This window comes from Mycobacterium sp. IDUB_21, assembly GCF_055419425.1.
The window spans coordinates 1-55,620 of sequence record NZ_JBVAXQ010000010.1; the positions used below are offsets into that span (position 1 = coordinate 1).

The 55,620-nt window shown below is 67.3% G+C and carries 54 protein-coding genes and 2 riboswitches (1 of these 56 only partly in view); of the genes, 25 read left to right on the top strand and 29 right to left on the bottom strand.

The window, feature by feature from the left end; translation table 11 throughout:
• Positions 1 to 235 precede the first annotated feature (235 nt).
• The 4 genes from ACZYY4_RS15300 (at position 236) to ACZYY4_RS15315 (ending at position 4,400) form a co-directional block, all read left to right on the top strand.
• Positions 236 to 1,027, top strand: a complete 792-nt coding sequence (locus ACZYY4_RS15300; RefSeq protein ID WP_463810851.1) for an SDR family oxidoreductase — start codon at positions 236 to 238, stop codon at positions 1,025 to 1,027.
• Positions 1,028 to 1,038: 11 nt separating this feature from the next.
• A complete protein-coding gene (locus ACZYY4_RS15305; RefSeq protein WP_463810852.1) occupies positions 1,039 to 2,115 on the top strand; it encodes an NAD(P)H-dependent amine dehydrogenase family protein in 1,077 nt (358 codons plus the stop codon).
• Positions 2,115 to 3,344, top strand: a complete 1,230-nt coding sequence (locus ACZYY4_RS15310) for an Nramp family divalent metal transporter (protein ID WP_463810853.1) — start codon at positions 2,115 to 2,117, stop codon at positions 3,342 to 3,344. Before ACZYY4_RS15305 ends, ACZYY4_RS15310 begins: the two co-directional genes overlap by 1 nt.
• A gap of 126 nt (positions 3,345 to 3,470) precedes the next feature.
• Positions 3,471 to 4,400 (top strand): SAM-dependent methyltransferase, encoded by a 930-nt coding sequence (locus ACZYY4_RS15315; protein WP_463810854.1) that lies wholly within the window; start codon positions 3,471 to 3,473, stop codon positions 4,398 to 4,400.
• Here the strand turns inward: ACZYY4_RS15315 and ACZYY4_RS15320 are convergent.
• The gene (locus ACZYY4_RS15320; protein ID WP_463810855.1) at positions 4,397 to 5,314 is read right to left on the bottom strand and encodes an acyl-ACP desaturase; all 918 of its coding nucleotides are present in this window, start codon (positions 5,312 to 5,314) and stop codon (positions 4,397 to 4,399) included. The genes ACZYY4_RS15315 and ACZYY4_RS15320 overlap by 4 nt on opposite strands.
• A 183-nt stretch (positions 5,315 to 5,497) precedes the next feature.
• Positions 5,498 to 5,926: an SRPBCC family protein gene (locus ACZYY4_RS15325; protein ID WP_463810856.1), complete on the bottom strand. Its 429-nt coding sequence runs from the start codon at positions 5,924 to 5,926 to the stop codon at positions 5,498 to 5,500.
• A 193-nt stretch (positions 5,927 to 6,119) separates the two neighbouring features.
• Here ACZYY4_RS15325 and ACZYY4_RS15330 point away from each other — a divergent pair, with 193 nt between their 5' ends.
• Positions 6,120 to 6,860: an SDR family NAD(P)-dependent oxidoreductase gene (locus ACZYY4_RS15330; protein WP_463810857.1), complete on the top strand. Its 741-nt coding sequence runs from the start codon at positions 6,120 to 6,122 to the stop codon at positions 6,858 to 6,860.
• Positions 6,861 to 6,889: 29 nt separating this feature from the next.
• On the opposite strand, the gene ACZYY4_RS15335 is transcribed toward ACZYY4_RS15330, so the two are convergent.
• A complete protein-coding gene (locus ACZYY4_RS15335; protein WP_463810858.1) occupies positions 6,890 to 8,101 on the bottom strand; it encodes an acyl-CoA dehydrogenase family protein in 1,212 nt (403 codons plus the stop codon).
• A 98-nt stretch (positions 8,102 to 8,199) separates the two neighbouring features.
• A riboswitch (Fluoride riboswitch) is annotated at positions 8,200 to 8,261 on the top strand.
• Between the two features lie 26 nt (positions 8,262 to 8,287).
• Here ACZYY4_RS15335 and ACZYY4_RS15340 point away from each other — a divergent pair.
• Both ACZYY4_RS15340 and ACZYY4_RS15345 read left to right on the top strand, forming a co-directional pair.
• Positions 8,288 to 9,364, top strand: coding sequence for a PPE family protein (locus ACZYY4_RS15340; RefSeq protein ID WP_463810859.1), 1,077 nt, complete (start codon positions 8,288 to 8,290; stop codon positions 9,362 to 9,364).
• 16 nt (positions 9,365 to 9,380) lie between these two features.
• Positions 9,381 to 10,430, top strand: a complete 1,050-nt coding sequence (locus ACZYY4_RS15345) for a PPE family protein (RefSeq protein ID WP_463810860.1) — start codon at positions 9,381 to 9,383, stop codon at positions 10,428 to 10,430.
• A 6-nt stretch (positions 10,431 to 10,436) separates the two neighbouring features.
• Here the strand turns inward: ACZYY4_RS15345 and ACZYY4_RS15350 are convergent, their stop codons facing one another.
• From ACZYY4_RS15350 to ACZYY4_RS15375, 6 genes are all read right to left on the bottom strand, one after another.
• Positions 10,437 to 10,805, bottom strand: a complete 369-nt coding sequence (locus tag ACZYY4_RS15350; RefSeq protein WP_463810861.1) for a fluoride efflux transporter FluC — start codon at positions 10,803 to 10,805, stop codon at positions 10,437 to 10,439.
• Complete coding sequence (locus ACZYY4_RS15355; RefSeq protein WP_463810862.1) at positions 10,802 to 11,152, bottom strand: DUF190 domain-containing protein; 351 nt, start codon at positions 11,150 to 11,152, stop codon at positions 10,802 to 10,804. Before ACZYY4_RS15355 ends, ACZYY4_RS15350 begins: the two co-directional genes overlap by 4 nt.
• Positions 11,149 to 11,598: a fluoride efflux transporter FluC gene (locus ACZYY4_RS15360; RefSeq protein WP_463810863.1), complete on the bottom strand. Its 450-nt coding sequence runs from the start codon at positions 11,596 to 11,598 to the stop codon at positions 11,149 to 11,151. The genes ACZYY4_RS15355 and ACZYY4_RS15360 overlap by 4 nt, the downstream gene beginning before the upstream one ends.
• A 27-nt stretch (positions 11,599 to 11,625) precedes the next feature.
• On the bottom strand, positions 11,626 to 13,407 hold the full coding sequence (locus ACZYY4_RS15365; protein ID WP_463810864.1) for a molybdopterin-dependent oxidoreductase: 1,782 nt from the start codon (positions 13,405 to 13,407) through the stop codon (positions 11,626 to 11,628).
• A 25-nt stretch (positions 13,408 to 13,432) separates the two neighbouring features.
• Positions 13,433 to 13,494: riboswitch (Fluoride riboswitch) on the bottom strand.
• Between the two features lie 40 nt (positions 13,495 to 13,534).
• Positions 13,535 to 13,927 carry a nuclear transport factor 2 family protein gene (locus tag ACZYY4_RS15370; RefSeq protein ID WP_463810865.1) on the bottom strand — a complete coding sequence of 131 codons (393 nt, stop codon included), beginning with the start codon at positions 13,925 to 13,927 and terminating at the stop codon, positions 13,535 to 13,537.
• Between the two features lie 21 nt (positions 13,928 to 13,948).
• Positions 13,949 to 18,271, bottom strand: coding sequence for an HAD-IC family P-type ATPase (locus tag ACZYY4_RS15375; RefSeq protein ID WP_463810866.1), 4,323 nt, complete (start codon positions 18,269 to 18,271; stop codon positions 13,949 to 13,951).
• A gap of 154 nt (positions 18,272 to 18,425) precedes the next feature.
• Here ACZYY4_RS15375 and ACZYY4_RS15380 point away from each other — a divergent pair, with 154 nt between their 5' ends.
• Positions 18,426 to 18,803, top strand: a complete 378-nt coding sequence (locus tag ACZYY4_RS15380; RefSeq protein ID WP_463810867.1) for an ArsR/SmtB family transcription factor — start codon at positions 18,426 to 18,428, stop codon at positions 18,801 to 18,803.
• A gap of 347 nt (positions 18,804 to 19,150) precedes the next feature.
• Here ACZYY4_RS15380 and rpsR read toward each other — a convergent pair whose 3' ends face one another.
• The 4 genes from rpsR to rpmB are packed head-to-tail and all read right to left on the bottom strand — an operon-like array spanning position 19,151 to position 20,133.
• A complete protein-coding gene (gene rpsR / locus ACZYY4_RS15385) occupies positions 19,151 to 19,423 on the bottom strand; it encodes a 30S ribosomal protein S18 (protein WP_463810868.1) in 273 nt (90 codons plus the stop codon).
• Positions 19,424 to 19,729 carry a 30S ribosomal protein S14 gene (gene rpsN, locus ACZYY4_RS15390; protein WP_463810869.1) on the bottom strand — a complete coding sequence of 102 codons (306 nt, stop codon included), beginning with the start codon at positions 19,727 to 19,729 and terminating at the stop codon, positions 19,424 to 19,426.
• A gap of 3 nt (positions 19,730 to 19,732) precedes the next feature.
• Positions 19,733 to 19,897, bottom strand: coding sequence for a 50S ribosomal protein L33 (gene rpmG / locus ACZYY4_RS15395; protein ID WP_463810870.1), 165 nt, complete (start codon positions 19,895 to 19,897; stop codon positions 19,733 to 19,735).
• Entirely contained in the window at positions 19,897 to 20,133 is a 237-nt protein-coding gene (rpmB, locus tag ACZYY4_RS15400) for a 50S ribosomal protein L28 (protein WP_463810871.1), read from the bottom strand. Before rpmB ends, rpmG begins: the two co-directional genes overlap by 1 nt.
• Positions 20,134 to 20,246: 113 nt before the next feature.
• Here rpmB and mrf point away from each other — a divergent pair, with 113 nt between their 5' ends.
• Positions 20,247 to 21,443, top strand: a complete 1,197-nt coding sequence (gene mrf, locus ACZYY4_RS15405; RefSeq protein ID WP_463810872.1) for a ribosome hibernation factor-recruiting GTPase MRF — start codon at positions 20,247 to 20,249, stop codon at positions 21,441 to 21,443.
• Here the strand turns inward: mrf and ACZYY4_RS15410 are convergent.
• The gene (locus tag ACZYY4_RS15410) at positions 21,440 to 21,766 is read right to left on the bottom strand and encodes a DoxX family protein (protein ID WP_463811026.1); all 327 of its coding nucleotides are present in this window, start codon (positions 21,764 to 21,766) and stop codon (positions 21,440 to 21,442) included. The genes mrf and ACZYY4_RS15410 overlap by 4 nt on opposite strands.
• A gap of 85 nt (positions 21,767 to 21,851) precedes the next feature.
• The gene (locus ACZYY4_RS15415) at positions 21,852 to 23,096 is read right to left on the bottom strand and encodes a TetR/AcrR family transcriptional regulator (RefSeq protein WP_463810873.1); all 1,245 of its coding nucleotides are present in this window, start codon (positions 23,094 to 23,096) and stop codon (positions 21,852 to 21,854) included.
• Positions 23,097 to 23,165: 69 nt separating this feature from the next.
• On the opposite strand from ACZYY4_RS15415, the gene ACZYY4_RS15420 reads away from it, so the two are divergent.
• The 5 genes from ACZYY4_RS15420 to ACZYY4_RS15440 are packed head-to-tail and all read left to right on the top strand — an operon-like array spanning position 23,166 to position 29,247.
• Complete coding sequence (locus tag ACZYY4_RS15420) at positions 23,166 to 23,948, top strand: enoyl-CoA hydratase (RefSeq protein WP_463810874.1); 783 nt, start codon at positions 23,166 to 23,168, stop codon at positions 23,946 to 23,948.
• Complete coding sequence (gene fadD5 / locus ACZYY4_RS15425; protein WP_463810875.1) at positions 23,945 to 25,465, top strand: fatty-acid--CoA ligase FadD5; 1,521 nt, start codon at positions 23,945 to 23,947, stop codon at positions 25,463 to 25,465. Before ACZYY4_RS15420 ends, fadD5 begins: the two co-directional genes overlap by 4 nt.
• A gap of 8 nt (positions 25,466 to 25,473) precedes the next feature.
• Positions 25,474 to 26,703, top strand: a complete 1,230-nt coding sequence (locus ACZYY4_RS15430; RefSeq protein ID WP_463810876.1) for an acyl-CoA dehydrogenase family protein — start codon at positions 25,474 to 25,476, stop codon at positions 26,701 to 26,703.
• Entirely contained in the window at positions 26,704 to 27,849 is a 1,146-nt protein-coding gene (locus tag ACZYY4_RS15435) for an acyl-CoA dehydrogenase family protein (RefSeq protein ID WP_463810877.1), read from the top strand.
• Between the two features lie 30 nt (positions 27,850 to 27,879).
• Positions 27,880 to 29,247 (top strand): TIGR01777 family oxidoreductase, encoded by a 1,368-nt coding sequence (locus ACZYY4_RS15440; RefSeq protein WP_463810878.1) that lies wholly within the window; start codon positions 27,880 to 27,882, stop codon positions 29,245 to 29,247.
• Positions 29,248 to 29,358: 111 nt separating this feature from the next.
• Here ACZYY4_RS15440 and ACZYY4_RS15445 read toward each other — a convergent pair whose 3' ends face one another.
• From ACZYY4_RS15445 to ACZYY4_RS15460, 4 genes are all read right to left on the bottom strand, one after another.
• Positions 29,359 to 29,982, bottom strand: coding sequence for an SOUL family heme-binding protein (locus ACZYY4_RS15445; RefSeq protein ID WP_463810879.1), 624 nt, complete (start codon positions 29,980 to 29,982; stop codon positions 29,359 to 29,361).
• Positions 29,983 to 30,160: 178 nt separating this feature from the next.
• Positions 30,161 to 31,837 (bottom strand): GMC oxidoreductase, encoded by a 1,677-nt coding sequence (locus ACZYY4_RS15450; RefSeq protein WP_463810880.1) that lies wholly within the window; start codon positions 31,835 to 31,837, stop codon positions 30,161 to 30,163.
• Between the two features lie 109 nt (positions 31,838 to 31,946).
• Positions 31,947 to 32,363, bottom strand: coding sequence for a hypothetical protein (locus ACZYY4_RS15455; RefSeq protein WP_463810881.1), 417 nt, complete (start codon positions 32,361 to 32,363; stop codon positions 31,947 to 31,949).
• Complete coding sequence (locus ACZYY4_RS15460; protein WP_463810882.1) at positions 32,360 to 33,205, bottom strand: SDR family oxidoreductase; 846 nt, start codon at positions 33,203 to 33,205, stop codon at positions 32,360 to 32,362. The genes ACZYY4_RS15455 and ACZYY4_RS15460 overlap by 4 nt, the downstream gene beginning before the upstream one ends.
• 69 nt (positions 33,206 to 33,274) lie before the next feature.
• On the opposite strand from ACZYY4_RS15460, the gene ACZYY4_RS15465 reads away from it, so the two are divergent.
• Complete coding sequence (locus tag ACZYY4_RS15465) at positions 33,275 to 33,841, top strand: ester cyclase (protein WP_463810883.1); 567 nt, start codon at positions 33,275 to 33,277, stop codon at positions 33,839 to 33,841.
• 8 nt (positions 33,842 to 33,849) lie between these two features.
• Here the strand turns inward: ACZYY4_RS15465 and ACZYY4_RS15470 are convergent, their stop codons facing one another.
• Positions 33,850 to 34,899, bottom strand: coding sequence for a zinc-binding alcohol dehydrogenase family protein (locus ACZYY4_RS15470; protein WP_463810884.1), 1,050 nt, complete (start codon positions 34,897 to 34,899; stop codon positions 33,850 to 33,852).
• Positions 34,900 to 35,025: 126 nt separating this feature from the next.
• A complete protein-coding gene (locus ACZYY4_RS15475; RefSeq protein WP_463810885.1) occupies positions 35,026 to 35,898 on the bottom strand; it encodes an alpha/beta fold hydrolase in 873 nt (290 codons plus the stop codon).
• An 81-nt stretch (positions 35,899 to 35,979) separates the two neighbouring features.
• Here ACZYY4_RS15475 and ACZYY4_RS15480 point away from each other — a divergent pair, with 81 nt between their 5' ends.
• The gene (locus ACZYY4_RS15480) at positions 35,980 to 36,504 is read left to right on the top strand and encodes a CGNR zinc finger domain-containing protein (RefSeq protein WP_463810886.1); all 525 of its coding nucleotides are present in this window, start codon (positions 35,980 to 35,982) and stop codon (positions 36,502 to 36,504) included.
• Positions 36,505 to 36,570: 66 nt separating this feature from the next.
• Here ACZYY4_RS15480 and ACZYY4_RS15485 read toward each other — a convergent pair whose 3' ends face one another.
• The gene (locus ACZYY4_RS15485) at positions 36,571 to 37,734 is read right to left on the bottom strand and encodes an acyl-CoA dehydrogenase family protein (protein ID WP_463810887.1); all 1,164 of its coding nucleotides are present in this window, start codon (positions 37,732 to 37,734) and stop codon (positions 36,571 to 36,573) included.
• 192 nt (positions 37,735 to 37,926) lie between these two features.
• Here ACZYY4_RS15485 and ACZYY4_RS15490 point away from each other — a divergent pair, with 192 nt between their 5' ends.
• Complete coding sequence (locus ACZYY4_RS15490) at positions 37,927 to 38,514, top strand: TetR/AcrR family transcriptional regulator (RefSeq protein ID WP_463810888.1); 588 nt, start codon at positions 37,927 to 37,929, stop codon at positions 38,512 to 38,514.
• 144 nt (positions 38,515 to 38,658) lie between these two features.
• On the opposite strand, the gene ACZYY4_RS15495 is transcribed toward ACZYY4_RS15490, so the two are convergent.
• The gene (locus ACZYY4_RS15495) at positions 38,659 to 39,147 is read right to left on the bottom strand and encodes a MarR family winged helix-turn-helix transcriptional regulator (protein WP_463811027.1); all 489 of its coding nucleotides are present in this window, start codon (positions 39,145 to 39,147) and stop codon (positions 38,659 to 38,661) included.
• Between the two features lie 552 nt (positions 39,148 to 39,699).
• On the opposite strand from ACZYY4_RS15495, the gene ACZYY4_RS15500 reads away from it, so the two are divergent.
• Entirely contained in the window at positions 39,700 to 42,690 is a 2,991-nt protein-coding gene (locus tag ACZYY4_RS15500) for a PGRS repeat-containing protein (RefSeq protein ID WP_463810889.1), read from the top strand.
• Here ACZYY4_RS15500 and ACZYY4_RS15505 read toward each other — a convergent pair.
• On the bottom strand, positions 42,687 to 43,037 hold the full coding sequence (locus ACZYY4_RS15505) for an HAD family hydrolase (RefSeq protein WP_463810890.1): 351 nt from the start codon (positions 43,035 to 43,037) through the stop codon (positions 42,687 to 42,689). The genes ACZYY4_RS15500 and ACZYY4_RS15505 overlap by 4 nt on opposite strands.
• Positions 43,038 to 43,284: 247 nt before the next feature.
• On the opposite strand from ACZYY4_RS15505, the gene ACZYY4_RS15510 reads away from it, so the two are divergent.
• The 6 genes from ACZYY4_RS15510 to ACZYY4_RS15535 all read left to right on the top strand — a co-directional run bounded on the left by ACZYY4_RS15510 (position 43,285) and on the right by ACZYY4_RS15535 (position 49,087).
• Complete coding sequence (locus tag ACZYY4_RS15510) at positions 43,285 to 44,166, top strand: DUF1295 domain-containing protein (protein ID WP_463810891.1); 882 nt, start codon at positions 43,285 to 43,287, stop codon at positions 44,164 to 44,166.
• Positions 44,163 to 45,290, top strand: coding sequence for an FAD-dependent oxidoreductase (locus ACZYY4_RS15515; RefSeq protein WP_463810892.1), 1,128 nt, complete (start codon positions 44,163 to 44,165; stop codon positions 45,288 to 45,290). Before ACZYY4_RS15510 ends, ACZYY4_RS15515 begins: the two co-directional genes overlap by 4 nt.
• A 543-nt stretch (positions 45,291 to 45,833) precedes the next feature.
• Positions 45,834 to 45,962 (top strand): multicopper oxidase domain-containing protein, encoded by a 129-nt coding sequence (locus ACZYY4_RS15520; protein ID WP_463810893.1) that lies wholly within the window; start codon positions 45,834 to 45,836, stop codon positions 45,960 to 45,962.
• A gap of 88 nt (positions 45,963 to 46,050) precedes the next feature.
• Positions 46,051 to 46,407 carry a Cd(II)/Pb(II)-sensing metalloregulatory transcriptional regulator CmtR gene (gene cmtR, locus ACZYY4_RS15525; RefSeq protein ID WP_463810894.1) on the top strand — a complete coding sequence of 119 codons (357 nt, stop codon included), beginning with the start codon at positions 46,051 to 46,053 and terminating at the stop codon, positions 46,405 to 46,407.
• A 78-nt stretch (positions 46,408 to 46,485) separates the two neighbouring features.
• Positions 46,486 to 46,770, top strand: a complete 285-nt coding sequence (locus ACZYY4_RS15530; RefSeq protein WP_463810895.1) for a DUF1490 family protein — start codon at positions 46,486 to 46,488, stop codon at positions 46,768 to 46,770.
• Positions 46,754 to 49,087, top strand: coding sequence for a heavy metal translocating P-type ATPase (locus ACZYY4_RS15535; RefSeq protein ID WP_463810896.1), 2,334 nt, complete (start codon positions 46,754 to 46,756; stop codon positions 49,085 to 49,087). The genes ACZYY4_RS15530 and ACZYY4_RS15535 overlap by 17 nt, the downstream gene beginning before the upstream one ends.
• A 98-nt stretch (positions 49,088 to 49,185) precedes the next feature.
• Here the strand turns inward: ACZYY4_RS15535 and ACZYY4_RS15540 are convergent, their stop codons facing one another.
• The 3 genes from ACZYY4_RS15540 to ACZYY4_RS15550 form a co-directional block, all read right to left on the bottom strand.
• A complete protein-coding gene (locus ACZYY4_RS15540) occupies positions 49,186 to 50,202 on the bottom strand; it encodes a cation diffusion facilitator family transporter (protein WP_463810897.1) in 1,017 nt (338 codons plus the stop codon).
• Positions 50,186 to 50,509: a TFIIB-type zinc ribbon-containing protein gene (locus ACZYY4_RS15545; RefSeq protein ID WP_463811028.1), complete on the bottom strand. Its 324-nt coding sequence runs from the start codon at positions 50,507 to 50,509 to the stop codon at positions 50,186 to 50,188. The genes ACZYY4_RS15540 and ACZYY4_RS15545 overlap by 17 nt, the downstream gene beginning before the upstream one ends.
• A 177-nt stretch (positions 50,510 to 50,686) precedes the next feature.
• A complete protein-coding gene (locus ACZYY4_RS15550; protein WP_463810898.1) occupies positions 50,687 to 51,454 on the bottom strand; it encodes a YoaK family protein in 768 nt (255 codons plus the stop codon).
• Positions 51,455 to 51,684: 230 nt separating this feature from the next.
• Here ACZYY4_RS15550 and ACZYY4_RS15555 point away from each other — a divergent pair, with 230 nt between their 5' ends.
• On the top strand, positions 51,685 to 52,287 hold the full coding sequence (locus tag ACZYY4_RS15555) for a methyltransferase family protein (RefSeq protein ID WP_463810899.1): 603 nt from the start codon (positions 51,685 to 51,687) through the stop codon (positions 52,285 to 52,287).
• 392 nt (positions 52,288 to 52,679) lie between these two features.
• Here ACZYY4_RS15555 and ACZYY4_RS15560 read toward each other — a convergent pair whose 3' ends face one another.
• Positions 52,680 to 53,384, bottom strand: a complete 705-nt coding sequence (locus ACZYY4_RS15560) for a cation efflux transmembrane domain-containing protein (RefSeq protein WP_463810900.1) — start codon at positions 53,382 to 53,384, stop codon at positions 52,680 to 52,682.
• Between the two features lie 457 nt (positions 53,385 to 53,841).
• Positions 53,842 to 55,620, bottom strand: the 3' portion of a protein-coding gene (gene ctpC, locus ACZYY4_RS15565) for a manganese-exporting P-type ATPase CtpC (protein WP_463811029.1). Its footprint extends 357 nt past the window's final position; 1,779 of the gene's 2,136 nt are visible here — the last part of the coding sequence; the start codon falls outside the window, past its right edge; its stop codon occupies positions 53,842 to 53,844.

Genomic DNA, 55,620 nt, shown 5'->3' on the forward strand with positions numbered 1-55,620 from the left:
GTCACCGAAGTCCTGATACACCAACTGTCACCCATGTCCTGATGCAGAACTGTCACCGATGTCTTGAGACATCACACGATAGCGGTCAGCGAGGGCAAGTTCGACTCGAACATATGTTCGACTATACCGGAATCTTCCGACACGCGCAGCCGCGCGCCGGATTGCCAGAAACCGAATTAGAACATGTTTCAGAAATGTCCTTCCAGGGCCGGCGAACCCTTGCTACGGTGACGCCGTGATACTCGACAAATTCCGGATTGACAACCAGACAGCCGTCGTCACCGGCGCTGGCCGGGGCTTAGGCGCGGCGATCGCGGTCGCCTTCGCCGAAGCCGGCGCCGACGTCGTCATCGCCGCGCGCACCCGATCCCAACTAGAGACCGTCGCCGAACAGATCGAAGGCGCCGGCCGTCGTGCCCACATCGTGGTCGCCGACCTGGCCCACCCCGAGGAGACGGCCAAGCTGGCCGCCGAGGCGGTCGAGGCGTTCGGCAAGCTCGACATCGTCGTCAACAACGTCGGCGGCACGATGCCCAACACGCTGCTGACCACTTCGGCCAAAGACCTCAAAGACGCGTTCACCTTCAACGTCGCCACGGCGCACGCACTGACCATCGCGGCTGTGCCGCTGATGTTGGAGCATTCCGGCGGCGGTTCCTTCATCAACATCACCTCCACCATGGGCCGGGTACCCGGGCGGGGTTTCGCCGCCTACGGCACAGCCAAAGCCGCGCTGGCCCACTACACGCGGTTGGCGGCCCTGGACCTGTGCCCGAAGATCCGCGTCAACGCCATCGCCCCGGGATCGATCATGACCTCGGCACTGGACGTGGTGGCTTCCAATGAAGAACTGCGCACTCCGATGGAGAAGGCCACGCCCATGCGCCGACTCGGACAGCCCGACGAAATCGCGGCCGCCGCACTGTATCTGGCCTCGCCGGCCGGTAACTACCTGACCGGCAAGGTGCTCGAGGTCGACGGCGGCATCACCTTCCCGAACCTCGACCTGCCCGTCCCCGACCTGTGAGGAACTGACCTATGACTATCCGTGTGGCCCAAATCGGCACCGGCAACGTCGGCGTGCACGCCCTGAAAGCACTGATCACCAACCCCGAGTTCGAACTGACCGCGGTGTGGGTGTCCTCGGACGCCAAGGCCGGCAAGGACGCCGGAGAGCTTGCCGGAGTTGATGTCTCGACCGGAATCAAGGCGACGACGGATCTGGACGCGGTGCTGGCGACCAAACCCGATTGCGCCGTGTACACCGCGCTGGCCGACAACCGGCTCGTCGAGGCGCTGGAGGATTTCCGGCGCATCCTGGCCGCCGGTGTCAACGTCGCCGGCAGCAGCGCGGTGTTCCTGCAGTACCCGTGGCAGGTGTTGCCGCCGGAGATGTTGTCCCCGCTGGAAGATGCGGCGCGGGAGGGCGGTTCGAGCTTATTCATCAATGGCATCGACCCGGGCTTTGCCAACGACCTGCTGCCGCTGGCGCTGGCCGGGACCTGCCAGAGCATCCAGCAGATCCGCTGCATGGAGATCGTCGACTACGCGACCTACGACAGCGCCGCCGTCATGTTCGACGTGATGGGATTCGGGAAGCCGATCGACGAGATCCCGATGCTGCTGCAGCCGGGTGTGCTGAGCCTGGCGTGGGGTTCGGTGGTACGGCAGCTCGCCGCGGGCCTGGGGATCGAGCTGGACGAGGTGGTGGAGATCTACCAGCGCGAACCGGCGCCCGAGGACTTCGAGATCTCGGCGGGGCACATCGCCAAGGGCTCCGCTGCGGCCCTGCATTTCGAGGTGCGCGGCATGGTCGACGGGCAGGTGGCCGTTGTGCTCGAGCACGTCACCCGACTGCGCGACGACCTCTGCCCGGACTGGCCGCAGCCGGCTCAGCCCGGCGGGTCCTACCGCGTCGAGGTGACCGGGGAGCCGTCGTACGCGCTGGACCTCTGCTTGTCCAGCCCCAACGGCGACCACAACCATGCCGGGCTGGTGGCCACCGCCATGCGGGTGGTCAACGCGGTCCCGGCGGTGGTGGCCGCCGAGCCGGGTATCCGGACAACCCTGGATCTGCCATTGGTCACCGGACGGGGGCTCTACGCTCGTAGTTGATGACGCAGAGGGCCGAGCCGGCACCGGGAAAGCCGGGCTGGTACCTGCTCGGCCCGGCGTTCGTCGCCGCCATCGCCTATGTCGACCCGGGCAACGTCGCCGCCAATGTCAGTGCCGGCGCGAAGTTCGGCTATCTGCTGGTCTGGGTGATCGTCGCCGCGAACGTGATGGCCGGCCTGGTGCAGTACCTCTCCGCCAAGCTGGGCCTGGTGACCGGGCTTTCGCTGCCCGAGGCGGTCGGCAGTGTTGCCCGCCGCCCCACTCGGATCGCGTATTGGCTGCAAGCCGAATTGGTCGCTATGGCAACCGATCTCGCCGAGGTGGTCGGTGGCGCCATCGCACTGCATCTGATCTTCGGCCTTCCGCTGCTGCTGGGTGGACTTATCACCGGAGTGGTGTCGATGGCACTGCTGATCGTCGGTGACCGGCGTGGACCGCGGACTTTCGAGCAGGTTTCCAGCGGACTGCTGGCCATCATCGCGATCGGCTTCCTGGCCAGCCTGGTGGTCGGGCCACCGCCGGTGGCCGACGTCGCCGGTGGCCTGCTTCCCCGCTTCGAGGGCACCGAGAGTGTGCTGTTGGCTACCGCGATCCTGGGGGCCACGGTCATGCCGCACGCGGTGTATCTGCACTCCGGTCTGGCCCGCGACCGGCACGGGCGCTCCGAAGCCGGCCCGTCCCGGCGACGCTTGCTGCGGGTGACCCGATGGGATGTCGGCCTGGCAATGCTGGTGGCCGGCACGGTGAACCTGGCCATGCTGGTGGTGGCCGCGGCGAACCTGGCCGGTCGGGAGGGCACCGGCTCGATCGAGGGTGCGCACGCCGCGGTGCGTGACGCACTCGGCCCGACCGTCGCGCTGTTCTTCGCCGTCGGGTTGCTGGCCTCCGGCCTGGCGTCGACGTCGGTGGGCGCCTATGCCGGCGCGATGATCATGCAGGGCCTGTTGCGGGTGTCGGTGCCGTTGCTCCTGCGCCGTCTGGTCACGCTGATCCCGGCGCTGGTGATCCTGGCGATCGGGATCAATCCCACCCGCGCACTGGTGATCTCCCAGGTGGTGCTCTCTTTCGGCATCCCGTTCGCACTGGTGCCGCTGATCCGGCTGACCAACGACCGCGCGCTGATGGGGGCCGACGCGAACCGCCGGCTGACCTCAGTACTCGGCTGGACCGTCACCGTGATGATCGGCCTGCTCAATGCGGCGCTGATCTACCTGACCGTGGCGAGCTGACGAGTCCCGCACTCCTCAAAGCGCTGGGCGTTCCTAACGCATGCCTACCTTGTCCTTAAGTTGTTAAATAAGCTAATTACTTGCTAGGCTAACTAAATCTCGCACCATACGACCCGAGGAGCAGGCATGCCACGCACCGACAACGACACCTGGGACCTGGCCACCAGCGTGGGAGCCACTGCCACGTTGGTCGCCGCAGCCCGGGCGATCGCCACCAACGCCGACAACCCGCTGATCGACGACCGATTCGCCGAGCCGCTGGTCCGGGCTGTCGGGGTGGATTTCCTGACCAAATGGGCTGCCGGGGAACTGGCCTCCGCCGACCTCGACGAACACGAGTCCAGCTGGAAGCTCGGCCAGATGCCCGATGCGATGGCCGTCCGCACCCGATTTTTCGACGCATTCTTCGCCGAAGCAGCGCAAGCCGGAATTCGCCAGGCGGTGATCCTGGCGTCCGGCCTCGACGCGCGCGCCTACCGGCTGGCCTGGCCCGCCGGCATGACGGTCTACGAGATCGACCAGCCTGCGGTGCTGGCTTTCAAGACCGCGACACTGGCCGATCTGGGCGCCGAGCCGACAGCCGATCGCCGTGCCGTCGCCATCGACCTGCGCGATGACTGGTCGACCGCGTTGATCGAGGCTGGGTTCGACCCCGCCCGACCCACCGCGTGGATCGCCGAGGGACTGCTCGGTTACCTGCCGCCGGAAGCGCAAGACCGGCTGCTGGACAACATCTCCGCCCTGAGCGCCGACGGCAGCCGACTGGCCACCGAGGCTATCCCGGACATCTCAGCGGCCGGCTACGAGCAGGCTCGGGAGACGATGCGCAGCGCCACCGAGAAGTGGCGTGCGCACGGCTTCGACCTGGAATTCTCTGAACTCGGATACGAGGGCGAACGCAACGACGTTGCCGCCTACCTCGACGCGCTGGACTGGCGTTCGACCGGCAGGCCGATGAGCCAACTCCTGGCGGACCACGGCCGTCCGACACCCGCACAGAGCGCCGACTCGGTGTCGGTGGCCGACACGATCTACTACACCTCGATCAAGGCCTAGGCGGAGACGCTCTCGCGTGCTTTGGCCCTCTCCTCGTAGTACGTCGCTCGCTCGTCGAGCATCTTGAGGAACCCGACGGTCTGCTCGCGGGCCTGCTCGCCTTCGGCTCCGAAGTCGTCGCGCTCGAAGACATTCCAGAACCGCAACACCGGCTGCACCACGTCATCGTGGTGGATGCGCATGTCGTAGATGCCGGCCTTGGCGATCATGATCGCGTTGTCCTGGAAGCCGGGCATGTTCATGCCGGGCATCGAGAAGCCGATCACCTCGTCACGAATGGCGCACATGGCGTCGTCCGGCGAGATGTCGAGGGCCGCCTGCATCAGGTTGCGGTAGAACACCATGTGCAGGTTCTCGTCGAGGGCGACCCGAGCCAGCAACTGGTCGGCGAGCGGGCAGCCGGAGGCCTTGCCGGTGTTGCGATGCGACACCCGGGTGGCCAGTTCCTGGAACGACACATAGGCCAGCGCCTGCAGCGGCGTCTTGTCGCCGGAGTCGTAACCGGCGATGGTGTGCCGCATCCGCATGTTCTCGAGGTTGACCGGGTCGATACCGCGGGTGACGACGAGGTAGTCGCGCAGCGCGATGCTGTGGCGGCCCTCCTCGGCGGTCCACTGCCCGACCCAGCTGCCCCAGGCGCCGTCCCGGCTGAAGCGGGTGGCGATCTCTCGGTGATACGACGGCAGGTTGTCCTCGGTCAGCAGGTTGACCAGCAGTGCGGCCTTGGCGACCGGGTCCAGCGGCGAGTCTTCGGGAACCCAGTCCTCACCGCCGAGGAACGCGAAGTCGCGGCCCTGGCTCCACGGCACATAGTCGTGGGGCAGCCACGGCTTGGCGGCCTTGAGGTGGCGGTTGAGGTTTTGCTCGACGATCGGCTCCAGCTCGTGCAACAGCGCTGTTTGAACATTCGTCATGTTTGCTCCATCCCGGATCGGCATGTGGGCAGTCGATTGGCCCCCCGGCCAAACCTACGGTTCCGTAGGTTTGGCCCCACGGTATGCGTGGAGCTTGGCACATGTCAACCTCGGAATTCCCCGCTTAGGCGCATTCCCCGTCCAATTACCCGCCGGGCGCAGCAGCCATTCCGGCCCCCACCACTAGGTCGTCGCGCGGCTTTCCGACTGCCGTTTGAGTCCGTCGGCCTCCATATCGACATAGCGCCGGATGCGCCCACCGGCGAGCAACCTGCCCAGGCAGGCCATCGGGCCGGTCAACGTGAAGGTCAGGACCGCCTGGACACCCGAGCCGGTCGGGGTGAGCTCGTGGTAGCCGGTGAAGCGGATGCCGGCCGTCGACGCCGTCCAGGTGAAGGACCGCTCGCTCGCCAACTCGGTGACCGTCCAAACCATCGGTCGGCCGGTGGGCTGCCGAACACGGGCAGTGCTGCCCACCCGCAGCTGGCCGGGATCGAGCCGGGTGATCTCGCGCATCGACGCCGTCCAGTCCGGCCAGTGCTCGACATCGGCCAAGACCGCCCACACGTCAGCAGGGTCGGCGGCAATGAGGTCGGTGCGGCTGTAATGCAATGGCGTTCCCCTGCGGTGCGCGGTCTGAACCCGACGTTACCCAGATATTCGCCGGCCCGAGTGAGCACCGTTGAGATTGCGTGCGGGGTCGCCATTCAGTAAGTCCCGGTGCGCAAACTCAACGGCGATTATGGGCTCAACAACTGCCCCTATACGGTGGCGCCGGGAAACGATCTGAGACGAGGGAATCGAAATGACCGATCTGTCCGGCAAAGTTGCATTGGTAACCGGCGCCTCGTCAGGACTGGGTGCGGCGGTGGCTCAGCTATTCGCCCGGCGTGGAGCATCGGTGTTCGGGGTGGCCCGCGACGCCGAACGGTTGGCCGCGGTGTTCGCCGAGGTTCCCGGCGGGCGGTTCGTCAGCACAGACATCAGCACGGCGGCGGCCTGCACGGCGGCCGTCGAGCAGTGCGCCGCACAATTCGGCCGGCTCGACATCCTGGTCAACGTCGCCGGCGCCCACCAGATGCGCCACACGCTGGGCGTCACCGACGACGAGTGGGCCCATGACCTGGCGGTCAACCTCAACGGGCCGTTCTACCTGTGCCGCGCGGGATTGCCGCACCTGCTGGAGAGCGCCGGAAATATCGTCAACGTCGCCTCGATCGCCGGCGTGGAGGGCCAGGCGTACTCGGCGGGTTACTGTGCGGCCAAGCACGGTCTCGTGGGGCTCACCCGGTCATTGGCCGTCGAGTTCACCGCGGAGAAGCTGCGGGTCAACGCCGTATGCCCGGGCGGGATGTTGACCCCCCAGGTGACGAACTTTCAGCTTCCCGAGGGCGCCGACGTCAATCTCGTCATGCGGGTGGCCTCACCGCGCGGCATGAGCTCACCGGCCGACGTCGCGGAGGTGATCGCGTTTCTGGCCAGCGACGCCGCGGCAGCGGTGCATGGCGCGGTGTACATGACCGACAACGGGAAAACGGCCGGGTAGCGACGTCGCGCACCCCTCGCCCTTGCGTGTCAGCGCAGGGCCAGGCCGGTCAGCGCGCGGCCGATGACCAGCCGTTGGATCTCGCTGGTGCCCTCGAAGATGGTGAAGATCTTGGCGTCGCGGTGCATCCGCTCGACCGGGTAGTCGCGGGTGTAGCCGTTGCCGCCGAGGATCTGGATCGCCTCGTCGGTGACATAGACCGCGGTCTCGCTGGCGACCAGCTTGGCCATCGAACCCTCGGCGTTGTCGAAGGACTTGTCGTTGCGCCCCATCCAACCGGCCCGCCAGACCATCAGCCGGGCCGCGTCGATGCGGCACTTCATGTCCGCCAGCTTGAAGGCGACGGCTTGGAACTCACCGATCTTGCGGCCGAACTGCTCGCGCTGGCAGGCGTATTCGAGGGCGTATTCGTAAGCGGCGCGCGCCACCCCGACGGCCATCGCCCCGACCGTCGGGCGGGTGCGTTCGAAGGTCTTCATCGCGGCCTGTCCCCCGGCGGATGCGCCGGATTTGACGCGGGCAACGCGGTCCTCGAACTTCTCCCGACCACCGAGGATCATGTCCTCGGGCAGACGAACGTTGTCCAGGACGATCTCGGCGGTATGCGAGGCCCGGATGCCGTGCTTCTTGAACTTCTGCCCCTGGGCCAAGCCGGCGGTGTCGGGTCCGATGACGAAGCTGGCCTGACCGCGCGAACCGAGTTCGGGATAGACCGAGGCGACCACGATGTGCACATTGGCGATGCCACCGTTGGTGGCCCAGGTCTTGGTGCCGTTGAGCACCCATTCGCGGGTTGCCTCGTCGTAGCGGGCGCGGGTCCGGATCGCGCCGACATCCGAGCCTGCATCGGGCTCGGATGAGCAGAAGGCGCCGAGCTTGGGGTCGTCGGCGGTGCCGAACATCTCAGGCAGCCAACGACCCAGCTGTTCGGGAGTTCCGTTGCCCGCCAGGGCCGCTGCTGCCAGGCCGGTGCCCAGGATCGACAGCGCGATGCCGGCGTCACCCCAGAACAACTCCTCGAACACCGTCAGCATGCCGATCCCGCTCGGTTCGGCGGCCTGGGTGGCGAACAGCTCGGGTGAGTACAGGCCGATCTTGGCCGCCTCTTGGATGACCGGCCACGGAGTCTCCTCGCGCTCATCCCATTCGGCGGCGGCCGGGCGGACGACCTCGGCGGCGAACTGGTGCACCCAGTCCCGGACCTCGATCACGTCATCACTGAGCTCTATCGAGAACGACATGGTTTCTCCTGGAAAATTTCCGTGGGCCGCCATCCGACACCGTCGGCTTGATTGTGGCACTTCGATTACCGTCGCTTCACCGGCCCCGTCGGTGTAGCATTCCAACAGGCGATGAAGCTCGCCTTAACCGCCGTACCCGGCTGATAGCTTCTACCCCGATTCATTCGTGGTGGAAGGCGGCGCCGGATGGTGTGCGGCAACTTTCCTGCGACAGTCGCAGCGCTGGATTTCGGTGCACTGCCTCCCGAAATCAATTCCGGGCGAATGCATCTCGGCCCGGGCTCCGCCTCACTGATAGCAGCCGCGGCCGCCTGGGATGGGATTTCCTTCGAATTATCCACGGCTGCAGTCGGATACGGCTCGATCATCTCCGATATGACCGGGACCGCCTGGCAGGGGCCAGTGTCGATGGCGATGACGACGGCGGTGACACCGTTCGTAGTGTGGCTGGATCAGACGGCCGGCAGCGCAGCGGAGATCGCCGGTCAAGCCCGCGCGGCGGCCACCGCCTACGAGCTGGCCTTCGCGATGACGGTTCCGCCACCGGTGATCGCCGCCAACCGGAGCCTGTTGGCGGCTCTGGTCGCTACCAACTTCTTCGGACAGAACACCGCGGCGATCGCTGCTGCCGAAGCGCACTACGCGCAGATGTGGATCCAGGACGCCACCGCGATGTACCTCTACGCCGAATCCTCCGCGCTTGCATCGGTGTTGCCGCCGTTCAGCGACCCGCCGCGTACGGCCATTCCGGGCGGGCCGACCGCACAGTCGAGCACCGCAGCCGATCCTGCGGCCCAGCAACTTCAGACGGCGTTGTCGACGCCGCTGGCTCAGATCCTGGAACACGTCCCGAACGTGACGAACTCCGTGCTGTCGACGTGGAACGCGGTGACCTCCGGTCGCGGAATCTACGTCATCAACATGCGGCTTGCCACCCAAGAAGTCGCCCAATCGGATTCACCATTTCCGTTGGGCGCGCGCCTGGCCGCAGCGCCCCGGGTCTCGGCCGCGCTGGGAAGGGCCGGCCCGGTCGGCAAGCTCTCAGCGCCGCCGTCCTGGTTCTCCGCTGCACCCGAGGTACGGCCAACCGCATTGACGCTGACGGATTCGGTCATCACCGCCACCCCTGCCACGTGCGCCGAGACCGCCGGCTGCGGCAGCGTCTTCAGCCAGTCCGTACTGGGCACGCTTTCTCGGGATGGCCCCCGGCCCACGCGCGCCAAAAGCAGACCGATCATCGTGCGCTCCCCCGCCGCCGGTTAGAAAGGATTCCCACGCCATGAACTTCGACATGAATTTCGGTGCCCTGCCACCGGAGGTCAACTCAGCGAGGATGTACGGCGGACCGGGCAGCGGTCCGATGCTGGCAGCAGCCACCGGGTGGGATCAGCTCGCCCGCGAGCTGAACACGTCGGCGGCGGCCTACCGCTCAGTGGTGGCCGGGCTGGCCAGCGACGGCTGGCGAGGCCCGTCATCGACGATGATGGCCGCCGCGGCGAGCCGGTACGTGGACTGGCTGCACGGCACCGCCGGGCAAGCCGAACAGACCGCCGCCCAGGCGCGGGCTGCGGCGGCGGCCTACCAGACGGCTTGGGCAGCCACGGTGCCACCGCCGCTGATCGTCGCCAACCGACTGCGGTTGACGACGTTGATCGCCACCAACTTCTTCGGCCAGAACAGCCCGGCGATCGCCGCCACCGAAGCCGACTACGAGCGGATGTGGGCCCAGGATGTCGTCGCGATGCACAGCTATGCCGCGTCGGCGTCGAGCGCCTCGACCCTGACACCGTTCACTGTCCCGCCCACCGTCACGACACCCACACCGGCTGCCGCGACGCAATCGGCCGCGGCGGTGGATCCGTCGACGCTGCTCTCGCTGGCGCTGGATGTTCCGTCACTGACCAGCGCTGCGGCGTCGACATCGAGTTCGACATTCTCCGGGATCTCCATCCAGACCACCAACCACGCGCTGGTGGTCAACGCGATACGCGACGAACAACAGGGCATCGGACCCTTCATCGCGGGCGCGATCGGTCCGAGCACAACCCCCGTTGCCCAGCCGGCTCTTTCAGCGATGATGGGCCGCGCCAACCTGGTCGGGAGGCTGTCGGTACCGCAGAGTTGGGCGGCGGTTGAGACTGCAGCCTCCGCACCGAGAGCCCTCGCGAGCACCGCCGGCCCGATGACCGCGCTGACGATGCCGACGGCGCTGCCGCCCGGCGTGTTCGGCGAGGCCATGCTGGGCACTCTGGCGGGACGCGGCGTCAACAACGCGGCGGCGAAGTTGCGGCGGCCCAGCGTCATACCCCGGTCACCGGCGGCCGGTTAACTTCGATCACGCCCAGATGGCATGCGCAGCAAGGCCGCCGCCATAGTAGGCGCCGAGCCCGCAGGTCAGGGTGAGGACCACGTTGGCGAGCGCGTAGAGGCGTGCGCCGCCGCCGGCCAGCTGCAAGGTTTCGTAGGAGAAGGTCGAGTAGGTGGTCAGCGCCCCGCACAGGCCGGTGCCGATCAGCAGGTGCAACCGTTCGTCGCCGGCACTCACCGCGCCGGTGAGCGCGCCCAGGATCAGGCTGCCGAGCACATTGGCGGTGAAGGTCCCCCACGCGAATGTGGTGTTGTGCCGGGCTTGCACGAAGCGATCGGTCAGGTACCGCAGTGGCGCCCCCACTGCGGCGCCGGCGATCACCAGCAGCCAGGTCACTGCGGTTCGGCGGGTCGGCCGATGTGCCGGACGACCTCGACTTCGTCGAGGAGTATCAGGCCTTCGGTGACCAACTCGTCGAGCTGCGGAAGGAAGGCGCGGATCCGCTCGGCGGTGTCGACGATGATGACCGAGACCGGCAGATCCTCCGACAGCGACAGCAGCCGGGTGGTGTGGATGGCAGAGGACGCACCGTATCCCTCGACTCCGCGGAACACCGTCGCACCGGCCAGACCGGCCCGGCGAGCACGGTGCACGATCTCACTGAACAGCGGCTTGCGATGCCAGGTGTCGCTCTCGCCGATGAACACCGTCAGGCGCAACGCCGATCCGGTCAGCTGGCTCATGATGTCCTCCTGATGATCAGACCTCGGGTGAGGGCCGCGGCGGTCCAGGTCGTGGTCAGCACCAAGACCGGCGTCGCGAGCAGATAGAAAAATGCCCGGGCCGGATGGCCGGCGGTGGCAAGGCTGTCGACGTCCCCGGCGAACGCAGAGAACGTCGTGTAGCCGCCCAGCACGCCGGTGCCCAGCAGCGGGCGCAGCAGCCGGTGGCCGACCCACAGTTCCGTGATCGCCACCATCAACGCCCCCATCAGCGCGCACCCGCTTACGTTGATAGCCAGTGTGGCCCAGGGGAAACCACCGGACGGGATCGGCCAAGCCAGTTCGACGGCGTGGCGGGCGCACGCCCCGATGGCGCCGCCGACAGCGATCACCGCGACCACCGGCGTCTGCTCGCGCACCGCAGAGGTCCGCCGGCCCCGAATGAACAGGTCAGGGCCGGCGGTCACTGTCGGATCCGGGGGGTTCGGCATCGCTCAGATGGGCATCCGGTAGCCGTAATATTCGTGATCCTCGTTGTAGCCGCCCATCCCGAGGCCGCGGTGGCGGAAGTCGTCGATGAATTCGATGGCCTCGATCCATTTCACCATCTTGAAGCCCAGCTCGTGCTCGTTACGCAGCCGCAGCGGCGCGCCGTGGGCCTCGGTGAGCGGTACGTCGTTCATCTCGTAGGCCAGCAGCGTCGTCGGCTCGCTCATGTGGGCGATCTTGTGACAGTCGTAGTAGCGGCCCTCACTCGACGGGCCGGAACCCTCGGCGAAGGAGTAGAACGCCACCCAGTGCGCCGACGGCAGCGGTCGAACCAGTTCGAGGATGTCGGACATCCGCGCCCCCGCCCATTTGGCGACACCGGTCCAGCCCTGAATGCAGTGGTGGCCGGTGATCTGCTCGTGTTTGGGCAGCGCCAACAGCTGCGCGTAGGTCAGTGTGATCGGGTTCTCCACCAGTCCCTCGATCCGCAGCACGTAGTGGGCCCAGCCGCCTTCCTGCAGCGTGCGGTAGCGCTCGGAGGTGGGCAGGGTTCCGTTCGGCCACAGATACGGTGAGATGTCCTTCGCGGGATAGGTCGCGTCCGGGTGCGGCAGTTCCAGCAGTTCCTGCACCCAGCCGATCATCGCGATACCGATTTTGCGGACCACCGCCGGGTAGCGCAGCGTCAGCGGCGATGCCGCCAGCCACAACGACGTGATGATCGTCATCGCGGCCAGGTAAACGACTAGCGGCCAATAGGATTGGGTATCGGTGCCCAGCACGATGTGGTTGAGGTTGCCCACCAGGCCGGTGGTGAACACCATCAGGGTGTGCACCGCGATGAAGAACACCATCCACGCCAGTACGCCGAAGCGAACCGTCCGCGCCACCTGCTGATTCAGCACACCCCGGTCCAGACCGAATCGTGCCGCGATCGCGGGTGACTGCAGCAGTCCGGTCGCGAAAGCCATTGGCGCGGCGACGAAGACGGTCGAAAAATAGGCCAGTACCTGCAGGGCGTTGTAGTTGGTGAAACCCTCGTTGACCGGAAAGTCCAGCGACGCATACTGAATCATCGTCGACGCCGCATTGGGCAGCACGTCCCACGACTGTGGAACGATCCGTCGCCACTCGCCGCTGGCGTACAGCAGCACGTAGAACACCGCTCCGTTGAGCAGCCACAGCAGGTCGAAAGAGAAATGCCACCACCGCGCCAGGCCCACGGTGTGCCGCACCCCGGGGATACCCAGCCACTTCGGCAACGCCACCGAGTCGTCCTTGGCGGTCCACATCCGGGCGGGTTCGGCCTGGTTCATCCGGTCTTTCGGCACCGGGCCACGCATCCGTAGCCAGGCCGTCCCGGGACGGCAACCCTGGTTGAGATACAACCGTGGGTGATCGGCCAGAATCTGCAGTCCGGCCCGCATCAGAAACATCATGAAGACGATGTTGAACAGGTGCTGCCAGCGCAGCCAGACCGGAAACCCGGTGTCGATCGTGGGCGTCACGCGCGTTGACGTCCCGGGGTAGGCGGCGATGAAGTCCTGCATCCAGCCGTAGTGGCGCAACTGCTGCGCCACTGCGATCCCGACGACCAGCCCGGCCACGCTCAGCGGGATCAGCCACAGCGACGACACCCAGCGTCTACCGAATCGCAGGGCCGGAACCTGCGCTCGCTCTTGGGGGATCGCACCGGCCCACTGGCTGATCTCCACCCGGCGATCCAACACCGGGCGGCGTGGCCCCTGATCGAGCAGCGAGGCCAAATCATTTGATTGTGAAGCCATTCCACGCCTCCCACCTCATGTGTCTCAGGTGGTAGAAGCCATCAGCCGGGGCGGCGGTTTATGGCGAGCTTCATCGCCGTCATCAACTATAACCGCAGGTTGAGCGATGTGCAGCAGCGTTTTCCGGCTACCCGGAGACGGCCTCGCGGGTGATCTGCTCGAACTGCGCCCCCATGGCCTCGGCCAGTGCGGTAGCCGCCGACAGCGGCCGCACCATCACCACGAAGTCGTCGATCTTGCCGTCCGCATCGAGATGCAGGAAGTCGCAGCCGCTTAGTCGTTTGCCGCCCACCGACGCTTCGAACATCAGAGCGTGGTCACGCCCGGCGGGATCGCCGATCTCGCGGACATAGTGGAAGTCTTCGAAGACGCGCATCACAGCGCGCAGGATCGCCGCGGTGATCGGCTTGCCCGGGTAGGGCTTGAATGCCACCGGACTGGTGAACACGACATCGTCGGACAGCAGCGCTTCGATGGCCGCGGTGTCGCGGGCCTCGACGGCTTGCCGGAATGGGTGCATGGAGCGCCTCCGCTGGTCGATTTATACGCTGGCCCACACCGTAGACGGATCCGCGGCCAGCGCCGCAGCGGCCTGGGTATCTGTCGGGCGCAGCGTTTGCACCGTGGCCATCGGACCTGACGCCGTTGCCGCGCTGCTTTCCGGTGATTCGCCCCGGCCGGCCGGCACTAGGTGTGACGCCGCGGCGATCGCCAGTACCGCCGCGCCGGTCGACCCCATCGCTTGCGCCCAGCCGAACGGGCCGACCGGGACGCAGCCGAGTAGCTGGCTGATGCCGGGGATGCTGATCATCGCCGCGAACGTCGCGAACGATCCGGCAGCGGTGAGCAACACCAACGGTGCGTGCGAATCGACCAGTGTCTGGGCCAATTCGGTGGAGACCAGGGTGATCAGCGCGACGGTGGCGGCGCGCTGCGGGCGTCCGGTCAGCGAGGCCATCGCCCAGGCCGCGCTGGCCGCGGTTCCGGTGATCGCCCCGCGGACGACGACGGCACGCATCAGCTTGCGTTCGTCGATGCCGTGGACGACGCGGCCCGCCGGGCCGGCCGGGGTGCTCACCGCTACGGAGGTGGCCGGCAGCGCGTCGGTCAGCATGTTCATCAGCAGCAGCTGACGGTTGTTCAGCGGCGAGCTTCCGGTCAGTGCGCTGCCGACGACACCGAAAATCACCTCGCCGACGTTGCCGCCGAGCAATCCGGTCACCGCCAATTGCACCCCGCGCCACAGTCGCCGGCCTTCGTCGATGGCACCCACCAGCGCCTCGATACGCCCGTCGGTCAACACGATGTCGGCGGTTGTGTGCGCCGAGTCGCTGCCGCGGGCGACGACGCCGAGTCCGACGCTGGCGGCCCGGATCGCCGCGGCGTCGTTGGCGCCGTCACCGACCATGGCGCAGACCCGCCCGCTGCGTTCGAGGGTCTGGACGACCTGCACCTTGTTCTCCGGAGACATCCGGGCGAAGATCACCCGCGCGGCCACCGCATGTTCTTGGTCCTTGCGCGACAGCGCATTCCATTCCGATCCGGTGATCACCTGTTCGGCGGTCACCGGCACACCGAGTTCCGCGGCGATCGCGGTTGCGGTGACCGGGTGATCGCCGGTGATCAACCGGATGCCCACGCCCCGGTCGGCCAGGTCGGCGAGCAGCTGGGGCGCCCCGGCGCGCGGGGTGTCGGAGATCCCGAGAAACCCGGTCAGCGACAGCCCTTCGGCGCACAGCCCGGTGATGGCATCGGTGTCGTCGCGCAGCGATTTCACCTGTGCGGCGGTGAGGCGACGCTGCGCCACCGCGATCACCCGCAGCCCACCGGCGGCCAGTTCGGTCACCGGGTCGCTGACCTCGGGGCCAAGACCCTCGCAGGCTGCCAGCACCACTTCCGGGGCGCCCTTGACCACCAGTTCCCGGCCCGACACCGACGCCGAGAATGCCCGTCCGGAGCGGAACGGCAGGTGTGCATCCGGGGTGGACCACAGTGGGCCGGCGATGCCGGCGGCCGCCTCGAGGACAGCCTGGTCGGTCGCGTGGGCATGCAGGGCGCCCTCGGCGGCCGGAGCGGCGTTGACCGCACAACGCAGCACGTCGTCGTCCGAGTGCCCCGCCACCGGGCGGACCCGGGTGACGCGAAGTCGGTTTTCGCTCAGTGTCCCGGTCTTGTCGAAACAGACCACCTCGACGCGCCCGAGTGCCTCCACTGAGCGGGGAATGCGCACCAGCGCACCGGAATCGCTCAGGCGTCGCGCTGACGCATGTTGGGCCAGGGTCGCCATCAACGGCATTCCCTCGGGCACCGCTGCCACCGCGACCGCGATCGCGTTGCCCAGCGCCTGTTGAAGGCCACCACCACGCAGCAGTCCGAGCACACCCACCAGCAGCCCACCGGCCGCACTGGCCGGGAAGGCGCGGCTCATGAGCTGACTGAGTTGGTGCTGCAGGCCGACCACGGGCAGCTCCCCGGAAGCCAGTTCGGCGGCGCGGCGCGCCTGGGTGTCGGCGCCGACGGCGGTGACCAACGCGCGCGCGGTACCCGCGACGACCGTCGTGCCCGCGTAGAGCATGCAGCGCCGTTCGGCGAGTTCGGCACCCGGTGTCGCCGCAACGTCTTTGTCGACCGACAGCGACTCTCCGGTGAGGGAGGATTCGTCGACTTCGAGGTCGGTGGCCACGATCAGCCGTGCGTCGGCGGGCACGACTTCATTGCTGCGGATCTCGATGACGGTGCCGGGCAGCAGACGGTCCGCGTCGATCTCGCCGTACGTCTCGCCGGGCTCGACGATCCGGGCCGGCGGGGTCTGTTGTGCCAGGAGCCGGTTCAGCCGGTTCTCGGCCTGCAGTTGCTGCCCGGCTGCCAGCATGCAGTTGCCGATCAGCACCGTGCTGACCATGAACGCATCGACCGGCGACCCGAGCAGGGCGGTGGCCGCCGAACTCAGCGCCAGCACCGGCATCAGCGGATCCGACAGCTCGGTACGTACGGCCTTGACGAACTGCCACGCCATGTGAGGCGGCTGCGCGGTGAGTTCATCCGCGGCCCCGGCGAGGTCGGGAGCAGGCAGGATGTCGCGGACCTGATCGATCGACATCGCATGCCATTCATAGGCCTGCGCGGGCCGCGGCGTGGTCGTCCGGGCAACTCCGCGGGCCAGCAGATATCCCGACAGCAGCCCCGCGGCCGCGCCGGCCGTGACCGGCCCGGGACCTCTGCCCCGGCCGGCCCGCACCCCCGGAACCATGAGCACCGCGCCGAGTGCCGAGGCGCCGGTGGACAGCGAGATGCCGCGCTCGGTGGCCGCCCGTGCCGCCGGCAACGCATGCAGCACCCGCCAGGCGCCGGTCAGATCCGGCAACAGCAGATCCGCGGTGAAAGGCGGTGCGGCAGCGGCACCGTCGGGCATGATTCCCAAGCCGACATCGGCGGAGGCGAGTGCTTGCGCGGCGGTCGAAGACAGCACCGCAACGGTGCGCCCGGCCTGCTGCAGACCGGCCAACGCAGCGGCGAGCGTCTCGTCGAATGCCCCGTCGCCGGCCGGTACCAGGTCATCGAAGGCCGGCCGCAGCTCGCCCAGGTCGGGCACGTCAAGGGTGATCAGTTGCGCGCCGGACGCCCGCGCCTCGGCCAGCAGGGCCGTCGCCAGCGGGTGGCGTGCGGCGCCGTGGGAGAGCAACCGTGGATCGACGAGCACCGCGTCGACCCGGTCGAGTCGGCGCAGCCCGTCCGGGCGCAACGGCAGCGCCGCGTGTTGCTCGACCAACGCTCGGCTCAGGGTCGCCGCGAACGATTCGGTGGTGGTGCGCATGGCTTTCGGACCGGCTACCACCGCCGCAGTCGCAGCCGCGTTGACGTTCCGGGTGAGCAACCCCACCAAGCCGGCGCCGAGCAGCTGCACACGGGCAGCCCGGTTGCCGTGCCGTTCGGCGGGGCCCTCAGGCAACGGCACCGGACGCGTCGGGAGATGCACCTCCGCCTGGTCGGCGTGCCGGGCCAGGTTCGGCTCATGGCGGATCCAGGCGTGTGCCGCGGCCTGGTTTTCGGCGGCCTTGATGCCCTGCAGCGCCAAATCCACCGCCAGCGCGGCCGGCGACAGCGTGGCGATGCGCGCACCGGTCGAGATCAGCGACAGCACTGTGTGGGCCGAGCCGACGCCGACCCGGTCGACGAGTTGGCGACGCAACCACGGCTGGTAGTTCGCCAAGGCCGCGACGGCGTCGACGGCGACGGGGGCCTGCGGTAACCGCAGCGCCCATCCGGCCAGTGCGATGCCCAACCCGGCGGCGTTGACACCGACCATCACTCCCCTGGCCGCCAGCGGCAATCCGTCGCCCGGCAGGCCGACAGCCGGGGCCGAGCCGGCCGGGGTGTCCGCGGGTGCCGAACCGGCGGCTTGCCGGCAACGCCGCTCGGCGTCTTCGACCAAGCGGCACAGGTCGTTCAGCGAAATTCGCTCGGCATCGGCCGTCAGCTTCACTTGCAAGTCCACCACAACCCGCGACAACGGGAGGTTCAGCTTTGCCGACACCACCCCCGGTTGGGCGCAGAGCGCGTCGAGCACACCGCGCCCGAGTTCTGTCCCGTGGCTGCCGGTCAGCCCGCGCACCTCGATCCACGCACGGTCCGCACCGCTCCAGCAGCGTCGGGTCAGCGTCGCGGTATCGCCGGACAGCAGCCGGCCGGCTTCGCGAACCGGCACGGTGGCCACCTGCAGGCCGGCCGTTGCGATGACGCCGACCGCCTCGGTGGCGGCGGAGGCGCCGCGGACCGTCGCGTCGACGAGTGCGGATGTCGCCTGGATTCCCAGGGCGACCGGGCGTAGCAGCAAGGATGTCCGGATCAAGTCGACAGCAACCAATCGTGTGATCTGACGGGGAGTTCCGAGCGGGTCGGGCACTGAAATCCGCGGCAGGAACCGACCAATTCTGTCGATACTTTGATGATTACGCAACTATGCAAATGTGTCGTTCGCCGAAGCCCGCCATAGGTGTTGGGCCAAAATGAATGCCGAGATGGCAAAACATGAAGAACGGCGACCCGAAAACTTCACTTCGCCCACCCGTGCCGACGGGCCGACCCAGCCCCAACTCGCCTCGGCCGCGAGCACGTTCGCGCTGCTCAGCAGTCCGGCGCGTCTACACGTGATGTGGCTGGCCGCCCAAGGCGCCTACGACGTCACGACCCTGGCGGGACTGGCCGGGATCAACGTCGCCACCATGAGCCAGCACCTGACCAAGCTGCGGCTAGCCGGATTGATCCGGGCACGGCGGGACGGGCGCCATCACATCTACACCGTCGACGACCCGCATATTTTGACGCTGCTCCAGCAGATCTTCGCCCACATCGGCCCGGACGGCAGCCTGGCGCCCGACCCGCCGAGACAGTCGTAGATCACCTGGCGTGACCGAGGTCACACAGCCGGTGAAACCCGGCGCCGCTCACGGACCAAAGTCCCAAGATGTAGTGATCGGCAACACTTTTCGGGTTCTTGCAACTAAGGCTTGGATAGCGTTTTGCCCATGAAAGACCCTGTAATCGTGCTCCCGGCGGCCATTGCGGCGATCATCGGCCTGCTCATCTTCGGCTTCCTGGCGTTGGAGGTCGTGTTCCACCTCGGCTGAGCCGCGGCGCTACTCGGAGCTGATTCACCGATTCACTGCCCGCGTGTGCTGTGCCACGAACTCTTTCCTCAGCTGCTCGGCCCGTTGCAGTGGCGCCACCGATTTCGCGACCGGAATCATCCGGGTTGCTCGAGAATGGCGCCCGGGTACGGCAGCAGTGCCATTTCACGAGCGTTCTTGATGGCGGTCGCTACCTGGCGTTGTTGCCGGACGGTGAGTCCGGTGGCCTCGCGGGCGCGGATCTTGCCGCGGGGGGAGATGAAGAGCCGCAACGTGGCGGTGTCTTTGTAGTCGATGGCGGCCATTCCGAGCTTGTTGAGCAGATTCTGTTTGGCGGCCCGAGCCGGTGTCCGCAGAACACGCTGGGCCTCTTTGGATTTGGTTGCCATCTACCAGCTCGATTTCCGGACGCCGGGGAGATGGCCTTGGTGTGCGAGCTGGCGCATACGGACCCGGGACAGCCCGAACTTGCGCAGGTACCCGCGGGGACGCCCGTCAGCGCCGTCCCGGTTGCGCAGCCGCACCGGGCTGGCGTCGCGCGGTTGGCGCGCGAGGGCCTGTTGAGCCGCCATTCGTTGCCCCGGGCTGCTCGAGGTCGAACGAATGATTGCCTTGAGTTCAGTGCGGCGCTCGACATAGCGGGCCACCAGGGCGCGGCGTTGCTCGTCTTTGACGATCTTGGACTTTTTGGCCACGGTTCAGCGCTCCTCACGAAAGTCGACATGCCGGCGCACGACTGGGTCGTACTTGCGCAGCAACAGGCGGTCGGGGTCGTTGCGCCGGTTCTTGCGGGTGACGTAGGTGTAACCGGTGCCCGCCGACGAGCGCAGCTTGACGACGGGGCGAATGTCGCTGCGCGCCATCAGCTGAGCCGGCCTTCACGCCGCAGCCAGGCCACCACGGCCTCGATGCCGTCGCGATCGATGATCTTGATGCCCTTCGCGCTGACCCGCAGTCTGATGCGGCGGTCTTGCGAGGGCAGGTAGTAGGTCCTCACCTGGATATTCGGCGACCAGCGGCGCCTGGTGCGGTGGTGCGAGTGCGACACCGCATTGCCGAATCCGGGCGACCGCCCGGTGATCTGACAGCGTGCAGACACCAGAATCTCCTCCATCCAACGACCAGCTTTATTGAAAATCATTGTCGACAAGCGATGCGCGGGACGTTACCGTAGGAGCGACCTTAATGACAATAATTTTCATTAGGAGGATGATGCGGACTCCGGTGATCCTGGTGACCGGGCAGCACGGCACCGACGCAGCGGCCCGGGCCTTGCTGTCGAAGGCGGGTACGGTAATGGTCAGCTACGGCTTGGACGGCCATGTGGTGATTCGGGAAACCGCCGGCGGGCCAGTGGATCCGACCAAGAAGTCAGCCCTTGAGCTGGCACACGGCTGCGTGTCCTGCACCATCCGCAATGACCTGCTGGTGCTGTTGCGCCGGCTTCACCAGCGCGCCAACGTCGAGCGCATCGTCGTCCGTCTGCCCGACTGGCTGGAGCCGCAACCGGTCTGTTGGGCGATCCGCCACGTGCGGGTCCGCCTTGGGCCGGCATACATTGACGGCCCGGCCGGCCGCGATGTGGTCGTCGCAGCGATCATCACTTGCGTCAACGCGACGACCTGGCTGCCGCAAGCGCTCGGCGACGATGAACTCGACGATGGCCGCACGATCGCGCAAGTTGTGGTCGGCCAAGCCGAAGCCGCCGACGCCGTCGTGGTTTTCGACCCGGAACCGACCGCGTTGGCGGTGTTGCGCCGGTTGGCTCCCCGAGCTCGGATCACCGTCGGAACCGATCGACTCGAACTGGCGCTGATCCACCTCGACGACGGTGCGCGACATGGTCGGCGTCACGACCCGCACGCTCCGTTGCTGGCCGGTCAGCCCTCGCTTCGGGCCGAGGGGATGGTCGAGATGATCGAATTCCACGCGCGGCGCCCGTTTCACCCGCAGCGTCTGCACTCGGCTCTCGACATCCTGCTCGAGGGGGTGATCCAGGCGCGCGGGCGGCTGTGGCTGGCCAACCGGAGTGCGCGCGTGACCTGGCTGGAATCGGCCGGTGGCGGGTTGCATCTGTCGTCGGCAGGCAAATGGCTGGCCGCGATGACGGCCGCCGAAGCTGCCCGGGCTGCCCCAGAGCGGCATGCCTTCGCCGACTTGATCTGGGACCACCGCTACGGCGACCGGCACACCGCGATGGTGATCCTGGTCTGTGGCGCCGATCCGAACCGGATCCATGACCGCCTCACCGCCGCACTGCTCACCGATGACGAACTGCGCACGCCGCGCCGATGGCCCGGCTACCACGATCCGTTCGGTGACTACCACGAAGAACCGTGCGACGAGACCACGCACGCCATTCCAGACGCCTCCCACCACCACACCCGAGGCGGAGACCAGCCGAACTAACCCGCGCGCCACACCCGCAATGCCGCGGCGATCATCGGAATCTGCAACGGCAAACGCGCGATCATCGCAGCCCGCACCCAGGGCTTAGCCCAGAACAACCGGACACAGTTGACGTTCGCCGGGAACACCGCGACGAACAGGACGACAGCGGCGAGCGCTGCCCCTCGTCGAGTACGCGGCGCCAACAGCAGCGCTCCCGTCACCACCTCGGCGAGCCCGGAAGCATGCGTGTAGGCACGCGGGGGGCCCGGCAATTCAGCCGGAATGATGGCATCGAACGGCTTCGGCCAGACGAAATGGACGGCGCCGATGCCGAGCAGCATTCCGGCGAGCCCACGAGCAACGGTCACGGCACGCGGTCCTGACGATGAGGCGGTCACGACGCGATCGTATCCAGCCCCGTTTGAATCACCGTTGCTCACCACCGAAAAGCACGGCCTGCATCAACACGTGGACCCGGGACCGTTGCTCGTCGGTGTCGTCGAAATTGACCAGGCGCCCGATATCGACGACCAGGGCAAGGGCCGCGTGGACCCGGAACACCGCTTCGGTCTCGGCTGACCCGACCTGGCCGAGCAGGTGGGCCCACTCGTCGACGTTCTGCCGTTGTAGCGCGCGCAGGTGTGCCTGGTCGCGCTCGGGCAGGTTGGCGAACTCGGCGAAGTAGATGTTGATCAGGTCGGGCGCGGCGAACGACAGCGCGGTGTAGCGCTCGGCGATGCGGATCGCCGCATCACGCGGATTGCTGGACTCGGCCAGCGCATCGGTGATGACCAACAGCACCCGGTCGCTGGCGCGCTGCAACGCGGCGACGAGCAGAGCGGCCTTACTCGGGTAGTAGCGGTATGCGCTGGAACCCTGCAGGCCGGCGGCAGTGCCGATCTCCTCGATGCTGGCTTCGTAAAAGCCCCGCTGCCCGAATACCCGAATGGCTTCGGTGAGCAGTCGTTCTCGTTTCGACGTGCTCGGCAGCCCCCGTTCGGATCGCCGTGGCGCGGGATCGGTCGGCGCGGCAGGCAATGCCGTGCTGGTCAGCACCGACCAGCACAACTCACCCAGTAACGACTGCAGTGAAACGGCCGCCAGGCGGGTTCGGTGCGCCGAGATGCTGCCGATGACGCTCAACGCCGCGGTGGCCAGGACCGCGGTGTCGGCGGCGGGCAGCCCCGGGCGCAGCGCGGCCAGCGGTTCGGCCAGGGCGGCGTTCAGCGCGTCGTAGCTGCCGCGGATGCGCTTGCGGTCCGCCGGCTGCAGGTAGCGCCGCTCCCACCGGTAGAACGCGCCCTCGCGTCGCGTGCTGATCGTGGTCTCGATCAGCGCGTCGACGATCGCGCGCAACCGTTCCTGCGCCGGCCGGCCCGGCTCGTCGGCGGCGCGGGCGGCGGCCACCAGTGTCTGCACCGCGTACTCGGCGGTGGCAACCAGCAGTGCGTACTTGTTGGCGAAATGCCGGTACAGGGCAGGCCCGGAGATACCGACTTCGGCGGCGATCTCGTCGACGCCGACCGCGTGATAGCCGCGCTCGCTGAAGGCACGCGCCGCGGCTCGGATGATCTGGGCCTTGCGGTCCTTGGGGCGACGTCGCACCGCAGTGGTGGTCACTGATCGCCCCCTCGTGTTGACAGTCCGGTCCGAGGCCCATAAGTTAACCATAATTTACGTTTTCGTCCACAAAGGAAGTGACGTGTTGCAGACCCGGTTCACCGAAGTGGAGGGCTGACCATGCCCGAGAACGCCGCCTCCCCCAAACTCACCGCGACGCGCGACGGTCGGATACTGCGGGTGACGCTGACCAACCCCGAGCGGCTCAACGCCATCGACTACGCCACGATGACGGCCTTCGGCGACGTCGTCGCCGAAGCTGCCGCTGATTCCGCGGTGCGGGCGATCGTGATCACCGGCGAGGGCAAGGCGTTCTGCACCGGCGCCGACCTGTCCGCGACGGCCGGTGGCGTCACGCCAGACGAGGTGATGGATTGCGCCGGCCGGCTGGTCACGGCGATCGCCGAAACCCCGGTGCCGGTGATCGCTCGGGTCAACGGACCTGCCGCCGGGGTCGGGGTGGGTATCGCGCTTGCCGCCGACCTGGTCTATGCGGCCGAAAGCGCTTACTTTCTACTGTCGTTCACCAACATCGGGCTGATGCCCGACGGTGGCACGACCGCTCTGATCGCCGCCGCCGCAGGCCGCGCGCTGGCCAACGAGATGGCGCTGCTCGGTGAGCGTCTACCGGCGACCGCCGCCCGCGATGCCGGTCTGATCAATGCGGTGCTGACGGACGCCGAGCTGGACGCGACGGTTCAGAAGGCCACCGAGAAACTGGCCCACGGCCCGCGTCGTGCGCTGGAATTGACCAAGAAGGCGCTCAACGCCAGCAACCTGGCCTCCCTCGGCGCCGCACTGGCCCGAGAGAAGGCCGGCCAGGTGGAGCTGTTGGGCTCGCCGGACTTCTTCGAGGGCGCCACGGCGATGTTGCAGAAGCGAAAGGCGGTGTTCGCCGAATGAGCGCACAGCCCTTGCGTTCCCGCCGCAACCACTGGATGAATCAGGTGGCGATCCACGCCGAGATGCGTCCGGCCGCAGTGGCCTTTCGCTGCCGTGACACCGACACCACCTGGCACCAACTGCACGACCGCGCAGAACGGCTCGCGAACGCACTGTTCCGTCGTGGGATCAGATTCGGTGACCGCGTTCTCATCGTGATGCTCAACCACACCGAATACGTCGAGTCGGTGTTGGCGATCAACGCGCTGGGCGCCATCGCCGTGCCGGTCAATTTCCGTCTCACCGACCCCGAGATCAGCTACATCGTCTCCGACAGCGGCGCCAGGGGCGTCATCACCGACCAACTGCTCGCGCCGCTGATCGAGGCGGTCCGCAAGAATGCCGTCGGGCTCGATGTCGCCGTCGTGCTCGGCGAGGATTACGAGTCGCTCATCACCGAGCCGGGAGCCCCACACCCCGGTGCCGACATCCCCGAAGACACTCCGGCGTTGATCATGTACACGTCGGGCACGACGGGAAGCCCCAAGGGCGCCATCCTTTCCCATTCGAATCTGCAGGCCCAATCCCTGACCTGCATCCAGGCCCTGCAGACCAGCCCGGACAGCGTATATTTCTGCGCCGCACCGATGTTCCACATCGCCGGCCTGGGCAGCATCGCGCCCAACCTGGCGCTGGGCACCAAGACGGTGATCCACCCGCTCGGCGCGTTCAGCGCCACGGAGACCCTTGACGCCTGGGAGCGCGAGCGCGCCACTTCGGTCTTCCTGGTTCCGGCGCAGTGGCAGGTGATCTGCGCGGACCCGACGGTGCGGCAACGGGATCTGGCTCTGGAGGTGATCAGCTGGGGTGCCGCACCGGCGTCGGACACCGTGCTGCGGGCGATGGCGGAGACGTTCCCGGATGCGCTCAACGTCGCGGTGTTCGGGCAGACCGAGATGTCGCCGATCACCTGCGTCTTGAACGGCGCCGACGCGATCCGCAAGCTCGGCTCGGTGGGCAAGGTGATCCCGACCATTGCGGCGCGGGTCGTCGACGACGACATGAATGAGGTGGCCCCGGGCGAGATCGGCGAGATCGTCTACCGGGGACCGACGTTGATGCAGGGTTACTGGAACAAGCCGGAGGCGACCGCGGAGGCATTCGCCGGTGGCTGGTTCCACTCCGGTGACCTGGTGCGTGTCGATGACGAAGGGTTCGTCTACGTCGTCGACCGCAAGAAGGACATGATCATCTCCGGCGGGGAGAACATCTACTGCGCCGAGGTGGAGAATGTGCTGTTCGAGCATCCGATGATTCGGGAGGCGGCCGTGATCGGGCGAGCCGACGACAGGTGGGGCGAAGTTCCGGTTGCGATTGTCGCTGGTGAGGGGTCGCTGACGCTGAGCGATCTGGAACCCTTCCTCAATGAGCGGCTCGCCCGCTACAAGCACCCGAAAGAACTCGTGCTGATCGACGAGTTACCCCGCAATGCCAGCGGCAAAGTGATCAAACCGCTGTTGCGCAAGACCTACGCCTAGGAGTGGCAGTGGATCTCAATTGGTCGCCCGAGGAGGCAACGTTCCGCGACGAGGTGCGCGCGTTCCTCGACGAACACCTGAGCTCGGACCTCCGTCGGGCCGGACAGCTGATGACGAGCGTGTACGCCGATCATGAGGCGAGCATGCGCTGGCAGGTGATCCTGCACGAACGTGGTTGGGCTGCACCGGCATGGCCGGTCGAATACGGCGGCTGTGACTGGACCCCGTTGCAGCACTACATCTTCAGCCGCGAATGCGCGCTGGCGGGTGCGCCGATACTCTCCCCGATGGGTATCAGGATGGTGGCACACGCGATCATCGGCTTCGGCACCACCGAGCAGAAGGACTGGTTCCTGCCCCGGATCCTCACCGGTGAAGTGTTCTTCTGTCAGGGCTACTCCGAGCCGGAGTCCGGTTCGGACCTGGCATCGCTGTCCATGGCCGCAGTTGATGACGGTGAGGATCTCATCTGCACCGGCAGCAAGATCTGGACCACCCACGCCGCGCAAGCCAACTGGATCTTCTGCCTGGTCCGCACGTCGCGCGCCGGCAAGAAGCAGGAAGGCATCACCTTCCTGCTGATCGACATGACGACACCGGGTATCGAAGTCCGCCCGCTGGTCATGACCTCCGGTGAGGAGGTGCAGAACCAGGTGTTCTTCGACTCGGTACGGGTGCCGAAGACAGGCGTGCTGGGCCGGATCGATGACGGGTGGACCGTCGCGAAGTATCTGCTCAACTTCGAGCGGGGTGGCGCCATGGCCCCGATGCTGCAGGTATGGGCGGATGCGGTCGCCGAACAGGCTGCGGGACAACCCGGACCGGATGGCACGTCGCTGGCCGACGATCCGGCGTTCCAGCTGAAGATGGCCGATGCCCGGGTTCGCACTGACATCTTGGAGATCCTGGAGTTCCGCACCATCGCCGCGCTCGCCAAGGGCCACAATCCGGGACCCGCGGCCTCGATGCTGAAGATTCTGGGTACCGAACTGAGCCAGACGATCACCGAACTGGCGCTGGAGGCGGCCGGACCACGCGGCCGTGTCTACCAGCCGCACGCCACCATGCCCGGCGGCCCGGTCCCCGACTTCATCCCGCCGACCGACGGCTACGTCAGCGGCCAGCCGTGGCAGGCGGTGGCCCCGCTGCGCTACTTCAACGACCGCGCCGGCACGATCTACGCCGGCAGCAACGAGATTCAACGCAACATTCTGGCCAAAGCAGCATTGGGGTTATAGATGGACTTCTCGTTCACCGACGAACAGGAACTGCTGCGCGACACCGTCGGCAAGTTCCTCGCCGAACGCTACGACCTGGAGCGCAGCCGCGCGGCCGCCAAGACCGGTGCCGGCTGGCAGCCGAATATCTGGCGCGGGTTCGCCGATGATCTGGGCATCCTGGGCGCGACACTGCCCGAAAGGGTCGGCGGGCTCGGCGGGGGCGCAGTCGAGCTGATGATCATCACCGAGGCGCTCGGACATGCGCTGGTCATCGAACCCTTCGTCGAAACTGTCGTGCTGGCCGGCGGGCTGCTGCAACGTGCCGGCGGCCCGCAGGCCGAGCAGCTACTGAACCGGATTGCACTCGGAGACGCCGTCGTTGCGGTTGCCGCAGAGGAACCGGCGTCGGCGGGAACCTGGCATGACGTGTCCACCACCGCGCGCCGCGACGGTGACCACTGGGTGCTCGACGGCGCCAAGATCGCGGTGTCGTCAGCGCCGATCGCCACCAATCTGCTGGTGACCGCGCGTACGTCGGGCGCACAGCGCGACACCACCGGCCTGTCGCTGTTCCTACTCGACTTCGACGCCGCCGCACCGGGTCTCGGTGTGGAATCGTTGCGCACCATCGACGACCGGCAGGCCGCCGACTTGACCCTCGACGGCGTGCGCCTGCCTGCCGACGCGCTGCTGGGCGACGAAGGCCAAGCATGGCCGGCGCTGGAGCACACCCTGGACGAGGCCACGGCGGCGATTGTGTCCGAGGCGGTGGGCTGCCTGCGGCGGGTCTTGGCCGACACCGTCGACTACACCAAGCAGCGTCAGCAGTTCGGCCAGCCCATCTCCTCATTCCAGGTGTTGCAGCACCGGATGGTGGACATGTATCTGGAGGTCGAGCAGGCTGTCGCCGCACAGTATCTGGCGATGATGAAGCTCGACGCCGAACCGGCGGAGCGGGCCCGGGCGGTGTCGGCGGCCAAGGCCACCGTGGCGCGCGCCGCCCGATTCGTCGGGCAGAGTGCGGTGCAGACCCACGGCGCGATGGGCATGACCGAGGAGTTGGCCCTGGGCCACTACTTCAAACGGCTCACCGCGATCGAGTACCAGTTCGGTTCCCGCGACCGGCACCTCGCCCGGTATGCGGGCCTGACGACGACCCGCTGACAGCGCCGTTTCTGCCGGTAGCGTCGAAGTATGAGCCTGGTTTTTTCCAGCATTGTGCAGGCGCCGCGCGCCGAGGTCTTCGCCTGGCATGAGAGGCCGGGGGCTTTCAGCCGTCTGAACCCGCCATGGCAGCGGATGCGTCTGATCGCCGAATCCGATTCGCTGCGCGATGGCATGGCCGAACTGGCTCTTCCGGGCGGGCTGCGCTGGTTCGCTGAGCACCAACCCGGCGGCTACGATCCGCCGCGGCGTTTCGTCGATGCGATCGGCGGCCGTGGCCTGGCGTCGCTTCCGACCCGGTTGGTGATGAGATGGCGGCACACCCACGAGTTCGACGACCTCGGTGACGGCAGAACACGGATGACCGACCTCGTCGACACCCCGATCCCCGGGGCGATGCTGCGGCCGATGTTCGTCTATCGGCACCGCCAGCTCGCCGACGACCTCGCCGCCCACCAGCGCGCCAAAGAACACGGTCTGCGGCCGATGACGGTGGCGGTCAGCGGCGCATCGGGGCTCGTAGGTTCGGCCTTGACGGCGTTCTTGAGCACCGGGGGCCATCGGGTGATCCGGCTGGAGCGGCGCGCCGCGGCCCATCCCGGTGAGCGGCAATGGAACCCCGACGATCCGGATCGTGAGCTGTTGGCCGGGGTCGATGCGGTGATTCACCTGGCCGGAGCCTCGATCGCGGGCCGCTTCACCGCCGGGCACCGGCGTGCGATCCGGGACAGCCGGATCGAGCCGACCCGCAAACTCGCCGAGTTGGTCGCCCGCAACACCGCCGGCCCGTCGGCGCTGATCTGCGCATCAGCAGTCGGCTATTACGGTTACGACCGCGGCGACGATGTGCTGACCGAAGCCAGTCAACGCGGGGACGGGTTTCTCGCCGACGTCGTCGCCGACTGGGAGGACGCACTGGCCCCGGCTGAGCAGGCCGGCAAGCGTGTCGTCCGGATTCGCACCGGCATCGTGCAATCACCGCGCGGTGGCACACTGCAGTTGATGCGGCCACTGTTCTCCGCCGGGCTGGGCGGCCGGCTCGGCGACGGCCGGCAGTGGCTGCCGTGGATCGGGATCGACGACTTGATCGACATCTATCACCGAGCCCTCTGGGACACCGGGCTCTCCGGCGCCGTCAACGCCGTCGCCCCGAATCCGGTGCGCAACAACGAGTACACGAAGACGCTCGGACGAGTGCTACGCAGGCCCACCCTCCTGCCCGTCCCACGGCTGGGGCCACGACTACTACTCGGCGACCAAGGTGCACGTGAACTCGCCTGCGCGAGCCAGCGAGTACTGCCCGAGCGCTTGTACGATGCAGGGCACCGGTTCCGCATGCCCGACCTCGAACCGTTGCTGCGGCATCTGTTGGGCCGTTCCGCTACGGACGGCGATTGAGTACCGCAATGTGTCCGGACAGCACGGTGGCGATTTCGGCCTACAGCGTTGGTCAGACCACCGCCGAACCGGTGCCCAGCAGGGTAGAAATGTGCACGTGACTCCTTGGGGTCAATTACTTTTCGTGACAGGTACCGCAATCTCGTTGCGGCGAAACAACGGAATGGTCCACGGCGGGTCGTAGAACCATGCCTGCGGTGCGCCGGCCGGCTGGAAAGCCAATTTCTTCAAGGCGTTCAACAGCTGCACGCTGTGTGCTTCCACCGCACGACGACCGCGATCACCGGCGAAGGTGTGTACCGCGATGGTTTCAGCAGGAAAGCGCACCAGCTGCACAGCCGAGTTGTCGGGGTCCGGCAGTGATTCCAGGGTGATGCCGGCCGGCATGAAGAAGCGGATTACCCATTGTCCCGGGACGGCGGATTGTTGGGCCACCGGAGAGGTCATCGCGATCCGCTCGCCCGCCGGGGAGGCAGTGCCTTGGGCGACCGGCGCAGTCATCGCGAACTTCGTTCGGGAGTGATTGCCGCCGAAGATGTATCCGGCCAGCCGCCGAAACCCAATATTGCGAGCCGCTTCTTCGTCACCGGTAACAATCGTCTCAGCGACGATTCGCTCGCCGTAGCGGCGAATCTCCACATCACGAGTTCGCTGTTCGACCGTGTAGGAAGGTTCCTCGGTTCCGTTCCGGAACCCGACCAGGGAGCCGACGCCCTGCAGAGCAGCGCTCGCCATCGCGAAGATTCCACTCATTTACGGCCTCCGCTCATCCGGACCCACACGGTGGCCCTCCCCGGCGCACCAATTGCAGCCGGGAGCCGGGTACCCGTTCGGCCACCAAATTATTCGGTCAGTCAATGGGAGTGCCGGGTAAGCCGGTCATCTCGGCTCCGTTCGGTCAGCGACCGATGCGTCAGGCCGGCGACAGTGGCAACCGCAGCGCGCCGGGGGCAGTGTCGGGCACCGTCGGGTGTTGGGGAAACACCGGCGGAATGCGCCGGTAGGGCTCCCCGAGCGGTGGGCGGGGATCCGGCTCGCCGTTGTTGGGCCACAATGCCATGGCGCGTTCGGCTTGCGCGGTGATGGTGAACGAGGGGTTGACGCCCAGGTTGGCGGTGATCGCCGAGCCGTCGACGACGTGCAGACCGGGGTGCCCGTAGGCGCGCTGATAGGGATCGATGACACCGTCGTGCGCGGAATCGCCGATTGGGCAGCCGCCGATGAAGTGCGCCGTCAACGGGATGTTCAGTGCGTCGAGGTAGGTGCCGCCGGCGAACCCGCCGACCTTCTCCGCCATCCGGCGCGCAACGTCGTGAGCGGTCGGGATCCAGTCCGGGTTGGGCTCGCCCACACCCTGTTTCGTCGTCATCCGGGTGCCGAACAGGCCGCGCTTGCGGTAGGTGGTCAGCGAATTGTCCAGTGACTGCATCACCAGGATGATGATCGAATGGGCCGAGGCGTTGCGCGGGAACATGCTGTGCAACATCATCGCCGGGTGGCGCGCGATGGTCAGCATCAGCCGGGCGAGACGCCAGGGCCCGCCGTCGATCAGATGGGTGCCCATCATCGACAGCAGGTTGGATCCCTTGCCGTAGCGGCACACCTCGACGTGGGTGTTGGCCTCCGGGTGGATGGATGAGGTGATGGCCACGCCTTGGGCGAAGTCGTCGCGGTCGGGTGCGAACACCACCGGCACCTCTTCGGAATTCGTTCGGGTCAGCTCACCCAGGCGCGGCGAGAGATGCGGCAGCGATCCGGTGTCGCGCAGCTTGTGCAGCAGCCGCTGGGTGCCCAGCGACGCGGCGGCGAACACCACCTGGCCCGCCGTGAGGTCCCGCTTGTGCTTGCGCATCCACCGGCCGGTGCGCTCCGTGGAAACGACGTACCCGTCGCCCTGTGGCCGCACATCGGTGACCATGGTCAGCGGATGGATCTGGGCGCCGGCGTGTTCGGCGAGATACAGGTAGTTGGTCTCGGTGGTGTTCTTGGCGTTGTGCGGGCAGCCGGTGAAGCATTGCGCGCAGCCGATGCAGCCGGCGCGGGCCGGGCCGGCGCCGCCGAAGAACGGGTCGTCGACGGTCTTGCCGGGCTCGTCGCCGAAGAACACCCCGACGTTGGTCGGGTGGTAGGTGTCTTCGACTCCGAGGTCGCGGGCCACCGCCAGCAGCACCTCGTCGGCCGGGGTGGTGTGCGGGGTGGGCGTCACCCCGAGCATCCGCCGGGCCTGCTCGTAGTACGGCGCGAGCTCGGATTTCCAGTCGGTGATATGCGCCCACTGCGGGTCGGTGTAGAAACGCTCCAACGGTTCATAGAGGGTGTTGCCGTAGATCAGCGACCCGCCGCCGACACCGACCGCGCTGGCGATGAACGTCTTGCCCAGTACCGTCAGGCGCTGCGGGCCGAAGCACCCCAGTTTCGGCGCCCACATGGCCTTGCGGACGTGCCAGTTGTTGGGCGGGAAATCGGTGGGCGCCCAGCGGCGGCCCATGTCCAGTACTCCGACGCGGTAGCCCTTCTCGGTGAGGCGCAGTGCCGCCACGCTGCCGCCGAATCCCGAACCGATCACCACCACGTCGTAGTCATAGGCCATTCGGGGCTCCTGATGCGTTCGCCCGGAACGGGCGCGGTCCTATGGCGTAGTGAAGCACGCCGCCGACCGGTCTCGCGCAGGTTTGGCGCGGCTATGCCCGGGTTGGGAGCTATCCCCCGTCGGGACTGCGGGCGGGCACCAGCAACAGCAGCGACGCCACCAGGACCAGGCTGAGCGCGACGACGTTGAGTGCCGCGTCCCGTGGGCCGTACATGTGCAGCATGCCGAGGTGGTAGATCAGGTGCAGCGCGTTGAAGACCGACACACAGATCGCAGTGACTACGACGACGGCGCGGTTGGCCAGGTAATACAGCGCCAGGGCGCTCAGGGCCGCCAGCCCCAGGTACATGGAACCGACATCCTTGACGAAGTGCTCGTTGTAGGGGCCGAGTACCGGCAGCCAGGTCATCCCGAAACCGGGAAACGTGTTGTACCAGTGCAACGGAGCGAAGTACGCCCACCCTCCGACGCCGACCCCGACGATCGTCAAGAAGATCAGACATATGCGATGCACGATGAGTTTCACTTGTCCTCCTGTGTGAGGGCGTCCAGCCATTCGGCAAAGGTTTGTCGGCCTCTCGGCCCGGGACCGGTGGGCAGCAGTGCGCCAGTGGCCATGGCCTTTCCCGCTGCGCCGGGTACCCGTAGCGGAATGACCAAACGGTGCTCCCCACGGCGCCGGATCAACTGTCGCGCCATATCGACGACCGATTCCACGCGGGGACCGGCCAGTTCCGGCGCCATCTGCTGGGGCTCGCCGGTGGCCAGGCCGGCCAGGTGGGCAGCGACCTCGTCGACAGCGATGGGTTGCGAGCGCATTTTCGGGACCAGCGCGATCGGGCCCGGCACCTGGGCGAGCACTTGGCCGGCGAACTCGTGAAACTGTGCGGCCCGCAAGATCGTCCACGGAACAGTGCCGGCCTTCACCACTTCCTCTTGGTGGAGCTTGCCCTGGTAATAGCCGGTGGTCACCCGATCGATGCCGATGATCGATAACGCGACGTGGTGGCGAACGCCATTGCGCTGCGCGGCGGCCAGCAGATTGGTGGTCGCTGCGCCGAAGGAGGCCCTTGCCTTTTTGGCGTTCATGGTCGCGAAATCGGAGACATCGATGACGGCCTCGACGCCGTCGAGTGCGGCGTCGACTCCGGTGTTCTGGATCAGGTCGACCCCGTGCGCGCGGGCGAGGATCACCGGTTGGTGTCCCTGGCTGCGGAGATGATCAACGACCTTGCGCCCGGTCTTGCCTGTTCCGCCGGCAACCGCGATCTTCATGAGGGTTTCCTTCCTGGTCGGGCTACAAATACTGACGAGGTAGCCCGCCCGAACGTGACGCGGTGAACCGGCCGGAGCGGCGATCAGGCCCATTCTGGCCGAAAATGGGTGGACGCACGGCACGATCGGATGCACAGCAGGGTGAATCAATCTGGAGGATTCATGACCGACCGCTTCACCGTCCCACCCGCCGAGGTGCTGCGGGCGCGCGAGAAACTCGTCCTCGACCACTTCCACGACGAGGTGCGCCAGGACTGGGACGACGTGCTGGCCACGTTTCCCCACCCGCACTACGAGATCATTCCCACACTGACCGTGCACGACGGTGACGCCGAAGTCCGGGACTACTACCGCGACACCCGCATCGCCTTCCCCGACCAGGACCACGAGATCATCGCGCTGCGGCACAGCGCCGACGCCGTGGTCGTCGAGTTCTGGCTGCTGGGCACGCATTTGGGTCCGTTGGGCGGCATTCCGGCCACCGGGTCGCGGCACCGCACCAGGATGACGGCCTACTTCGTGTTCGACGAGAGCGAGAACCTGATCGCCGAGCGGATCTACTTCGACACGCTGTCAATGCTCAAACAACTCATCGGCGGGCTCAACCTGCGCAACCCGCGCAACTGGCCGCTGGTGATGCGCGGGTTGCTCGGGCTGCTCGCGATGTCCAAGGACCCGGCCCCGCTGCTGGTGAAGACCCCGCCGGCCGATCTGACCAGCTCCCGGTAATCACGGTCTCAGCCGTCGACTACCACGACGATCTTGCCGCCGGCTTCTCCGGCTTCCATGACCCGATGCGCTTCGCGGATCTGGTCGAAGGAGAAGACGTGCGTGGGTTTGGCATCCAGCCGACCATCGCGGACCTTGTTCGCGATGTCCTGCAGGGGGACGTCCGACAGCGCGAACCCGGGGGTACCGAACACGAAGCTGCCGAAAAAGCTGAGATTGACACCGCTGGCCATCTGCAACAGCGGGTTGAAGTCGGCGATGGGATCCAGTCCGCCGAGCCAGCCGGCCAAGCACGCCGTGCCGCCACGGCGCAGCATGTCCAGGGAGTCGAGGATCGTGCTGTTGCCCACCAGATCCAGCACGGCATCGATCTGCTTGGCTTCGGCGATGTGGGCGCCCAGATCGGGAACCTCCAGCTCGGCACGGCCGACACCCAGCGAGGTGAGCAAGTCGAATCGTTTCCGGTTGCGCGTCGTGGCGATCACCTGGGCGCCGGCTTCCACGGCCAGTTTCACCGCCGCCTGACCGAAAGATGATGTCGCCCCTCGGATCACGATGGTCTGCCCCGCCTTCAGGTTGAGGTTGCGGAACAGGCAGGTCCACGCGGTGGCATACGTTTCCGGAAGTGCGGCCAGCTGCGCCCACGGCAGGTCCGATTCGATCAGCGCCACGTTGTCGGCGCGCACCCGGGTGAACCGCGCGTAGCTGCCGTTGATGGTGCGGCCGAGCCCGCCCATCAGGGCCGCGACTTTGGCGCCGACCGGGAATTCCCCGCCTGGGCAGGCATCGACGATGCCGACGCATTCGATACCGCTGACCTCGGCGGCCTCGGCCCACTCGCCCCGACGCATGTGCATCTCGGCGTGGTTGATCCCGAATCCCTTGACCTCGATCACGACCTCGCCGTCCTTCGGTAGCGGCTTGGGGATGTCGGTGTAGGTCAGGGCGTCCAGTCCACCGAAGCCGTCGAGAACAATTGCCCGCATGGTCGGGCCGCCCGCGGCTTCCCGCACCACCGCGGGTTGAGTCGGGATGGCTGGTGTCGGTGTGGTAGCCATGTGTTTCATCTCCTGTGAATATCGTTGGTGCGTGCTATTTTTCGAAGGTTTGCGCCAGTTTCTCCGCGAGATCGATCAGGTCGGCGGCGATGAAGTCGGATTGGTGGGGGCCGGCGGCCATGACGGTCACTGCCCGCCGGTACGGCGCAGAAAGGCCTTGACCAACTCGGCGACTTCATCGACCGCGGTCTCCAGTAGGAAGTGACCGCCGTCGAGCAGATGGATCTGCGCGTCGCGCGCGTCCCGGTCGAACGCCTGGGCGCCGGCCGGGCCGAAGATCGGGTCGCCCTGTCCCCAGACGGCCAGCACCGGAACTCCGCTGCTGCGCAGGTAGTCGTGCAGCGCTGGATACATCGGCGAATTGGTGGCGTAGTCCCGGAACAGCTTGAGCTGAATCTCGTCATTGCCCGGCCGAGACAGCAGCGCGCTGTCCAGGGTCCACGTGTCGGGGCTGACGAGGGACTCATCGGGCGCACCGGTCAGGTACTGCCATGCGAGCGACTCCACATTCAGCGCCGTGCGGATGGCCGCCTCCGTCTCGGCGGTCTGTTCACGCTGGTAGTCCCAGACGGTTTTCCAGAAGCTCTCGATGAAGCCCTCGTCATAGCCGTTGCCGCTCTGCGTGACGATCGCGCTGATGGATCCGGGCCGGCTCAGCGCCAGCCGCCAGCCGATCGGCGCGCCGTAGTCCTGCACGTAGATCGCATACCGGGTCAGCCCGAGCTGATCCAACAGCTTTTGGGTGAGCTCCGCGAGGTTGTCGAAGGTGTAGTCGAACTCGGTCACCAGCGGCATGTCGGAGTACCCGAAGCCGAGGTGGTCGGGCGCGATGACGTGATAGTCGTCGGCCAGGCGGGTGATGAGATCCCGGAACATGTAGGAGCTTGTCGGAAAGCCGTGCAGCAGCACGATCGCGGGCGCGTCGACGCTGCCCGCCTCCCGGTAGAACAACCGTCGCCCGTCGACGGTGGCGTGGTGGTAGTGCACCGAAGCAACCATGTCTAACTCCTTAACTCGATTTTGATAGTTAGGAGTCAAACACGCACCGTGATAACCTGTCAATAGAATTTTGGAGGTTAGATGGAGATGGTTGCGGCCGGCCCCGGTGATGAGGCGCTGCTTCTGGACTTGCTGAACACCACTCCCGTCATCGACGGCGTGCCCCACGACGAACTCGACGACCCGCCCACGGCAGGGGCCTGGCTGAGTTCGCACGACATCGTGCTCACCAACGGGCAGTTGCGCGAACTCATCGACGTACGGACGGCTTTGCAGGCAGTGGTGCGCGGGGACCGAACCCCGCAGGCGTTGCAGCCATTCCTCAAGGGCGTCGGGCTGTCCCCCACCGTGACCGACGGCGGCATCGCCTGGACGATGACCACCCGCGAGACTTCGCAAGCTGCCGCGCGCGCAATACTCGCCTGGGACGCGTTACGGATATCCAGCCCCGGACGGCTTCGGCCGTGTGCCAATTCCGAATGCCAGATGTTCCTGATCGATCGCAGCAAGCCCAACACGGCACGGTGGTGCTCCATGGCCATCTGCGGCAACCGCATGAAAGCGCGTCGCTACTATCAGCGAACCAAAGCCACGGGCGGCGATTGAGGCCACCGCGGAGCACGTCACACCGGGCCGAGCGCTAGCCGCGAAGACCGTCGGGCCCCGCGCCGCTCACAGCGAGCGGCTGATGATCTCTTTCATGATTTCGCTGGTGCCGCCGTAGATCTTGTTCACCCGGGCTGCGGCGTAGGCGCGCGCGATCGGGTACTCCATCATGTAGCCGTATCCGCCGAAGAACTGAACGCAGCGATCCACGACGTCGACGGCCTTGTCCGCTGCGACCAGCTTGGCCATCGACGCCGTCGCCGGGTCATTGTTGCCGTCGATGTAGCACTGGATGCAGTAGTCGACGGTGGTCTTGATCGAGAGCACCTCGGCCTTCAATTCGGCCAGCTCGAACCTGGTGTGCTGGAACTTGATCAGCGGCTTGCCGAACGCTTCGCGCTCCTTGGTGTAGCGAATCGATTCGAGTACCGCCGCCTCTGCCATGCCCGCGCACGTCGAGGCGATGATGAGGCGCTCACGCGCCAACTGCTCCATGAGCTGATAGAAACCGAGGCCCTCTTGGGTACCGAGCAGGTTGGTCACCGGCACCCGCATATCGGTGAAGAACAGTTCGCGGGTGTCCTGGCCGTGCTGACCGACCTTCTCCAGCACCCGTCCGCGTTGGAATCCCGCCAACTCGTCGTCGGTTTCGGCCACGATCAAAGACACCCCGGCCGCGCCCTGGGACGGATCGGTCTTGACGACGATCACCAGCAGATCGCAGTGGGTTCCATTGGAGATGAAGGTCTTCGAGCCGTTGATCACGTAGTGATCGCCGTCGCGAACCGCGGTCGTCTTGACGGCCTGCAGGTCGGATCCGGTGCCGGGTTCCGTCATGGCGATCGCGAGCACCTTGTCTCCGCTGATGATGCCGGGCATCCAGCGCTGCTTCTGCTCATCGTTGGCGTAGGTGTTGATGTAGTGCGCGACGATCGGCGAGTGCACGATCCAGCCGGACGCCGCATCGCCGGCCAGCGCGAGTTCGTCTGCGACCACGGCCGACAGCCCGAAGTCACCGTCGATTCCCCCGTACTGCTCGGGCAGGTCTACGCCGAGCAGGCCGGCATCGCCCAGCTTGTTCCAGAATTCACGGTCGACCTGGTGCTGCGCGGCCCAGCGCTCCTGGTTCGGGGTCGACTCCTTGCGGAAGAACTCCGCCGCGTGCTTGCGCAGCTCGCGGTGCTGGTCGCTCTCCCAGGTCGCGCGGTAGTCGGGAAACAGTTCGGACATGGTTACCTCACTCGGTTCAGTGGAATATCGGCTTGGGCGGCAATGACTTCCAGCTCTGCGGTGGTCTTGTCGGCGTAGGCGCTGCGCATTCCCCGGTGGTTACCGTCAATCCGAATGGAACAATACATTTGTATTGTCCTAAGTGCAATCGTAAGGTCGACTAGGCTGAGCCGACGGCTAGATGGAGGCGAGATGGTTAATCCCCGCGTGACCGATCAGGACCTGACCGGCAAGGCGCGCATCCGCAACGCGGCGCTGGACCTGTACGCGCAGTACGGCGAGGACCGGGTCTCGCTGCGTGCCGTCGCCGCCGAAGCCGGGGTCACCCTGGGCCTGGTGCAGCATCATTTCAAGACCAAGGAGGGCCTGCGCCAGGCCGTCGACCAATTGGTGGTCGATTACTTCGCCCACGCAATCGCCGAGGCGCCCACCGACGGCGCCGCGACCCAGATCGGGGCGGCTCGCGATGAGGCGGTCCGCGAGATGCTGGCCGTCAACCCGCCCGTGGTGAACTACATGCGGCGCGCCCTGCTGGATCCCTCCCTTGACCAGACACGCCTGCTTGACATGGTGGTGGAGCTGACCCAGCGCGAGATCACCTCGCTGCGCAAGGCCGGCCACGCGTCGACCAAACGCCGGCAGTCCACCCAGATCGTCAGGGTGCTGGTGCGCCAGATGGGCGAGCTGCTGCTGGAGCCGATGGTCGATGCGGTCTGGGACCGCGTCGCGCAGCCCGGTGACGGCGACAAGCCACGACTTCAGGTCACCGTCGCCGACTGAAGAATTCACCATCGTGTCCGACATCTGGGAGCCGGGCACGGCGCACCTGACCCCGACCAGCAGAACTCTTGATGATATTAGTCAGTGACTCTGACTACGGTTAAGACGGCGCCGAAGACCGCCGGCACCCATCGACCCGGCGCCTCATGGCAGAGGCGAATCGCGGGTGGACTGTTCGGCCCGGCCGGGTTTATCCGCGTAGGGGTCGGTGATCTCGCGGAGTTGATCCAGGATCTGCTGCAACAACGTGAAGTTGCGGGTGCCCAGATAGGCCTTCCACTCCGAGAGGATCTCGTCGAGCGTCGCCATGGCCACCTCGACCGCCCGTCGGCCACGTCGCTCGATCACGATCAGCCGGGCGCGGCCATCTGTGGGGTCGGGCACCCGGCGGACATAGCCCAAACGTTCCAGTTGATCGACCAGCACGCCGGCACTCTGTTTGCTCATTTGCGCCTGTTCAGCAAGGTCTGTGAGGCGCGAACCGTCCGGGGAGATCCGCTGAAACACCCGGCACTGGACAAGGGTCCAGTCGTCGAACCCGGCATCCTGCAGGGCCCGGAAAATCCGGTCCTCGGTGTACCGATACGGGATGAACAATGACACCCCTAGATCAACGCGCCGCTCGTCCTCCATGCCGCCCTCGGCCCCATCGCCCACCTGATCCCACGACATTCACACCCTACGTCAACGCTGCCCAGCCAGACCGCCGCCGACCCGGCCGCGGCCGCGGCCGCGGTGACGCCGCGCTTCGCGCGCACCATCTGACCCTCCGCGATTTCGCACCTGTTCCGGTAACCACCGCCGCCATCGAAAGACAGCAGCAGTAAACGCTGCTGACTAATGCGAGCTTCGGCGGGGATGGAAGGACAGGCAGGGAGAAGTAGCGCCATGCAGACAGTTGTTCACTGCCGGCGACGACCTGGGTGAGGGTCATCGGCTGGCGCGACCGATGTTAAGAAGTTTCTAAGTCCCGATCGGACTAGACGCCAACCAGGCGCGGTCATCAACAACGAAGCTACACATCACCTCTCGGCAGTAGCCCAGCAGAAACGCGACAACGCCGACTTCTCGAAAAATATTGACATTTCGGTAAAGCGAGCAAAGACTTAAGTCACGCTTTGGCTGTTCGAACATCTTCCACATGAAAAACCCAACAACGTACGCGCCGCTTTAAGGAGACCGACCATGGCTGAGCACCCCAGCACGCGGCATCGCACGTCACGTCAGACTCAGACACGCCGCCGCCGCCGCCGCGTAGCCGGTCTCGGAACGACTGCCAGTGCATTCCTGGCGTTCGGATTGACCCCGCTGGCTCTAGCTCCGACTGCGAACGCCGACGTGTTCGGGTTGGACTGGCTTGTCGACCTCTTCGACCCCGGCGCCGCGGCGGGCGCCGTCGACCCGACCGGGGATGCTGGCTGGGATGCTTTGATGAGCGATCTTGGCTTCGGCTCTACCGGCTCGTCCGAGGTGGATACCGCTGCGTTTGCTCTGCCGGGGATCGCCGCAGCAGGCGATCCGAACTCTGTCGCTGCGGCGTTCCAGACCGACTTCTACCTGCCGCTGCACTCGGCCCTCGAGGCTTACATAAACAGCCCGCTCGGTCAGGCGATCAATCCCGTCATCAACCAGCTGTTCGCGCCGCTGATCCTGCCGGGTTTTTGTGGCCTGATCTGCGACGGCGCCGACGGGACGATGGGCGACCCCGACGGTCAGGGTGGGGGATTGTTCTTCGGCGACGCCGGCAACGGCTACGACGCCAGCAACGACCCGGGTATGGCCGGCGGTAACGGCGGAGTTGCCGGGGGTATCGGCAACGGCGGCGACGGCGGAGCGGGCGGACTCGGCGCCGACGGAGGCAACGGCGGCGCCGGCGGCGAGTGGATGGGCAACGGCGGCAGGGGCGGCGACGGCGGAGCCGGCGGCCTGGTTGACGACACAGTTGTCGACGGTGGCAACGGCGGTAGCGGCGGCGGCGCCGGCCATGTCCAAGACATTTTCGGTATAGGAGCGGTTGGGAACGGCGGCAACGGCGGCAACGGCGGAGCCGGGTACACCGGCGCCAACGGTTCGGCGGGGAACGCGGGCACCGGCCCCGCAAGCAACGGCGGCGACGGCGGCAACGGCCAGACAGGCGGCAACGCCGGCAACGGCGGTGACGGGGGCGCCGGTTCGCTGTGGCTCGGCAACGGCGGCAACGGCGGCAACGGCGGGGCCGGCGGCAACGGCGGCAACGGCGGGGTCGGCGGTGCCGGAACCGACACGCTCTCTGCGGACGCCCTTGGCGGCACCGGCGGTGCCGGCGGTACCGGTGCGGACGGCGGTAACGGCGGTAACGGGGGTAATGGGGGCACCGGCGCGGCTGTCTTCGGCAGTGACGGCAGCACCGGTTCTAACGGTGACGGCGGCGCCGGCGGCATCGGCGCCGATGGCGGCCGCGGAGGTGCCGGCGCCAGCGGAACTGATGGCGCCAATGGCATTACGCCCGGCGAAGACGGCGCCGACGGCACCGACGGTAGTGGTGGCGGCGACGGCGGCATGGGCGGTGGCGGTGGTGCCGGTGGTGTCGGCGGCACGACTGCCAACAGCCCCGCCGGCAACCACGGCGCCGGCGGGACCGGCGGCAACGGTGGGGCAGGCGGCAACGCCGGCGGCGGCGGCAACGGCGGCAACGGTGCCGACGGAGGCACCAACGATGTGGCCGGAAACGGCGGCAACGGCGGGGACAGCGGGTTCGGCGGGTACGGCGGACTCGCCGGGGCCGGCGGATTCGGCCCTGACGACACAAGCGCCGCGAATGGCGCGGACGGTGCTGCCGGCAACGGCGGTGACGGCGGGGCCGGCGGCAACGGCGGCAAGGGTGTCACCCTTGCCGACGGCACCGGGCAAGCCGGCGGCAACGGCGGTGACGGTGGTGCCGGCGACTACTACGGCAACGGCGGCGCGGGCGGTAAAGGCGGCGACGGCGCGGCCGGTGCCAGCAACATGAGCGGCACCGGCAACGGCGGCGACGGCGGCCAAGGCGGTAACGGCGGCTACGGCGGTTTCGGCGGCTTCAGCGGCGGCGCCGGAGGCGATGCCGGTGCCGGCGGTGCCGGGGGTAATGCCACCGGCGCCGGCGCGGGCGCCGGCACTGCTGCTCAGGGTGGTTTTGGAGGCGGCGGCGGGTCCCATTACCTGAACACCGACGGCAGCCACGATGGCATCGGTGGTCGCGGCGGCGACGGTGGTAACGGGGGCAACGGTTCCGATGGCGCCACCCCAACATCCGGTGCTCCCGGCGGTCCCGGTGGGTTTGGCAGCACCGGCGCTGCCGGCGGCACCGGCGGAACCGGCGGAACCGACGGCAGCACCGGTAGCGTCGGCGGCGCCGGCGGCGCCGGCGGCAACGGCGGCACCACCACCGACGCCGGCGACGGTGGTGGCGGGGGCGGCGGCGGCGGTGGCGGCGCAGCCCAAGATGGCGGCGTTGGCGGCGCCGGCGGCGACGGCGGCGACGCCGGCAACAGCACCGGCGGGACCGTCGGCCCAGCCGGTGGCTTCGTCGGCGGTGGCGGCGGCGGAGGCTACGGCGGGCAGGGCGGCACCGGCGTCGGCGTCGGCGCCGTGGGCGGTGCCGGCGGCGTAGGCGGCGACGGCGGCGACGGCGCCGCCGGCAGCTTGGGCGGCGCAGGTGGTGACGCCGGCTACGGCGGCGACAACAACTCCGCGACCGGCAGTGACGGTGGGGACGGAGGCGCTGGCGGCAACGGCACCGACGGTGGCAACGGTGGCAACGGTGGCCGCGGCGGCTCAGGTGGCGGCGGCTACGGCAGCGACGGTACCGGCGGTGATGGCGCGGCCGGCGGGGCCGGTGGCCTGGGCACCACCAGCGGCAACGGCGGCACCGGCGGTTGGGGTGGCACCGGCGCTACCGGCTCCCCGGGTGGCATCGGCGGCGATGGTGCGGTCGGCGGGACCGGTGGCGTCGGGACGACCGGCGGCACCGGCGGCACCGGCGGCATGGGCGGCAACGGCGGCTTCGTCGGCCCGGGCGGCGACGGTGCCGGCGGCGCCGGCGGCGTCGGTGGCACCGGCAGTAACGATCAAACCGGCGGAGACGGCGGCGATGGCACCAGCGGAGGTGACGACGGTACTCCCGGCACCCCGGGCGAACGCGGCGTCGATAACGGTTAGGGCAGCACGGCCAGGGTCTCGCGATCCGAGCGAGGCGCCACTAACCGGTAGTCGTCGTCGCACAGTCGTGAGAGCCCTTGAGCAACATCGGGATACGCCGGCATGTTGGCCATCGCGTGGGTCAGGGCCGCCACGTCGCCCTCGGCCAACTCAATGCCGTGGATCTCGGCGAGCGTCCGCAACGCGGCCTTACCGAGAGCGACGAAGTCCGTGTAACAGCCCGCCAGCGTGACTGTCTTCGAGTACAGGGCACCTTGGCCGGACCACTCCCGAAGCAGACCATGGCGGCCGAAAAGCCTTGCGCAACGGGGCTCTAAGGCTTCGATGTCCAGAAGGATCCCTTTCATGTTTTTGCTATGATCTTGATCGAGAGCACCCCGCCGTCAATTCGGCCAACTCGAACCTGGTCTTGACCACGCTGCCGTCATCTGCTTGGACGGCGTGGGTGACTGCGGCGCCGAGTTCTCCCGGTAGCGTCGTCGGCTGGACGTGGTGGTTGCCCGCTTCGACGCTCGGTGCCCTCCGAGACGAAGGCGTGGCGTCGATAAGCGCAGCGACGCTTCCCGCAGCCGCTGGATAGGTGAGGACTCTACGATGGGCAAAGCCGCATCACTGTGGCGCATAAGCGCGGCGTATGCAGTCGCGATCGGGGTGGCCGCGGCCTGGTTGGCCTGGGGGCCAGCCACCGGGAAGCTTTGGCTGGACACGCTGGTCGCCGACCTGTTGGCCACGGTCGTCGTGTTCGCGTTCAGTCGGCTTCACCGCAATTCCAGCTACTACGACGCCTACTGGAGCGTCGCCCCGCCGCTGCTGATGTTGTACTGGTGGATGCGGAGCAGTCCCCATGTCGACGAGTTGCGGTGCGCGCTGATCGCGGTGGTCGTGGTGCTGTGGGCGGTGCGCCTCACCGGCAACTGGGCAGTGGGATTTGCCGGCCTGGACCACGAGGACTGGCGTTACCGAATACTGCGCCAGCGGGCCGGACGCTGGGAATTCGCCGCGGACCTGGTCGGCATCCACCTCGTGCCGACGATGCAGGTGTTCGCCGGAATGCTCCCGGTCTACGTCGCGGTGACCCGGCCCGGCAGCGGGCTGGTCTGGCTGACTGCCGTCGCTTTCGTTCTCGGTCTTGCGGCGGTGTCGGTGGAACTGGTCGCCGACGTGCAGCTGCGCAGATTCGTCCGGGACGGGCCGGCCGGCGCGGCCATGGACCGCGGACTCTGGGGATGGTCACGGCATCCCAACTACGTCGGGGAATGCGGCTTCTGGCTGGCCTGCGCCCTGTTCGGTGTCGCCGCGGCTCCCGCCGACTCCTGGTGGATGTTCTTCGGCGCGTTGGCGATTCTGGTCATGTTCATCGCTGTCAGCATTCCGATGATGGAGACTCGGAGCCTGCAGCGCCGGCCGGATTATCAAGACGTGATCGATCGGGTACCGCGGTTCTTCCCACGCCCGCCCCGACGAGTCGCGACATGAGCCGCAAACGTGTCGTAGTGGCGGGGCTCGGCGACAGCGGTGTGCTCACCGCGATCCGGCTGGCCCGCCACACCGAAGTCGTCGGCATCTCGGCCAAACCGGCGTTGCTGAGCGGACAGGAACTGGGGCTGCGGTTAGCCCGTCCCGCGGACTGGGCACGTGACTACTGGGTTCCGTTCGACCGTTTTCACCGCTTGGACCGGATCACCACGATGCACGCCACTCTCACCGGTGTCGACCTGGTCGCTCGCAGCGTGTCAGTTCTGCGACCTGACGGCTCCCCGGCAACCGTGGCGTATGACGCTCTGGTCATCTCGACAGGTGTCCGCAACGGATTCTGGCGGCAGCCGGCGTTGCAATCCGCCGACGAGATCGAGGCTGAACTGCGTGCCGCCCATCGCCGTTTGGCGGCGGCGGAATCGGTGATCGTGATCGGCGGCGGGGCCGCGGCGGTCAATAGTGCCGCCAATCTCGCCACTGCCTGGCCGGACAAGCAGGTGGAGTTCTACTACCCCGCAGACCGTCCCCTGTTGGATCACCACCCGCGGGTCTGGTCGGTGGTCCGGCGCAGGTTGAGCGACGCCGGTGTGGTGTGCCATCCCGGCCACCGAGCACAGATTCCGGACGGCTTCGAGTGCGACCGGATCACCAGCGATCCCGTTTCGTGGACCACCGGCCAGCCGCCCGCCAGCGCCGCCGCCGTGCTCTGGGCAATAGGCCGGACCCGACCCAACACCGAGTGGCTGCCACCGGAACTTCTCGACGAAGACGGCTTCGTTCGGGTGACGCCTGAGCTGCGGGTGCCCGGCCAGCAAGGCGTGTTCGCCATCGGAGACGTCGCGGCAACCGACCGACTGCGCAGCTCGGCTCGTAACCGGGCAGATGGGTTGCTGGCCCGCAACATCCGGGCCGATTTCGCCGGCCGACCCCTGCGCAGCTATCAGCCACCGAAGCGGCGTTGGGGTTCGGTGCTCGGTGTGCAACCCAACGGACTAGAGGTCTTCGCACCGACCGGCTACGCGTTCCGATTTCCGGCGTGGTTCGTGCAGCAGGTGTTGCAGCCGTGGATCGTTCGACGCGGGATCTACCGGGGCGTGCGGGACAACCGTCCGCTGCCACGGTAACCACCCAATGGACCCGCACGACGCTGGGGACGCGACTGCCGCTGTAGCGGCTGAGATATCCACGAGGGTGATTCGGTGCGGCAGACAGGCCAGTCGGGTTCGGTTCTGGCGAACTGGGTGGGCTCGGCCCAGGGCCAGGCGCGCAGCGCCGGTTTCGCCTTTGCAAAATTCGGTCTCGACGCGATGCATGATCGTTGCTAGTCGTGGCGGCGCTTCGCGCCGATGGCTGCTACCCCGGCGCGCCACCACCACCGCGCACTCGGCATCTCCGGCGATCCACTAGAGTTTCCAACACCTATTCACACAGGTCCCCCGCCCCCGGGGACGTGTTGAAAACCCTCATCGTGCTGGTAGCTGCGGTTCATCCCTGAGCGCCGGAACGCGTATCGGCCGTTTTCGGAACGTGTTGGATGCGAGACCTGGCGGTGGGTCAACAGGGTATCAAGCTGCTCCTCAGGCCCCACGCCACCCCGCCCGGCGGCAGACCCTGCGCACGACCTACCAGAACCTTGAATCGCCCCGGCATGTCCAGAGACTCCGGACATGTCGGGCCGATTTATCTGGATGATCCACTGTCACAACACTTACCACCAAGACGCCGGGATCATGACCGGCCTCAAATACACCAACCGAGCGCATCCGGTCCTCGCCGTAATGGAAGCAGTTACGTGACCAGGTGATGACTGACCCTGGGCGTCGCTGGGTGGATGGCCACTGCAGCCCTTGCTGTTATAACAGCACTGACTGTACTGTTTGGTCCATGCTGACATGTGAGATACGGGAATCGGCGCTGGCTCGATTGGGCCGGGCGCTGGCCGATCCGACGCGGTGCCGGATCCTGGTGGCGCTGCTGGAGGGGGTTTGCTATCCCGGCCAGTTGGCTTCGCGCCTGGAGTTGACGCGATCGAATGTGTCCAATCATTTGTCGTGCTTGCGGGGCTGTGGGCTGGTCGTCGCGACCTATGAGGGCCGGCAAGTCCGGTACGCGCTGGCCGACAGCCACCTGGCGCGTGCCCTGGGCGAGTTGGTCCAGGTCGTCCTCGCGGTGGATACCGACCAGCCGTGCAGTGCCGATCAAGCCGCGTCGGGGGAGGTCGAGTTGACAGTCGGTCGATGAGTAGGAACGATCCCCGCGAAACCGAAGACGACACGAGCTGAATTGTGTTGACAGCAAAGAACAGAAGGAGGGTTAGCAGTGGTTCCGAGCGGGATTGTGGTTAAGGCGGCCGGAACGGTGGTGACCGGGCTGGTCGGGGTGAGCGCCTACGAGGTGCTGCGCAAAGCGCTGGGCAAAGCTCCGGTTCATCGGGCCGCGGTGGCCGCGACGGAGTGGGGGCTGCGTGGAACCCGACGCGCGGAGGTGGCGGCAGAGTCGGCCCGGCTGAAAGTCGCTGACGTGGTCGCCGAGGCGCGCGAACGGATCGGTGACGAGGCCTCGCTGCCAATTGCTGTTCAGGTCGACGATGACGACTGCTGCTGACCTGCGGGCAGTATCGCCCGATACCGGTGTGGCGCTGACCGTTGTGTCCGCCGCCTCGGGCCGGATGCGTGTCCGGGCCCGCGGGTTTCGCTTCGATGCGGTCCGGGCCGTCGCGATTGAGGACACCGTCTCCCAAGTCGCCGGTGTTCAGGCCGTGCACGCCTATCCGCGTACGGCGTCCGTGGTGATCTGGTACGCGCCCGAGCACTGCGACACCACCACCGTCTTGTCGGCGATCGCCGACGCCGAGCACATCCCGGCGGCGGCGGTGCCGGCGCGTGCCCCCCACTCGGCCGAGATCGGCAACGCCGGTGTCGTGCAGAAGGTCATCGAGTGGAGTGCCCGGGTCCGGTCGGACGCGCGCCGGGCCGCGTTGGGACTGCCCCCGCTGGAAGTGCGGCGGCCGGCGACGGTGAGCGACGGCTGCTGCGACCACGACGACAACGGCCGCGAGCCGGAGCGGCTCTGGGACGTCGTCAAGCTGCGGCGGGCCGCGTTGTCCGGGGCGCTGTTGGCCGGCTCGGTGATCTCCGCATGGGTCACTCCGCTCGGGCCTGTCGCATTGGGACTGAAGGTCCTGGCGCTGGCGGTGGGCGCCTCGACGTTCGTGCCCGCCAGTCTCACCCGACTGGCCCAGGGCCGCGTCGGTGTAGGCACCCTGATGACCATCGCGGCGGCGGGCGCGGTCGGACTCGGTCAGGTCGGCGAGGCCGCCGCGCTGGCGTTTTTATTTTCGATCAGCGAGGGTCTGGAGGAATACGCGGTGGCGCGTACCCGCCGCGGCCTGCGTGCCCTGCTGTCGCTGGTTCCAGATCAGGCCACAGTTCTGCGCGAGGGTGCCGAAATCGTGGTGGCCGCAGCCGAATTGCGGGTTGGGGATCAGATGATCGTCAAACCCGGGGAACGCCTGGCCACCGACGGCGTCGTCGTTGCCGGGCGCACCGCCCTGGACGTCTCCGCGATCACCGGCGAATCGGTGCCGGTAGAGGCCGGTCCCGGTGATGTGGTGTTCGCCGGGTCGATCAACGGCTCCGGAGTGCTGCAGGTGGAGGTCACCGCGACCGCGGCGGATAACTCGCTGGCGCGCATCGTGCAGATCGTGGAAGCCGAACAGGCGCGCAAAGGTGCCAGCCAGCGACTGGCCGACCGCATCGCGAGACCGTTGGTGCCGGGCATCATGATCGCCGGGGCGCTGATCGCCGGGGCGGGAAGCATCTTCGGTAACCCGCTGGTGTGGATCGAACGCGCTCTGGTGGTGCTGGTCGCGGCGTCCCCGTGCGCGCTGGCCATCGCAGTCCCGGTGACCGTCGTGGCGGCCATCGGCGCCGCCTCGAAGATCGGGGTACTGATCAAGGGCGGCGCCGCGCTGGAAGTCCTGGGCACCATCGGTGGGATCGCACTGGACAAAACCGGAACATTGACGGCCAACCGGCCCACCGTCATCGACGTCGCCACCACCAACGGTGCTACCCGCGACGAGGTGCTGGCGGTGGCGGCCGCGCTGGAAGCCCGCAGTGAACACCCCCTGGCCGCAGCCATCCTGGCCGCAACCCCCGCGCCGATCGTCGCCGCCGGCGACGTGCAGGCCATCCCCGGGGCCGGGCTGACCGGCCGGCTCAATGGTCATGCCGTGCGACTGGGGCGGCCCGGCTGGCTCGACCCCGGCGGCCTCGCCGATCAGGTGACACGCATGCAACAGGCCGGGGCCACAGCGGTTCTCGTCGAACGCGACGACCAGCTACTCGGTGCCATCGCCGTGCGCGACGAGTTGCGGCCCGAAGTCGCCGAGGTCATCGCCGGGCTCCGCGCCGGCGGCTACCAGGTGACGATGCTGACCGGCGACAATCACGCGACCGCCGCCGCCCTGGCTGCCCAGGCCGGCATTGAGCACGTCTGTGCCGAACTGCGCCCCGAGGACAAGGCGCGCCTGATCGCAGAACTGCGCGCCCACCGGCCCACCGCGATGGTGGGCGATGGCGTCAACGATGCTCCGGCCCTGGCTGCTGCCGATCTGGGAATCGCGATGGGCGCCATGGGAACCGATGTCGCCATCGAAACCGCCGATGTTGCCCTGATGGGCCAGGACCTGCGTCACCTGATCCAGGCGTTACAGCACGCCCGCCGCTCCCGGCAGATCATGTTGCAAAACGTCGGGCTCTCCCTGGGCATCATCACCGTGCTGATGCCGCTGGCATTGTTCGGGACGCTCGGCCTGGCCACGGTCGTACTGGTGCACGAGCTCGCCGAGGTCGTCGTCATCGCCAACGGCGTGCGGGCCGGCCGCATCAAAACGCCCACGCAACACCCGACCGCGTGACGGCTCACGGCAACGGTGGGACAGCTACTGCAGCGACAGGTCGGCCAGCGCGACAACCGCGGTTCCGCGCGCGGCCACGACATCGCGTAACCCCGGGATTATGGGGGTGCACTGGCCCGCGCGGTTGGGCGCAGCCCTCGGTCGCGGGTGTGGCCGTCAGGGGTGGTGTGGTCCATCTGTATGGTGGTGTGGTCGAGGTGAAACTCGTTGTGCAGCACCGTTTCGATGCGGGAGCGGACCGCGTGGCAGTCGGCGTCGGCGGTGACGTGCACGTGCGCCGACATCGACGGCTGGCTTGAGCTGATCTGCCACACGTGCAGGTCATCCACCTCGACCACCTGGGGCACTGTCGCGAGCCGCGCGCCGATCTCGGCCGGGTCCAGGTCTGCCGGGGCTGCCTCTAAGAAGATCCGCCCGGCCTCGCGGACCAGGCTCCACCCCGCTTTGGCCATCAACGCCGCCACCACCAGGGCCGCGATGGCGTCGGCGCGAGCGAAGCCGGTCGCCCACACCACCGCGCCGGCGATCGCAGTGCCGATGAACGCGTACAGGTCGTTGAGGATGTGCTGGAAGGCGCCCTCGACGTTCAAGCTGGTGCGGTTTGCGCGGCTGATCGACCAGGTGGCGGCCACGTTCACGACGACCCCGGCCAGCGCGGTGAACAGCACCAGCGGGCCGGCGACCTCCGGCGGGGTGATCAGTCGGCGCACCCCCTCGTAGACGAACCATACCGTCAGCAGCAGCAGGGTGATCCCGTTGACCTGCGCGGACAGGATCTCCACCCGCTTGAACCCGTAGGTGTAGCGGCCCCGCGCCGGGCGGTCGGCCAACCGAATCGCGATCAGCGCCAACACGATCGACGCGGCGTCGGTGAGCATGTGCCCGGCATCGGAGATCAACGCCAGCGAATTCGCCACCAGCCCGGCGACCACCTCGACGGCCATGAACGCCACGATCAGGCCCAGCGCGATCCCCAGCCACCTGCGGTCCGCATCCGTCGACACCCCGTGACCGTGATCGTGCCGGGTGTCCTCGGTGCGGCCCAGACCGGAGTCGTGGGCAGGTCGTGGCGCCGACGCGGTAGGGTCGGCTGAGCCCTCAGTGGTGCCCGCCATGGCGCCCCCCGTAGTAGCCTCCTCCGTTGAACAAACCGCCGAGAAAGCCGCCCTGGCGGGGGCGTTCGCCATACACCGGCTGCGGCGGGTACGGCTGCGGCGGATATCCGCCCGGCGGCGGTTGCTGCGTTTGCTGTTGGGCGTCGTAGAACCGGCGCTCGGCCTCGGCGAGCTGCTCAATCTCCCCCAGGTCGAGGAAGATACCGCCGCAGCCGGTGCACTGATCGATCGTCACCCCGAACCGCTGTACCGGCAGCATCTGCGATGCACACCGCGGACACAGCAGCGTCGGCCCCTTCGCTTCCATTGATCCGCGCTGATCTTCCACTTCGGCTCCTATCCGATCGACTCCTGGGATTCTATCTAAATATGCGTACATTTGCATGTATAAATACGATTGTCATGTGCTGCCCGGCGCTGCGGCAATGCCCCCGCGGGGCCCCGACGCCCGAAACACGGAAGGGCGACCGAACGGGGACCGCGGTCAGCGAGCATCGGTCAACGTCGGCTCCGCGGCCGCAAACCCAAGGGATGCGCGACGCCTGCGGTCATGTAGCAGGCTGGCGGCCGCGATCGCACCGCACACCGCCGCGGGAACGATCAGTGCGTAACCACCGAACCAAATACCGGTCAATACCCCGGCTGCGCCACCGACGAGAAACAGCAGCAACGTCGAGGCCAGAACGGCCGTCTTCCACTTATCGATTCCGTGCCGGCGGCTGCGGCCGAGCATGAGCCCGAGGTCGGTGATGGTGCCGGTGAAATGCGTCGTGCGGATCGCCATCCCACCGAAGCTTGAGGTCACGCCGTTTTGCAATCCCAGGGCCGCGGCGGCGAGCAAAGCCTGGACCACGGTTCGCTCCACCCCGATCGCGGAAAGTTCCGCCTGGACCACGGTTTCCTCAACCCCGACCGCGGCGAGCAACAACAGCGCGGCTTCGGCGGCCAGCACCGCGGCATGGCGCGGCCCGGTGTGAGCGCGGGTGGCCGCCAGCGCGGCGCCCGCGATCGCCGTGCCGCCCAGGAATCCGAACAGGATCGCCGCGAGCACATGGCCCTCGTACAACCACGGGTTCGGGTTGCCCGTGTTCATGCCCAACTCGGTGGTGACCGCGGTGAGGTTGCCCACCGGGAACGCCAACACCAGCAGCGCCACCGCGTTGACAAACCCCGCAACCCCGGCGAGCACCCCGCTGTATCCGAGCAGAAGCGCCCGCGGCGCCCACGGCACCGGCATCGCGGTATGGGACATGATCCCCCCTATCCGGTGATCCGCGGTCGGCGCGACGCTACCAACGCCGCCTTAAGACCACGTGATCACCTGTTGAACAGTCCGAGTCGCCGGCTTATCGCCGGCACCGTCTCGTTGTGCGTGTGGCGCCGATAACCAGTCGGAGCTGCCAAAGACCGACATGACGGAAACCTGTCGTACACGCTATCATGCATACATTGCTATGTATAGATGAATTGGAGGAGTTCCTGATGGCACTCACCGCAGTCGTGCTCTACGTGGTGTTCGGTGTGCTCGGGTTCGGGTGGCGCAGCTGGCGGCAGTGGCGCACGACCGGATCGGCCGGCTTCCGCGGCGTCAGCGGCCGGTTCGGATCGCTGGAGTGGATCGCCGGCGGCGGGTTCGTCGCGGCGATCGTCATCGGTGTCAGTGCGCCGCTGCTTCAGCTGGCCGGTGTGCTTTTCCCCCTCGAGGTGTTGCACGCGGACTGGATTCCGCCAACCGGGATCGTGCTCGCTGTGGCCGGCATCGGCGCAACCCTGTACGCGCAGAACGACATGGGCGAGTCCTGGCGGATCGGTGTCGATACCGGCGAGACAACGACATTGGTGCGTCACGGTGTGTTCGCGGTGGTGCGCAACCCGATCTTCTCGGCGATGCTGGTTTTCGCTGCCGGCATGGTGCTCGTGGCGCCGAATCCGCTCGCACTCGCCGGTTTCGTGCTGCTGGTCGCGGCGGTCCAGCTGCAGGTCCGCGTTGTTGAAGAGCCCTACCTTCGTACCGTGCACGGTCAGCGGTACCGCGAGTACACCGGCACGGTCGGGCGTTTCGTACCCCGAGTCGGGTTGTCCTGACGTCGCAACATTGGTGCGCGCGGGGCCGACAGATCTCCGACGACGCCAGCTCCGCTGCAGTGTTCAACTTCGGGATCGTCCACCCCGTCCGGGACTGACGCAACGCTATCGCCGAGGTCGCCCGGATACTGAGATCGGGTGGGTGGTTCTGCTTCGGAAGAAGTCACCGCCCACGCCCAGGCCCGCCCCACGGCCCGCTGACTGTTGGACCACCGCTTCTCGTTGTCCTCGGGTCAATCACCTACATCCGTGGTGATTATCTGCTCGGCGCCGCCAGGCCCATCTCGGGGAGCACGCGGATCGAGCGGTGCGTGGTCCTGGCTGCGCCAACCCCTCGTCACGCACACTGATCCAGCCAGCGTCGGACCCGCGACGACAACCATCAGCCGCGGTCAGCAGGCGCAGTCCTCACCCCGCCAGGACCGAAAACCCTGCCAGACCGCGGTGGCGGCAACGCCCAGTCCGATCACCGGGTCGAGCCACCAGCCGCCCGACCAGTTGGCGGTGACCGCCAAGCCGATCAGCACCGCGGCGGCTTGGGCGGCGCACAGATAGTTTTGCGTGCCTTCCCCGGCGGTGGCGGCCGAGGCCAACCGCGCGCCGAGGATACGTTGGGCGCGGCCGAGAATCGGCATCTGCAGCACCGCGAAGGCGGTCAACACGATGCCGATCACGCTGACCTCTGGGTGGCGCTCACCGAACAGATGATGGACCGATTCGGCGGCGATATACGGTGCGGTCAGCCAAAACGACACCGCCACACCGCGTTGGGCGCTGCGCTCGGCCGTCGCTGACAGGGTCCGTGAACCGGTGAACCGCCAGATCACCACCACGCCGGCAAGCCCCTCGGCCACACCGCCCAGCGCCCAGCCGGTCAGCGCGACCGACCCAGTCGCCAACCCCTGCCACAGCCCTACCACCGCCTGAACGGTCACAAACACCAGGCTGATCCACGCCAGTCTCCGCGCCCAACGGGCAGACCGTAGCCATCCCGCGTCCCGCACGACCGGTGTCGGCGCACCGTGGCTCGATACCGCACAGCAGCTATCGTCACTCAATTCGGCGGCGGGATTGTCGACCGGACTGGATGAAGTCACCAGGAAACCTCCATATGAATTACGACGATCTTGTGGAACAGCTAAAAGGGCACGCATGCCCGCGACACTTTCCGGCTCAGCAATGGCTCACAGCCGAAGAAATTCAGCGCCTGGTGGGCTCCGCCGGGTGAACGCGACTCCTGCGGCGGCCGACGGGCCCCGACGCTGGGTGGGGGGCATGCAGCGCAAATCGGCCCACTGGGGCGTCCTTCGCGTTCATCGACACGCGTTACCCACCGACACCCCACGCGCTGGCCTACCGTCGGACGGCCTGTGCTGCAGCTCTTTCGCAGAGCCGATTGTGACGGCGTGTCCGGCGATTCCCAGCGAGGGGAATGATTTCCGACGGCTATCCTCGGCGGGCGGTCGCATCGAGGTGTTGACCGCGGACGTTTCGGCCTCGCCGCGGCCATAGCCGCGGTGCTCACGACGTGAGATCTGGCGCCAACGAGCGACCTCATTCGGGGCGGCCCGCGCCGTCGGCCCGCGATGCGTTATCGGCGAGTTGGTAGCGGATCAGCCGGGAGCTGTTGGTGACCACGGCCACCGAGGACGCGTTGTGCAGGATTGCCGCGAGCACCGGCGACAGGGCTCCGCCGGCACCTATGAGCAGTCCGACGGCGTTGACCGCGATCGACATGCCGTAGTTCTGCCGGATGACCTCGACGGCGCGGCCGCCCAGATCGCGCACGTCGAGCAGGCGGTGCAGGTCGTCGTTGGCCAGCGCCACGTCGGCGGTCTCGACGGCGACGTCGGTGCCGGCCAGCCCCATCGCGATCCCGATATCAGCGGCGGCCAGTGCCGGGGCGTCGTTGACGCCGTCGCCGACCATCCCGACGACATAACCTTCGTCTTGCAGGGCTCGGACCACCTCGAGTTTGTCGTCGGGCAGCACTTCGGCGCGCCACTCGTCGATGCCGAGCTCGTCGGCGACCGCCGCAGCGGTATCGGCATGATCGCCGGTGAGCATGACGATGCGGCGAATCCCGTTGGCACGCAGCTTCCTCAACACGTCGGGCGCCTCGGGGCGAACTTCGTCGCGCAGGCTGATCAACCCCACCAGCTTGCCGTCTACCGCCAGCAGCAGCGGCGTTTCGGCCTGCTTACGCAGCGTGTCGATCCACTCCGAGGCTTTCTTGGACACCCGGACCTTTTCAGCGCGCAGCAGCGACGGGCTGCCCAACAGCAGGATCCGCCCGTCGGCCCAGGTCCGCATGCCCAGGCCCACCAACACCTCGCATTCCTCATGCGGCGGAATGCTGATGTGACGTTCCTCGGTCGAGCGGATCACCGCCTCGGCCAGCGGATGACGCGAGTGGATCTCCGAGCTGGCCGCATAGGCCAGCACCTCTTCTGGCTGCCAGTCCTTGTGCAGTGCGACGATGTTCGTCACCACCGGGCGCCCGACTGTCAAGGTGCCGGTCTTGTCGAACACGATCGCGTCCACCCGACCGGCCTGCTCCAGATGCGAGCCGCCCTTGATCAGGATGCCGCGGCGCGCCCCATTGCCGATCGCCGCACTGATCGCCGTCGGTGTCGACAGCCCGACTGCGCACGGACACGCGATCAACAGCATGGTCATCGCGCGCCGCACATCCCCGGTGATCGCCAGGGTGAGCGCGGAGACGATGAACGAGATCGGCACGAAGCGGCGCGAAAAGTTCTCGCCCACCGTTTGGATCGGCGCCCGATCGAGTTGCGCCTCCTCGACGCGGGAGATGATGCGACCGATGGTGGTGTCGTTGCCCACCGCGCTAGCGCGCACCACCAGCCGCCCGCGCACCACCACCGACCCGGCATGCACGGCCGACCCGGTCGTGATGCCGACCGGCAGGTTCTCTCCCGTGATCGCCGACTGGTCGACGACCGCCTCGCCGTCGACCACCTCACCATCAACCGGGATCGCCACATGGTCATGAATCACCACCTCGTCACCGATTCGCACGGTGTCGATCGGCACCTGCACCTCGCTGCCGTCTTCCAGACGAATCCAGGCGGTGTCGGCGGTGCCGCGCAACAGATCCGAGATGGCCCGCCGGGTCCGGCGCAGGGTCAGATCCTGCAGGTACTCACCGATATTGAGCAACCACAGCACAGTCAACGCGACCACGTTCTCGCGCAACAACAGGCTGGCCACCGTCGCGGCCGTCACCAGCGCATCGGTGCCGGCGCGCCCGGAGCGCAGCGAGCGCAGCGCGCCGCGGAAGAACGGATAGCCCATGAACACCGTCGCACC

Excerpts from the sequence above, each read along its gene's own strand:
- ACZYY4_RS15305 (WP_463810852.1), top strand. The coding sequence starts at position 1,039 with ATGACTATCCGTGTGGCCCAAATCGGCACCGGCAACGTCGGCGTGCAC.
- ACZYY4_RS15310 (WP_463810853.1), top strand. The coding sequence starts at position 2,115 with ATGACGCAGAGGGCCGAGCCGGCACCGGGAAAGCCGGGCTGGTACCTG.
- ACZYY4_RS15315 (WP_463810854.1), top strand. The coding sequence starts at position 3,471 with ATGCCACGCACCGACAACGACACCTGGGACCTGGCCACCAGCGTGGGA.
- ACZYY4_RS15320 (WP_463810855.1), bottom strand. The coding sequence starts at position 5,314 with ATGACGAATGTTCAAACAGCGCTGTTGCACGAGCTGGAGCCGATCGTC.
- ACZYY4_RS15330 (WP_463810857.1), top strand. The coding sequence starts at position 6,120 with ATGACCGATCTGTCCGGCAAAGTTGCATTGGTAACCGGCGCCTCGTCA.
- ACZYY4_RS15335 (WP_463810858.1), bottom strand. The coding sequence starts at position 8,101 with ATGTCGTTCTCGATAGAGCTCAGTGATGACGTGATCGAGGTCCGGGAC.
- ACZYY4_RS15340 (WP_463810859.1), top strand. The coding sequence starts at position 8,288 with ATGGTGTGCGGCAACTTTCCTGCGACAGTCGCAGCGCTGGATTTCGGT.
- ACZYY4_RS15345 (WP_463810860.1), top strand. The coding sequence starts at position 9,381 with ATGAACTTCGACATGAATTTCGGTGCCCTGCCACCGGAGGTCAACTCA.
- ACZYY4_RS15355 (WP_463810862.1), bottom strand. The coding sequence starts at position 11,152 with ATGAGCCAGCTGACCGGATCGGCGTTGCGCCTGACGGTGTTCATCGGC.
- ACZYY4_RS15365 (WP_463810864.1), bottom strand. The coding sequence starts at position 13,407 with ATGGCTTCACAATCAAATGATTTGGCCTCGCTGCTCGATCAGGGGCCA.
- ACZYY4_RS15370 (WP_463810865.1), bottom strand. The coding sequence starts at position 13,927 with ATGCACCCATTCCGGCAAGCCGTCGAGGCCCGCGACACCGCGGCCATC.
- ACZYY4_RS15380 (WP_463810867.1), top strand. The coding sequence starts at position 18,426 with ATGGCAAAACATGAAGAACGGCGACCCGAAAACTTCACTTCGCCCACC.
- rpsR (WP_463810868.1), bottom strand. The coding sequence starts at position 19,423 with ATGGCAACCAAATCCAAAGAGGCCCAGCGTGTTCTGCGGACACCGGCT.
- rpmG (WP_463810870.1), bottom strand. The coding sequence starts at position 19,897 with ATGGCGCGCAGCGACATTCGCCCCGTCGTCAAGCTGCGCTCGTCGGCG.
- mrf (WP_463810872.1), top strand. The coding sequence starts at position 20,247 with ATGCGGACTCCGGTGATCCTGGTGACCGGGCAGCACGGCACCGACGCA.
- ACZYY4_RS15410 (WP_463811026.1), bottom strand. The coding sequence starts at position 21,766 with ATGCTGCTCGGCATCGGCGCCGTCCATTTCGTCTGGCCGAAGCCGTTC.
- ACZYY4_RS15415 (WP_463810873.1), bottom strand. The coding sequence starts at position 23,096 with ATGGTTAACTTATGGGCCTCGGACCGGACTGTCAACACGAGGGGGCGA.
- ACZYY4_RS15420 (WP_463810874.1), top strand. The coding sequence starts at position 23,166 with ATGCCCGAGAACGCCGCCTCCCCCAAACTCACCGCGACGCGCGACGGT.
- fadD5 (WP_463810875.1), top strand. The coding sequence starts at position 23,945 with ATGAGCGCACAGCCCTTGCGTTCCCGCCGCAACCACTGGATGAATCAG.
- ACZYY4_RS15435 (WP_463810877.1), top strand. The coding sequence starts at position 26,704 with ATGGACTTCTCGTTCACCGACGAACAGGAACTGCTGCGCGACACCGTC.
- ACZYY4_RS15440 (WP_463810878.1), top strand. The coding sequence starts at position 27,880 with ATGAGCCTGGTTTTTTCCAGCATTGTGCAGGCGCCGCGCGCCGAGGTC.
- ACZYY4_RS15445 (WP_463810879.1), bottom strand. The coding sequence starts at position 29,982 with ATGGCGAGCGCTGCTCTGCAGGGCGTCGGCTCCCTGGTCGGGTTCCGG.
- ACZYY4_RS15450 (WP_463810880.1), bottom strand. The coding sequence starts at position 31,837 with ATGGCCTATGACTACGACGTGGTGGTGATCGGTTCGGGATTCGGCGGC.
- ACZYY4_RS15460 (WP_463810882.1), bottom strand. The coding sequence starts at position 33,205 with ATGGGCCTGATCGCCGCTCCGGCCGGTTCACCGCGTCACGTTCGGGCG.
- ACZYY4_RS15465 (WP_463810883.1), top strand. The coding sequence starts at position 33,275 with ATGACCGACCGCTTCACCGTCCCACCCGCCGAGGTGCTGCGGGCGCGC.
- ACZYY4_RS15470 (WP_463810884.1), bottom strand. The coding sequence starts at position 34,899 with ATGGCTACCACACCGACACCAGCCATCCCGACTCAACCCGCGGTGGTG.
- ACZYY4_RS15475 (WP_463810885.1), bottom strand. The coding sequence starts at position 35,898 with ATGGTTGCTTCGGTGCACTACCACCACGCCACCGTCGACGGGCGACGG.
- ACZYY4_RS15480 (WP_463810886.1), top strand. The coding sequence starts at position 35,980 with ATGGAGATGGTTGCGGCCGGCCCCGGTGATGAGGCGCTGCTTCTGGAC.
- ACZYY4_RS15485 (WP_463810887.1), bottom strand. The coding sequence starts at position 37,734 with ATGTCCGAACTGTTTCCCGACTACCGCGCGACCTGGGAGAGCGACCAG.
- ACZYY4_RS15490 (WP_463810888.1), top strand. The coding sequence starts at position 37,927 with ATGGTTAATCCCCGCGTGACCGATCAGGACCTGACCGGCAAGGCGCGC.
- ACZYY4_RS15495 (WP_463811027.1), bottom strand. The coding sequence starts at position 39,147 with ATGGAGGACGAGCGGCGCGTTGATCTAGGGGTGTCATTGTTCATCCCG.
- ACZYY4_RS15500 (WP_463810889.1), top strand. The coding sequence starts at position 39,700 with ATGGCTGAGCACCCCAGCACGCGGCATCGCACGTCACGTCAGACTCAG.
- ACZYY4_RS15505 (WP_463810890.1), bottom strand. The coding sequence starts at position 43,037 with ATGAAAGGGATCCTTCTGGACATCGAAGCCTTAGAGCCCCGTTGCGCA.
- ACZYY4_RS15510 (WP_463810891.1), top strand. The coding sequence starts at position 43,285 with ATGGGCAAAGCCGCATCACTGTGGCGCATAAGCGCGGCGTATGCAGTC.
- ACZYY4_RS15515 (WP_463810892.1), top strand. The coding sequence starts at position 44,163 with ATGAGCCGCAAACGTGTCGTAGTGGCGGGGCTCGGCGACAGCGGTGTG.
- ACZYY4_RS15520 (WP_463810893.1), top strand. The coding sequence starts at position 45,834 with ATGTCGGGCCGATTTATCTGGATGATCCACTGTCACAACACTTACCAC.
- cmtR (WP_463810894.1), top strand. The coding sequence starts at position 46,051 with ATGCTGACATGTGAGATACGGGAATCGGCGCTGGCTCGATTGGGCCGG.
- ACZYY4_RS15535 (WP_463810896.1), top strand. The coding sequence starts at position 46,754 with ATGACGACTGCTGCTGACCTGCGGGCAGTATCGCCCGATACCGGTGTG.
- ACZYY4_RS15540 (WP_463810897.1), bottom strand. The coding sequence starts at position 50,202 with ATGGCGGGCACCACTGAGGGCTCAGCCGACCCTACCGCGTCGGCGCCA.
- ACZYY4_RS15545 (WP_463811028.1), bottom strand. The coding sequence starts at position 50,509 with ATGGAAGCGAAGGGGCCGACGCTGCTGTGTCCGCGGTGTGCATCGCAG.
- ACZYY4_RS15550 (WP_463810898.1), bottom strand. The coding sequence starts at position 51,454 with ATGTCCCATACCGCGATGCCGGTGCCGTGGGCGCCGCGGGCGCTTCTG.
- ACZYY4_RS15555 (WP_463810899.1), top strand. The coding sequence starts at position 51,685 with ATGGCACTCACCGCAGTCGTGCTCTACGTGGTGTTCGGTGTGCTCGGG.